A 46,442-nucleotide genomic window follows, 5' to 3' on the forward strand; every position below is an offset into this window, starting at 1 on the left:
CGGCTGATCCGCGTGCATCCGGGCGTCTACGTGCGCGCCGCCGACTGGGCGGGTCTCCTTCCCGAGCAGAAGCACGTGCTGCAGGTGCAGGCCGCCTCGACCTCGCTGCTGTCGAGGCTCGTGTTCTCGCATGAGTCGGCCGCGGCCGTTCACGGTCTGCCCTTCCTCTCGGGCACGCCGAAGCCGGTGCACGTGACCGATCCGGAGCGCGAGCGGGGGCAGCGCTGGGCCGGCGTGGTCAAGCACGCGGGTCCGCTCTCAGACCTCGAGATCGAGGTGGTCGACGGGGTGCAGGTGACCACGCTGGCCCGCACCTGCGTCGACGTCGCGCTGACCTGCCTCTTCGCGGACGGTCTCGCGATGGTCGACGCGGCTCTCGCCGGCGGCATCGTTACCCACGACGACCTGGTGAGACTGCTCGCCGATCGTCCGACGGCCCGTCGCCGCGCCTCCGCCTGCCGCCTCATCGAGTTCGGCTCGCCCAAGGCGGGCTCGGCAGGAGAGTCCCTTGCGCGGCTCCGCCTCTTCGAGCTCGGCGCTCCGCAGCCCTCGTTGCAGGAGCCATTCGACGACGCGGACGGCCTGATCGGCTTCGTCGACCTCTGGTGGGAGGAATTCGGGATAGCCCTCGAGTTCGACGGCGATCACAAGTACACGAACCCGCGGTACGCGAACGGACGGACACCGGCGCAGATCGCCCTCGACGAGCGAAAGCGGGAACGCCGCCTGCTCGCGCACCCTCGCGTGCGCACGGTCGTCCGTTCGGAGTGGCGCGACCTCCTGCAGCCGATCCGGCTGAGGTCGGCCCTTGCAGCGGAGGGCCTCCCGTTCGGTCGGCCGAGGCCCACGATCGCGACATGACACCACCAGGAATCCTGGTGCCATGTCGCGATCGTGGGCGCTGATGTCGGGATCGTGGGCGAAAGGCGGGAGGCGGGCGCAGGTGCCGCGCGGGGGCTAGTGGAACTGCGGGATGATCAGGTACAGCGCGTAGAGCACGGCCAGGCCGCCGACCCCGATGCACGCCCAGCCGCCGGCGGTGCGCGTCGGCGAGCGATCGGTCACGGGCGTGCTGCCCTCGCCGACCGGGAAGCCGTTCGCATCGACGGCGCCGGTCTCGAGCTCGCCGTTCGCCAGCAGGCGCAGGCCCGCCGAGAAGAACAGCACCACGACGGCGGTGGCGGCCAGCGCCACCAGGAAGACGACGACGAACGCGCCCCAGTCGACTCCGAGGAACATCAGCGGACTCCTTCCGTCTCGAGCTCCGGCGCGTCGGCCGACGTGCCGGCGACATCATGCGCCGAGATGGGCTTGCGCTTGGCGAGCACGTAGAACGTCACGCCGGCGCCGAGGGCGAGGACCGCGACGACGACGAGGCCGATGGTGCTGGTCGACGCCACCCATGCGGCGACGCCGCCGACGAGCGCGGCCGCCGGGAGGGTGATGACCCAGCCGGTGGCGATCCTGCCGACGACGCCCCAGTGGACGATGGCGAGGCGCTTGCCGAGGCCGGCGCCGATGACCGAGCCCGACGTGACCTGGGTGGTCGAGAGCGCGAAGCCGAGGTGCGACGAGATCAGGATGGTCGCCGCCGACGCGGTCTCGGCCGCGAAGCCCTGCGGGGACTGCACGTCGGTGATGTTCTTGCCGACGGTCTTCATGATGCGCCAGCCTCCGACGTAGGTGCCGAGTCCGATTGCGAGCCCGCAGGCGAGGATCACCCAGAGCGCCGGGCCCGTTCCTGCGCCCTGGTACCCCGCGGCGATGAGCGTCAGGGTGATCACGCCCATCGTCTTCTGGGCGTCGTTGGTGCCGTGCGCGAGCGAGACGAGGGAGGCGCTCACCGTCTGCGCGTGCCGGAAGCCGCGCTCCGAGCCGCGGGCCCGGGCGTTGCGCGTCATCCGGTAGGCGGCGAAGGTCGCGAGCAGCGCGACCGAGCCGGCCACGAGCGGCGAGGCGAGGGCCGGCACGACGATCTTGGTCAGGACGACGCCGAAGTCGACTGATCCGACGCCGGCGCCGATGACGGCCGCGCCGATCAGGCCGCCGAACAGTGCGTGCGTCGACGACGAGGGGAGGCCGAGGTACCAGGTGGTGAGGTTCCAGAGGACGGCGCCCACGAGGCCGGCGAAGATCATGACCGGGGTGATCTCGATGCCGCCCGGACCCTCTTTGATGATGCCGTTCGAGACGGTCTTGGCCACCTCGGTCGACAGGAACGCGCCGACGAGGTTCAGGACGGCCGAGATGAGCACGGCGGTCCGCGGCTTGAGGGCGCCGGTGGCGACCGAGGTCGCCATGGCGTTCGCGGTGTCGTGGAAGCCGTTCGTGAAGTCGAACACGAGGGCGACGACTATGACGAGTATCACAGTGAAGAGCACGTCCATGGAGAACCCCTTTCGTTGGCGCGACCGTAGGCCCGGATCGTGAACGCAGGATGAACCGGGGCGGACGAGGGTGCGCCCGGGAGTGTCTATGCTCGAAGGGTGCCAGCTCGTCCCCTCGCCTCCCTCTCGAAGTGGGCGCAGGACGCTCGGGTGCTCTGGTCGGGTCTCGTGCTCGTGCACGTCGTCGTCTTGATCCTGAGCATCCCGTACATCCTGAGCGGCGAGCTCGGCGGCGATCTCCCGGTCTACGCGAAGTGGGCCTCCGACGCCGTCGACCGCGGCCAGTGGCCGGTCTTCGCCACCGACTGGGTGTACCCGGCGGGCGCCCTGCTGCCGATCGTCGGCTCGCGCGTGCTCGGCGCCGGCCTCTACACGGTCGTCTGGGTGGTGCTCGTCGGCGTCGCGAACGGGATCGCGCTGCAGGCGCTGATCCGCCGCGGCCGCTTCGTGCGCTCGCAGTGGGCGCCCGGGTTCTGGGTGCTGACGATCGCCGTCCTGGCCGCAGTCGACCTGCTCCGCCTCGAGGGCTTCACGGCGCCGATCGTCGTCGTCGGCATGCTGTTCCTCGGCTCGCGCCCGTGGGTCGCCGGCTTCCTGCTCGCGGCGGCGACCTGGATCAAGGTGTGGCCGGCCGCGGTCATCGCCTCGGCCGTCGTCGCGACGAGCCGCCGCTGGATCGTCCTGATCACCGGCGCTGCCGTCTCTCTCCTCGTCTCGTCCATCGTGCTGATCGGCGGCGGGGGCGCCCACCTCGACAGCTTCGTCACCCAGCAGAACGGGCGCGCCCTTCAGGTCGAGGCGCCGCTGGCGACGCCGTGGCTCTGGATGTCGCTCGCCCGAGTGCCCGGGGCGCACCTGATCCACAACCGCGTCCTGCTCACCGAGGAGGTCACCGGCCCCGGCGACCAGTGGCTCGTCTCGCACGCCACGGCCGTGATGTTCATCGTGATGGCGGCCCTGATCGTGGTGCTCGCCGTGGCGACCCGCCGCCTGTCGACGCTGCCGCACGCCCTGGGCCGTGAGGTCGACCTCGTGCTCGTCGGCGCGCTGGCGCTCGCGTCGGCCTTCATCGTCTTCAACAAGGTCGGGTCGCCGCAGTACGTCCTGTGGCTCACGCCGATCGTCGTGGTCGGCCTGGTGCTCCGCCCGCCGGACTGGAAGACCCCGGCCATCCTCGCCCTCGTCGTCGCCGGGCTCACGACGCTGGTCTACCCGGTGCTCTACATCCCGCTGCTCGACCTCGCGCCGATCGCGCTCATCGTGCTCGGCGCCCGCAACGTCATGCTCGTCGTGGTGCTCGCCTGGTCGGTCGTCAAGCTGGTGCGCGCCGCGTTCGTGAGGCCGGCGGTCCCGCTCGGGACGCGTCCGATGGGCTCGCCGGTGCGCAGCACCAGCTACTAGGAGTCAGAAGCGGGCGCAGGAACGCTGTTCCGCAGGAACGCTGTTCCGCAGGAACTAGGCGGCAGCGTGCTCCCGCTCAGCGTCCGACAGCGCCGGCCCGGTCGCGGCCCCGGCAGCGTCGAGCGCCCGCTCCAGGTCGCGCAGCAGGTCGCGCACGCTCTCCAGCCCGACCGACAGCCGCACCGTGCCGGGCGTGATGCCGCGCGACAGGCGCTCCTCCTCGGTCAGGTGGCCGTGGATCGTCGAGCCGGTGTGGATAGCCAGTGTGCGCACGTCGCCGAGGTGGGTCATCTTGCTGATCAGCTCGAGCGAGTCGATGAACGCCTTCGATGCCTCGAGCCCGCCGGCCAGCTCGAACGTGACGACGGCCCCGGCTCCCTTCGGCAGGTACTTCTGCGCTCGGGCGTAGTACTCGTTGCCGACGAGGCCCGGGTAGTCGACGCCCGTCACCTCGTCGCGGTGCTCGAGCCACTGGGCCAGCGCCAGGGCGTTCGCCACGTGGCGGTCCATGCGCAGCGACAGCGTCTCGATGCCCTGGAGGAGCATGAACGCGCTGGTCGGCGGCAGCGTGGGGCCGTAGTCGAGGGCCGTCACGCTCCGGAGGTAGGTGAGGAAGGCGAGGGGCCCGAAGCGCTCGACGAACGACGGCACGCCGGTCGGGCCGGGCGACGCGATGTTCGGGAAGCGGTCGGTGTGGGCGGACCAGTCGAACGTTCCTGCGTCGATGACAACTCCGCCCAGGACGGCGCCGTGACCCGAGAGCCATTTGGAGGTCGAGTGGATCACGAGGTCGGCGCCGTGCTCGATGGGTCGGGCCAGGTACGGCGTCGCCACGGTGTTGTCGACGATCAGCGGGAAGCCGCCCTCGTGGGCGATGCGGGCCAGGCGGGCCAGGTCGACGACGTCGTTCTTGGGGTTCGGGATCGTCTCGGTGAAGAGGGCCTTCGTGGTCGGGCGGATCGCCGCGGCCCACACCTCGTCGGGCGCGTCGGCGGGGATCAGCTCCACCTCGACGCCCTGGCGGCCGAAGCTGCGCGCGAACAGCGTGCGCGAGCCCTCGTAGAGGCTGTCGGTGGCGAGGATGTGGTCGCCCGAGACGGCCAGGGCGTTGAACGTGAGGGCGATCGCCGCCGTGCCGCTGGCGGTCAGGAGCGCGGCGGCCCCGCCCTCGAGGTCGGCGAGACGGCGGGCGACGGCGGCGTTCGTGGGGTTGTCGGTGCGCGCGTAGGCGGCTCCGGGGATCGTGCCGTCGAAGCGGCCCTGCCCGTCGGCGAACGAGTCGAAGACGAAGCCGGCCGACTGGTACATCGGCGTCAGGCGCGCACCGTGGTCGCTGTCGAGGTTCGTCCCCGCATGGATCTGGCGGGTATCGAAGTCGTACGACGAGCTGGACATGCGGCAAGGCCTTTCGCGGGGTTGGTCTGAGCAGGCTAGCCGAGGCGCGTGGGAAACCCGGGGCTGTTCGTCACACGCGTACACATAGTCAGCCGTGCACGAACGCGGGCTCGCGCGCGAGCCGCTCGTGGAAGACCGCCATGCCCTCGTCGTAGTACCGATGGAAGGCGGCGACAGTGCCCTCGACGTCGTGCTGCGCGGCGCACGCGATGGCGTCGTTCAGCGCAGGGTTGGTCACCTCGCGCGGAACGAGGTGCCCGAACTGGCCGAGCACGCGGAGGAGGTGGGGCCGGAGCCGAGCCAGCGTGCGCTCGAGCGGGGCGTTGTCCAGGCTGTCGACGAAGGGCTGGAAGAGGCCCGCCGTCGCCGCACCCGTGAAGATCGACTCGGTGTCGACCTCGTCGCGATCGGCGAGCGATGCCACCCACGCCTGCATGCCGGCGATCTGCGGGTCTGTCAGCAGCGGGGTGCCGTAGCGCACGGCCATCAGGTAGAGAGCGCGAGCGGTGTCGTCGGCCTCGAGGTAGTACCGCAGCGACAGCGGGGCCACTCGCGTGTAGAGATTGGGCACCGACTCGACCAGGCCGATATGGGTCAGGCGCAGGATCGCCGTCCGGACCGTGGCCCGCGACAGGCCCAGCTCGCCGGCGAGCGCCACGTCGTGCACGCGCTGTCCGGGCTCGAGGCGGCCTCGGATGATGTCGTCGCTGAGCCGGTCGAAGACGTCGTCGGTGAGGAGCCGCCGGTTCGGGACGATGAGGGCCTCACGCTCAGGAACCGGCACCGGACGCCTTTCGGTAGGGGCGGAGCTCGTCGCCGGTGACCCGGTCGATGAAGTGGCTCATCGTGCCGTCGAGGAACGCGCGCATCTCGGCCTCGAAGCCGTCGGCGTCGTGCTCGCGGCAGCGCCGGATGACGATGTCGAAGTAGCCGCGCACCGGCGTCGTGTCGAGGTGGTCCTTGAAGCTGTTCACGCCGAGGGTCAGAAGGGGCGCGTGCACCTGGATGCTCTCGATCAGGACCGTGTTGTCGCAGTGCATGACCACGCATGCCACGAACCGGTCGATCGGCGAAGGTCCGGGTGGCCACTCGCTGGCCGGCGCGGCGCGGAGCTCGTCGTTGAGCGCCTCGAGAAGAGGAAGCTGCTCGCCGGGAAACCGCAGGATGCCCCAGTGCATTGCGCGAGTGACCAGGGCGGCCCAGACGGCCGCCGACTCGGCGTAGGTGCGCGGCGACACGTGCGCGACCTTGGTGAAGCGGTTGGGAGCCATCTCGACCAGTCCGATGTCGGCCAGTTGGGCGAGCGCCTCGCGGATCGGGGCCCGGCTGGTGCCGAGCCAGGCGATCAGGTCGTCGTCTCGGAGGCGGTGGCCCGGTGGGAGACGGCCGTCGAGGATGGCGTGGGTGAGCTCGGTCAGGACGGTCTCGCGCAGAAGGGTGCGCGCGATCCTGTCGTCAGCCATTCACCGTCCTTCGTGCGTGTACCCCGACCGGCGGAGACAGCGGGCGGGCCGTGAGCCTGCTGAACAGTACACGCGGAGCCGCGCGACCGTTACCGACGTGACATAGAAGAAGAGAAGGGCGGGAGCCTCTTACCCGAATAAAAGAGCTCCCGCCACCGCCGGATCAGTGGCGTAGTCAAGATACTAATCAGATCACTCCGAGTCGAGCAACACGGAAGAAAACATTCTGCCGAGAATGTTTCGAGTACGTGACATCAAATTGCGACAGCCGCCACGCTCGCCAGCAGCAGGATCGGACGATGGTCCGACTTGCCCTGGGGGAGCGACAGGACGCTGGCGATCTTCATCCCCATCGTGGTCGCGAAGTCGAAGTGCCCGCTGAAGCCCGAGCGGGAGTACGTGGGCTCCTCGGTGATGGAGAGCTCGTAGCCCGTCTTCAGGAGGTGCTTGCGCAGCCCCTGGCGGAACCACGGGTAGTTGAAGTCGCCGACCATCACGGTCGGGACGCCGCCGGCGAGCTCCTTGAGCTTCTCGTGCGCCAGGCCGATCTGGCGGCGGCGCAGACCGTTCGAGGCGGTCAGCGGAGCGGCGTGGAAGTCGGCCACGACGAGCTCCTCGCCGGTCACGAGGTCTTTCAGCCGCGCGGCGAGGAGCCGCTCGTGGGCCGGGGCCATCACGCGGTCGTGCATCGACTTCATCAGCGCGAAGAGACTCGTGCCGAGCAGCTCGAAGCGGTCCTCGCGGTAGTAGAGCGCGAGCCCCAGGCGGTTGGTCTTCGTCGAGGCCGCCAGCTTCAGTCCCAGGATCTGGTCGGGGATGTCGGTGCTGTCGCACTCCTGCAGGCACAGGACGTCCATTCGGTGAGCCTCGACGAGGTCGGTCAGCTCCCCGATCGCGAGGTGCTCGCGAAGGTTGTAGCTGACGATTCTCAGATCGGGTTCCATATCTGCATTCTCTCGCTTGCGACGGTGCTGCGCGTTCAGGAACGCTCCGGAATTCATCGGAACGTCACGGATCTCATAGGAACGGTTCGGCGTGGACGCTCGCTCCGCTTGGTCCGAGCAGTGGCTGGATTTCGCCATTGACATGTGGTGCACACACTCGAAATACTGCATAGGCGGGACCCAGAGGGCCCCGCCTCGGCTCGCACCAGCGCCAACTGACGCGAGCTATCGATAGCCGGAAGCGCCGGCTACCGAGATGGGAAGAATGCCATGAAAACTAATCGAACGACCTGGAAGTTGCGCCACAGAATCGTTGCCACTCTCGCTCTCTCCGCTGTTGGCGTCGCAGGTTTCTCTGCTGCGGCTTCGGCCGCTCCGGCACCGCTGGCGGCCGTTGCCGCTGGACCTGTCGGCGGGTCTTTCCCCTCCTCGTCCGTAGCCGCATCTGGAGCGGTGATCCCGCTCACCATTGGTGGGTCCGTCCACGAGCCGGTGAGTCCGGTCGGCCCCTCCGACCGCCCTAGCGATTCACGAGCCAGCATCAAGCCCCTTATTGATGCAGCGGTGAAGATCATCAAGAAGATACCCGGATGGTGGTCGAAATTTGCCGCGGGTGTCAAGAAGGCTTGGGCGTGGTTCAACACCAACGTCTGGAAGCCGCTCGTGAAGCTCGCCAATGCACTCAGCGTCCTGGTGTCAGGATGGGAAATCTGGAGCTGGTTCCACTGATGCATGCTAGGAATGGCGGGCTCATCGTCGATCAACTGACGAAGTCGTATGGATCGAAGACGGTCGTCGAAGGTATCTCATTCACGGTGCCGACCGGGACCGTGGCCGGGTTCGTCGGCCCAAACGGATCAGGTAAATCGACGACGCTCAGGATGATGATCGGGCACGCCCGACCGGACTCCGGCCGCGCTCTATTCGATGGCGCGCCGTTCCCGGCGCTTCGATCACCTGGGCGGACCGTAGGCGTTCTCCTCGATGCTGCGGCGCAGCATCCTGGCCGAAGTGTCGTCGAGACCGCGTATCTCGCGGGCCTGATGATCGGCGTCACACGGAAGCGCGTGCTGGCTTGTCTTGAAGCGGTCGGCGTCGAGTCGGTGGCCAAGAAGCGGGTGGGGGCCCTTTCCCTCGGGATGCGCCAGCGCTTGGGGATCGCAATCGCCGTCCTCGGGGCACCCCGCTTTCTCATTCTCGACGAGCCAGCCAACGGACTCGATCCGGAGGGGATCCAGTGGTTGCGGCAGTTCCTCCGGGGCTTCGCGGACCACGGAGGAACCGTCGTGGTGTCCAGCCATCAGCTTTCGGAAGTCGCCGCTGCAGCAGATTCGATTGTGGTCATCGACCGGGGGCGGCTCTCGGCAGTCGGAGTAGGGACAACTACTAACCCGGCTTCGATCCTCGTCCGCTCGTCCGACGACGTTCTCCTTCACGAGACCCTCAGCCGTGCTGGCTTTGCTGTGTCAATCGCAGAAAACGGATGACTGAGCGTCGAAGGCGATGCTTTCGACGTCGGTCGAGTTGCCTTCGAGCGGGGGATCCTCCTCGGACACCTTGCGCCGCACGAATCATCCCTCGAGGAGGCCTTCCTCGCCGCCACGCATGGTGAATACGCGGGTCTAGGCGGCGAGCGGCTACTCGATTTCGTCAGGGGCGGTGGGCGATGACTTTCCTTCGATGCTTCCAGGTCGAGTTTCGGCGCTCCGTGGACACCCGCGCATCCCGGGTGCTCCTCGCTGTCATGGTCGCGCTGGGGGTTGGCGCGGCGCTTCTCGCCTCGCAGGGTGGCGCTCGACTCAGCGAGTTCGTCGGGTCGGCATCGCTCCCTCTGCCGTTGCTACTGCCGATCGTCGCAGTCTTGGCGACTACTGGTGACTGGACCCACCGGTCAGCGCTGACCACCTACGCGCTGGTCCCGCACCGACAGACTGTGCTCGGCGCCAGGGTTCTCGCAGCAATCGCGCTCGTACTCGCTACAGCCTTCGCCATCACCGTGCTCTCGGTCTCGGCTTTCCTCGTGCTCCACTGGGGCGATTGGACTGTCTTCGACGTGCCTGCCCTGCGCGTCTCGATCTGGTCGGTGTTCGCATTCTCGCTCGCGGCGGCACTCTCTGGAGTGGCGATGGGCTCGTTGCTCCTCAATACGCCTCTCGCGATCGTCGTCACGATGGTCGTCCCCATCGCGTATGACATCGCCGTGACACCCCGGCTCCCCGTCGTCGGGGAGTGGTTCTCGAGTCTGGGATTCAGTCTGTGGCTGACCGAGCCGCAATGGACGTGGCTCTCACCGACGGATGAGTTGACAGGCGTTGGTCCCGCGCTCACATCGCTCGTGGTGTGGGTCTGCCTTCCGCTCCTTCTCGGAGCGGTGAGGCAGGACAGGAGGGAGGTCCGATGACAGGCGACAGGGAGCCGCCGCGCCGCTTTCTCGACCTCGTCGTGGCTCGGTCGGTCCTGGCGGTCGCTCTGACCGCAGTCAGCCTGGTGCTCTTCCTCCACGAGGCGAAGCTGTCGCTCATGCCGATGGTGATGGCGCTCCTTCTGATCACGAAGGGCAAGAGCATCGTCGACCGGAAGGCGCCGCCGATCGCCTTCCTCGTCATGGTCCCGATGATCGCGGTCATAGTCGTGGTCGCACTCGGGCGGGCGTGACGGGCCGGCGGCAAGGGGCACCGGGCAGACTGGTCGCATGCCGATCGCCGACCTCGTCCAGCGCGTCCGACACCTCCAGCTGAAGCACGCCGGCCGACGGCTCATGATCGGGATCGCGGGGGAGCCCGGCTCGGGCAAGTCGACGCTGGCGACCCGCCTCGCCGAGTCGCTGGGCGACGCCGCCGTCGCGCCGATGGACGGCTTCCATCTGGCCAATGCCGAGCTCGGCCGCCTCGATCTCGCCGAGCGCAAGGGCGCGCCCGAGACGTTCGACGCCTGGGGGTACCTCGCCCTGCTGCGACGCCTTCGCACGGCGGACGAGCCCGTGGTCTACGCGCCGATGTACACGCGCGACGTGGAGGAGAGCATCGGCTCGGCGATCGCCATCCCGGGCGACGTGCCGATCGTCATCAGCGAGGGCAACTACCTGCTCGGCGACGACGACCCGTGGCCTCTGGTCCACGCCGAGTTCGACGAGGTGTGGTTCGTCGACACGCCTCGCGACCTCCGGCTCTCGCGCCTGATCGAGCGGCACGAGCGGTTCGGCAAGACGCCCGAGGCGGCGCGGGCCTGGGCGACGGGGCCCGACGAGGAGAACGCCCTCGTCGTGCGGATGTCGCGCGAGCTGGCCGACCTCGTCGTCTCGGTCGACTAGGCGGAGGCGGGGTGGGCCGGCGCCGGGAGTTCCTGCGCCCGCCTGCCGCGGCGCTAGAGGACGAAGAGGAGCTCCTGGTACGTCGGAAGCGGCCAGAGGTCGTCGGCCACGATGGTCTCGAGCTCGTCGGCTGCGCCCCGGACCGCCAGCATCGCCGGCAGCAGAGCGTCGCGGGCGTGCTCGGCCTCGGCGAGGGCGTCGTGGCCGGCGTCGGCAGTCAGCGCGTCGCCGAGCGTCGCGAGGGCCGAGCGGAGCGCCGCGACGGGCGCGCTGATGCCGTCGAGCGGAGCCAGATCGACGTCGGTCATGCCCGCCGCCTTGAGAGCGGCGATGTTGGTCGCGATCTCGGTCTGGTGGCGCACGGCCGCGGGGAGGATCACCGTCTGGCCGATCTCCTGAGTGAGCCGCGCCTCGACGCCGATGGCCAGGACGTACTGCTCGAGGCCGATCTCGTAGCGGCTGTGCATCTCGCGATGGGTGAAGACGCCGTACTTCTCGAAGAGGGCGAGCGCCTCGTCGGTGATCAGCTCAGGAAGGGCGTCGAGCGTGGTCTTGAGGTTCTTGAGCCCGCGCTTCTCGGCCTCGATCGGCCACTCGTCGACATAGCCGTTGCCGTTGAAGACGACGGCGCCGTGCTCGGTGATGATCTCGGTCAGGAGCGTCTGCACGGCGGAGTCGAAGTCGACGCCCTCGGCGACGGCCGCCTCGAGCGTCGTCGCGACGTAGTCGAGCGAGTCGGCCATGATCGTGTTGATCGTCACCATCGGGGCCGCCACCGTCTGGAGCGAGCCGGGAGCGCGGAACTCGAAGCGGTTGCCCGTGAAGGCGAAGGGGCTCGTGCGGTTGCGGTCGCCCGGATCGGTCGGCAGGACGGGCAGCGTGTCGACGCCGATGGTCATCGTGCCGCGGCCCTTCGACGACGTGGCCGGGCCCCGCGCGATCTGCTCGAAGATGTCGGCGAGCTGGTCGCCGAGGAAGATCGAGATGATGGCCGGGGGAGCCTCGTTCGCGCCGAGACGGTGGTCGTTGCTGGCTGACGCGACCGACGCGCGCAGCAGGCCCCCGTAGAGGTGCACGGCCCGGATCACGGCAGCGCAGAAGACCAGGAACTGCGCGTTGTCGTGGGGGTTGTCGCCGGGAACGAACAGGCTGCCGAGCTCGCTGTTGCCGAGCGAGAAGTTGACGTGCTTGCCCGAGCCGTTCACGCCCGCGAACGGCTTCTCGTGAAACAGGCACTCCATGCCGTGCTTCTTCGCGATCGACTTGAACGTCGTCATCAGGAGCTGCTGGTGGTCGGCCGCGATGTTGCCTCGCTCGAACATCGGCGCGATCTCGAACTGGCCGGGCGCCACCTCGTTGTGGCGGGTCTTCGCCGGGATGCCGAGCTTGAACAGCTCGCGCTCGGTGTCCATCATGAAGCCGAGCACGCGCTCGGGGATGGCGCCGAAGTAGTGGTCGTCGAACTCCTGGCCCTTGGGCGGCTTCGCGCCGAAGAGGGTGCGCCCGGCGTTCATCAGGTCGGGCCGCGCGAGGAAGAAGTGGCGGTCGACGAGGAAGTACTCCTGCTCAGGACCGCAGAACGACACGACGTGGTTCACGTCGTCGTGGCCGAAGAGCCGGAGCACTCGCTCGGCGTGCTCGCCCATCGCCTGCTGCGAGCGCAGGAGCGGCGTCTTGTGGTCGAGCGCCTCGCCGGTCATCGACACGAACACCGTGGGGATGCAGAGCGTGTTGCCGTTCGGGTTCTCGAGCACGTAGGCGGGGCTGGTGACGTCCCAGCCGGTGTAGCCGCGGGCCTCGAAGGTGTTGCGGAGGCCGCCGTTGGGGAAGCTGGACGCGTCGGGCTCGCCCTGCACCAGCGTCTTGCCGGCGAACTCGGCGAGGGCGGTGCCGTCGCCGACGGGCTCCAAGAAGCTGTCGTGCTTCTCGGCGGTGAGGCCGGTCAGCGGGTAGAACACGTGGGCGTAGTGCGTGGCGCCTTTCTCCAGGGCCCAGTCCTTCATCGCGGACGCGACGGCGTCGGCGACCGCCGGGTCGAGCGTCGCGCCGTGCTCGATGGTCGCGACGACCGACTTGTAGACCGACTTCGGGAGGCGCTTCTGCATGACGACCCGGTTGAAGACGTTCTCGCCGAAGATCGCTCCCGGAGCCTCGTCGAGCGAGAAGCTCACGGCCGGAGGCACGTACGCCTCGACGTCCTTGATGGCTTGCAGGCGGGCGGCGTTTCCGGTCATGGCTTCTCCTGAGATTCGGGCTCGGGCGGCGGCGTGCCGTTCGACGTCGGGGATCCTGCTGCGGAACGACCCGTCGGGCCAAATCTAGGGAACGAGGCTTTCTCGGATGTTTCGGACGCGTGACGTTTGGCTACGGGCTGGCGGCGGCATGCTCACGCGGTCGCGGCGTCCGGCCCCATCGTCTCGAGAACGATGTCGAGCTTGTGGCCGAAGGCGGCGCAGGCCAGCTCGGTGGCGTCGGAGTCGCGTCCGAACAGCGACGGCATCTCGATGCAGAGCAGCACGCTCGTGAGCATCCCGTACGACAGGAAGGTCTGGACCTCCTCGGGGGCGAAGCCGGCCTCGTCGCGCAGGAACGCGTACACCTCGAGGAAGCCCCGGCGTGCCGCGACGCCGATGACGGGGTCGCCGCCCGACACGAAGCCCTGCATGAGCGAGCGGTGCAGGCCCCTGGTCTTCACCAGGTCGATGAACGCGTTGCCGAGCTTCGGGACCAGCGCCTCGGCGGGCTCGCCCGAGCTGCGGTGCTCCGCGAGCTGCTCGCGGAAGCTCACGAGCAGCATCGCCAGCGCCGCGTTGATGACTTCGAGGAACAGCGCCTCCTTGGTGCCGAACATGCGCACGACGTAGGGCTGGCTGATTCCGGCGGCCTTCGCGACCTGGTCGGTCGTCGTGCCGTGGTAGCCGCGGTCGCCGAACACGCTCGTCGCCGCCTGGATGATCTGCTCGCGGCGCTCCGCGGAGGTCATGCGGGTATCCGGAGCCGATTTGGTAGCCATGCTTGACAGGTTATCATTCGATTACTACGGTTTTAGTAATCATTCGATTACAACCATCCCATTCCTGCGAGACCAGTCGTGTCTCGTAAGAACAGTCCTGAAGGAGCACTCGTGTCCGCACGAACGAGCACACGCCGGATTCCCGTCTGGCTGGCCATGGTCGCCGCCTCCCTGCCGATGTTCATGGCGACCCTCGACAACCTCGTCGTCACCAGCGCTCTCCCGGTCATCCACGAAGAGCTCGGCTCCACCGTCGAAGACCTCCAGTGGGTGACCAACGCCTACACGCTCTCGTTCGCGGCGCTCATGCTCCTGGCCGTCAGTCTCGGCGACCGGTTCGGACGTCGCCGCCTCTTCGTCGGCGGCATCGTCGTCTTCACGGTCGCGTCGGCGCTCGCCGCGATGAGCACCTCGTCCGGGGCGCTGATCGCGGCCCGCGCACTCGAGGGCGCCGGCGCGGCGGCCGTCATGCCGCTCTCGCTGACCCTGCTCGTCGGCGCGGTCTCAGTCCGCCTCCGGCCGATGGCTATCGGCATCTGGGGCGGCGTCTCCGGACTCGGCGTCGCGCTCGGCCCCCTGATCGGCGGCGCAGTCGTCGAGGGCTGGAGCTGGGAGTCGATCTTCTGGCTCAACGTGCCGATCGGCATCATCGCCGTGCCGCTCGCGCTCTACGCCCTGCCCAACACCTTCGGCCTGCGCGTCCGTGCCGACATCGTGGGCGTCCTGCTCGCCGGGCTCGGCGTCCTCGGCGCGGTCTTCGGCATCGTCCGCGGCAACGATGCGGGCTGGTCGAGCTTCGAGGTGCTCGGCTCCCTGATCGGCGGCGGCGCTCTGCTCGCGGCCTTCCTGATCTGGGAGAGCCGCAACCCGACGCCGCTCCTGCCGCTCCGCCTGTTCCGCGACCGCAGCTTCACCCTCGCGAACTTCGTGGCTATGAGCTTCAGCTTCGGCTCCTTCGGCGCGGTGTTCATCCTGATCCAGTTCCTGCAGGTGGTGCAGGGCAAGACCCCGCTCGAGGCCGGAGTCGCGACCATGCCGTGGACCCTCGCACCCATGATCGTCGCCCCGCTCACCGGCCTGATCGCCCCGCGGGTCGGTACCCGCATCCTCATCGTCTCCGGCCTCGCGCTCCTGAGCGCCGGGCTCTTCGAGATCGCCCTCACCATGAGCGCCGACGTCGGCTACCTGACGCTGCTCCCCGGCTTCCTGCTCGCCGGCGTCGGCATGGGTGCCGTCTTCGCGCCGATCTCGACGGCGGTCCTGACGAACATGGCGCCCGACGATCACGCGAAGGCGTCCGGCACGAACTCGACGCTGCGCGAGATCGGCGTCGCGCTCGGCATCGCCGTCCTGACCGCCGTGTTCACCGGCGCCGGCGGGCAGCTGACGCCGACCGGCTACGTGTCGGCGGCCGTCCCGGCGGTCGTCGTCGGGGCGAGCGTGCTGCTCGGCTCGGCCGTGCTGGCGGCCTTCCTGCCCTCGGGCATCGTGCGCAGGAACGCGGACACCCCCGCCGACCTGCCCGCCGTCCCCGACCTCGTCGTCGCCCCCTAGCCCCGCCCTGCCCGCCCTGCCCTGCCCCGCCCTCCCCGCCCGCCCTCCCCACGTCCGGTGAGGAGTCGCTGGTTGCTCCCGCCGACAGGCGTCTTCGACAAGCAGCGACCCCTCACCGGCGGCGGGGGCGGGGGGGCGGGGCGGGGGCGGCGAAGGGCTGGGCGGCGGGGGGCAGGGCGGCGGGGCGGGGCGGGGCGCGGTCAGGTCAGGTCGGCGGGCTCGCCCTCGGCGGCGGGGGCCAGCCGCTTCTGCAGCCACGCCGTCGAGTGCCACCGCCCCAGCTTCCAGCCGATGTCGGCGAACGTCGCCACCCGCTCGAACCCGAGCGCCTCGTGCAGCCCGAGGCTGGCGTCGTTCGGCAGTGTCATGCAGGCGGCGGCGATGCGGAACCCCCGGTCGGCCAGCCGGGGCAGGAGCGCGCCGTAGAGGGCCCGCCCACCGCCGCGCCCGCGGTGCGCCGAGTCGAGGTAGACGCTGACCTCGGCGGCCCAGCGGTAGGCATCGCGGCCGGAGAACGGGCCCGCGTAGGCGTAGCCGACGGTGGTGTGGTCCAGTTCCAGCGTCATCCAGGCGTGCGAGACCTGAGCCTCGGCGATGCGGCGGCCCATCTCATCGGCGGTAGGGGCGACGCTCTCGAAGGTGATGGCCGTGTCGGTCACGTAGGGCGCATAGATGCGGGCGCAGGCCGCGGCGTCGTCGGGAGTCGCATCGCGGACGAGGAGCGCGGGCACGGTGGGGTCGGACATGGCACCATAGTAGCCAGATCAGGTCGTATAGTTGCACCCATGACCGACGACCTGACCGACTCGCTCGCGGCCGCCCTCGCCGGAGCCCGCCACAGCCGCGACCTCAGCGTCAGCGCCCTCGCCGATCGGTCCGGTGTCTCACGCGCCATGATCGCCAAGATCGAGCGCGGCGAGGTCCAGCCGACCGCGGCGCTGCTGGGCCGCATCTCAGGAGCCCTGGGCATCACGCTCTCGGAGCTCATCGCGCGCGCCGAGAGCACGGGGGCCGGCGGACGAGTGGCGCGGTTCGGCGATCAGGCCGTGTGGACCGACCCCGAGACCGGGTACCACCGCCGCTCCGTGTCGCCCGGCGCCGGCGGCCCGATCGAGCTCGTCGAGGTCGAGCTCCCCGCCGGGGTCCGCGTCGACTACCCCGCCGACTCGTACTCGTTCACGCACCACCAGATCTGGGTGCTCGACGGCGAGCTCACCTTCGTCGAGGGCGCCGAGACGCACCACCTGGCGGCCGGAGACTGCCTGCAGCTCGGGACTCCGGTGGCCTGCGCCTACGTCAACGAGTCGGCGGGTCCGTGCCGCTACCTCGTCGCGCTCGCGCGTCGCGGCGCCTAGCAACAGGGGCGTGTCGGCGGGCGCGCAGTGGCATGGGCGGGTCTCCGGAGGCGCGCCGACACCTGCCAGACCCCGCCCGTCCGTGCCCGGGTCCGCGTGTCGGGCGGTGCGTGCGCGCTTCCCTGAAATGCGAGCAGGGGCGCAGGAACGTGCGCCCCGGCGCGGAACCCCGCACCGCCCGCACCCCGAGCGCCGTCGGGCCGCGCCTCCGGCAGCCCGCCGTCCGCGTCTCCGGCGTTGCGCCCACGCGCCGCCGAGCTGCCAGCCGTCGGCATCTCAGGCGCCCTGCACCCTGGACTTGCGGCGGCCCGCCGTCGGCGGCCCGGCCCGCGCGCTTTCCCTGAGTTGCGCGCACCCGCAGCGCGCCGCCGACCGTCGCCACGCAGCACCGCCCGCCAGCCGGGCCCGCAGCCGGCCCGCTACGCCCGCGGCAGCGCCGGCACCGCGAGCCCGAACAGCCAGGCGTCGAACAGCTCGCCGAGGTCGGCCCCGGCCTTCTCGGACGCGAGCGCGACGAAGTCCGTCGTCGTCGCGACGCCGTGATGGTGGCGCGTCGTCCAGGTGCGGAGGGTGTCGAAGAACACGTCGTCGCCGACGCGTGCGCGGAGCGCCTGCAGGGTCACAGCGCCGCGCTTGTACACGCGGTCGTCGAACATGGCGTCGGGCCCGGGGTCGCCGACCACGATGTCATGCGGCAGGCCGGCGAGGCGGGCGCGGGCGGAGGCCGCCAGGCGCGCCGCCGAGGGGCCGCCGGAGGCCTCCGACCAGAGCCACTCGGCGTAGCAGGCGAAGCCCTCGTTGAGCCAGATCTCGCCCCAGCTCGCGACGCCGACGCTGTTGCCGAACCACTGATGAGCGAGCTCGTGCGCGATCAGGCGCTCCGACCCGCTGCGGCCGTCGGCGTGGTTCGCCCCGAAGATCGCGAGCCCCTGGGCCTCGAGCGGGATCTCCAGATCGTCGTCGGTGACGACGACCGTGTAGGCGGCGAACGGGTACGGGCCGAAGCGCTCGGTGAAGGCTGTCATCATCTCGGGCAGCAGCCCGAAGTCGTGCCCGATGCGCGAGCGGAGGGCCGGCGGCCCGGCGAGGGTTCCGGGGACGCCCGCGAGGTCGACCGGGAGGATCTCGTAGCGGCCGATCTGGACGGTCGCGAGGTAGGTGGAGGTCGGCTCGGGCTGGTGGTACTCCCACGTCGTGCGACCCGACTTCGTGTTCCGCTCGGCGAGCACCCCGTTGCAGACCACCGCGTAGGGCTGCTCGGTGGCCACTCGGATCACGTACGACGCCTTGTCGGACGGGTCGTCGTTGCACGGGAACCAGGTCGGCGCGCCACTCGGCTGCGCGGCCACGATGACGCCGTCGGTGAGCTCCTCCCACCCCACGGTTCCCCAGATGCTGCGCCGGGGCGCCGGGGCGCCGGCGTACTCGATCACCACGACGAACTCCTCGCCCGCATCGATCGCCTCGGGCGGCACCACCACGAGCTTCGCGGCAGTCTGCGAGAGGCGCGCCTTGGTGCCGTCGACGCGGACCTTCGAGGCGCGGAGCCCCACGAGGTCGAACGAGAGGCGGCGGAGGTCGGCCGTCGCGCGGGCCGTGATCGTCGCGGTGCCCTGGAGGCGGTTCGTCGAGACCCGGTAGACGAGGTCGAGGTGGTACGAGCTCGTTCGGTAGCCGGGGTTTCCGCTGTCGGGGAGGTAGGTGGTGCGTCCTGTCACTGAGCGGCCGCGCGGTAGTCGGAGACGCGGACCTCGCGCCAGGGGCCGATCGGGTTTCCCGACCAGCGGCTGCCGGTGGGGACGCCCTCGCCGCGCATGACGAGCGACGCGGGCCCGACCGTCGCGTGGGCGCCGAGGCGGGCGGCGGGGAGGACGACGCTGTGCGGCCCGAGGGTCGAGCCGGCGTCGAGGGTGACGGTGTCCATGCTCATGATTCGATCATGAAACAGGTGCGTCTGCACGACGCAGCCGCGATTGACGGTGCTGCCGTCGCCGAGCCGTACGAGGTCGGCCTCGGGCAGCCAGTAGCTGTCGGTCCACACGCCGCGGCCGATGGAGGCGCCGAGCGACCGGAGCCACCAGACCAGCGCCGGGGTCCCGGCGGCGGGCTGTGCGAACCACGGGGCGGCGCAGAGCTCGACGAACACGTCGGCGACCTCGCTGCGCCAGACGAAGCTCGACCAGAGCGGCTTCTCGGTGGCGCGGATCCGGCCCACGAGCGCCCACTTGGCGGCCGTCGCGGTGAGCGCCGCGACCGCGCCCGCGGCGAGCATGACGGCACCCGAGAGCGCGATGGTCCAGCCGAGGCCCACGGCGTCGACGAGCGCGATCAGGGCGAACAGGAGTGTGAGGCCGAGCAGGCACGACACGACGACGGGCACGAATCGGCCGAGCTCCCAGAGGATGCGCGCCGCGCGGATGCCGGCCGGCGGGCGGAAGGTGCGGGCCTCGTCGGTCGCGGCGACGGTGCGGCGGAGCCGGACGGCCGGCGAGCCGAGCCACGACGACCCGGCCTTCGACTTCTTCGGAGCGGAAGACAGCACGGCGACGAGACCGTCGCGGGGCACGGTGTGGCCGGGGCCGGTCATGCCGGAGTTGCCGAGGAAGGCCCGCTGGCCGATCTCGGCCCGCGCGATCCGCAGGTACCCGCCGCCGAGCTCGTACGAGGCGACCAGGGTGTCGTCGGCGAGGAACGCGCCGTCGCGGATCGTGGTCATCGACGGCAGCAGCAGAACCGTCGACGCCTCGACGTCGCGGCCCACCTCCGCACCGAGGAGGCGCAGCCAGACGGGCGTGAACAGGCTCGAGTAGAGCGGGAAGAGGAAGGTGCGTGCGAGGTCGAGCAGCCGCTCGGTGCTCCACACCTGCCAGCCGGCGCGGGAGCGCACGGGAAACGTGCCCTCGGCGACGCCGAGCGCCAGGAGCCGGACGAAGGCGACGACCAGCACGGCGGCGGTGAAGCCGGCCAGGAGCGTCGCGGGCACGAGCAGCGCGAGCGCGCGGGCGAAGGCCTCGCCCAGCGAGCCCGATCCTGCGACCCCCAGGGCGAGGACGGCGCCGCCGCCGGCCAGGGCCGCGACGGGGAGGAGCGCGAGCACCACCGACGACAGGCCGTACGCGAGCAGCCAGCGCTTCGGGGCCGCGGGGCGATCGGCCGGCCACCAGGTGCGGTTCTTCCCGACGCGTGCCGCGGGGGAGCCGGCCCACTCCTGGCCGGAGGGCACGCGCCCGAAGACGGCCGACCCGGGTGCGACCGACGAGTCCTTGCCGATGCGGGTGCCCGGGAGCAGCGTCGAGCGCATGCCGACGGTGGAGCCGGCGCCGATCCGGATGGCGCCGATCCGGACGACGTCGCCGTCGATCCAGTAGCCCGACAGATCGACCTCGGGCTCGATCGACGCGCCGCGGCCGACGCGGAGCATGCCCGTCACCGGCGGGAGCGCGTGCAGGTCGACGCCGGGGGCGATACGGGCCCCGAGAGCTCGGGCGTAGTAGCTCACCCACGGCGCGCCCGCGAGCCCGACGGCGCCGATCTGGTGCGCCACCTGCTCCGCGAGCCAGAGCCGCAGGTGCACGCCGCCCCCGCGCCGGTAGTCGCCGGCCTCGACGCCCGTCAGCAGGAGGCGCGCGGCGACGACCGAGATGGCCATGCGGCCGATCGGGCTCACGAACACCACGATCAGGATCACCAGGGTCAGCCAGCCGACGGACGGCAGAGCGCGGAACGCGTCGCCATCGGCCCACTGGAGCAGCGTCGAGGCCGTCAGCGCGTAGGTCAGCCAGCGCACGCCGCTGAGGATGTGCAGGGGGATCCCGAGCAGGGTCTGCAGCCACTGCATCCGCAGCGGCGTCGGCGCGGAGCGGTGGTAGTCGTCGCGGGCGGCCTGACCGCCGCCGCGCACGGCGAGCGCATCCGCCATGGCACCGAACCGCGGGTGGGAGTAGATCTCGGCGACGGTGAACTCGGGATCGCGCTCGCGGATGCGCGCGACCAGCTGCGCCGCGGCCAGCGAGCCGCCGCCGAGGTCGAAGAAGTTGGCGTCCCGGTCGTCGATCGGCAGGCCGAGCACCGCCTGCCAGTCGGCGGCGAGGATCAGCTCGTCCGAGCCGAGACCGGCGTCGGCGCCGTCGATGGTCGTCGCCGGGAGCGGCCACGGGAGGGCGTCGCGGTCGATCTTGCCGCTGGTCTTGGTGGGCAGGTCGCCCTCGACGAGGGCGAGCAGCGGGACGAGGGCCGCGGGGAGCCCCTCGCGGAGCCGCTCGAGCGCTGAGCCGCGGTCGAACGCCTGCGCGTCGGCCACGGCGAGGTAGCCGACGAGGAGCTGGTTGCCGGCGTCGGTCTTCCGGACGGCCGCCGCCGCGCCGCCCACGCCGGGCAGCGCCAGCAGCGCCGCCTCGATCTCACCCAGCTCGATGCGGCGGCCGCCGACCTTCACCTGGTCGTCGGCGCGGCCCTGGAAGACCAGGCCCTCGCGCTCGAACCGCACCAGGTCGCCGGAGCGGTAGGCGCGCTCCCAGCCGAGGCCCTCGTGCGGCGCGTACTTCTCGGCGTCCTTCGCCGGGTCGAGGTACCGGGCCAGGCCGACGCCGCCGATGATGAGCTCGCCGACCTCGCCCTCGGCGACGGGCCGGCCGTCGGCGTCGACCACAGCGGCGTCCCAGCCGTCGAGCGGCAGGCCGATGCGGACGGTCTCGCCCGGCACGACGAGTGCGCCGGTCGTGACGACGGTGGCCTCGGTGGGGCCGTAGGTGTTCCAGACCTCGCGGCCCTCGCCGGCGACCCGGTCGACGATGTCGGGCGGCAGCGCCTCGCCGCCGAAGATCAGCAGGCGGACGCTCTCGAGCGCCTCGGCGGGCCACAGGCCGGCCAGCGTCGGCACGGTCGAGACGGCGGTGATGCCGTGCAGCACCAGCCACGGCCCGAGGTCGGCGCCGGTGCGCACGAGCGAGCGCAGGGCCGGCACGAGGCAGGCGCCGCTCCGCCAGGCGAGCCACATCTCCTCGCACGACGCGTCGAACGCCACGCTCAGGCCGGCGAGCACGCGGTCGCCGGGGCCGAGCGGGTCGACGCCGGGCGCGTTCAGGAACATCCGCGCTTCGGCGTCGGCGAACGCGGCGGCCGAGCGGTGGCTCGCCGAGACGCCCTTCGGCGTGCCGGTCGAGCCCGAGGTGAAGATGATCCAGGCGTCGTCGGCCGGCAGCGGGGCCGTTGCGGGCAGAGCCTCGGCGCGGCTGCGGTGCGGCGCCGGCCCGGCGAAGATCGAGGCGGCGCGCGTGGTGCCGTCGCGCGGGTCGAAGACCCCGCCGGCTCCGACGACGCCGACGATCCCGGCCTCGCCGAAGACGAGCGCCGCGCGCTCCTCGGGGTCGTCGGCGTCGACGGGCACGTACGCGGCGCCGGCGGTGAGCACGGCCAATATGGCGAGGTAGAGGAAGCGGTCGCCCGAAGGCATCCGCACGCCGACCCGGTCGCCTCGGGCGACGCCCGCCGCGGTGAGCGCGGACGCTGCCGCGCCCACCTGCACGGCGAGCTCGCGGTAGCTGAGGGCCCCCTGGTCGTCCTCCAGCGCGGAGGCCTCGGGGAACGCCGCCACCGTCTGCCGCAGCACGTCGACGAGCGTGCGCTCGGGCGGAGTCCGGTCGGAGCCGAGCAGGAGGCCGGGGCGCGAGTCGTCGTTCATCGGTTGCGCACCCTAGTGGACGCCGGCGACGCGACGGTGAACGCCAGCGCCCCCACCAGCGGACCGTCCAGAGCGAGGTCGACGATCCGCTCGTCGTCGGCGCGCACGGTGGTCATCGGCCGGGTGAGACCCTCGCCGGTCGCCTTCAGGAGCGCCTCTTTGCGCACCCAGGTGCGCAGCAGGTCGGACGACGCCTCGCCCTCCGCCAGCAGAGTGTCGGCGAGGGAGGGTGCCGCCCCGAGTTCCTGCGCCCTCTCGATGTCGACGCCGACCGGCTCGTCGGCGACCGCGATCGCCGCCCACCGCCCCGAGCGCGACAGGCTGAAGTGCGGGCCGTCGGGGAGGGAGGGCTTGCCGTGCCGCTCGCCGCACGAGAAGCAGGGGGCGCGCAGGAACTCCAGGCCGCCGCCCGCCACCCCCGCCGCCTCGCCCAGCACGTCGCGCAGCCCCGCGTGCGCTGCCGCGTACCGGCGTGCGTCGCGGGCGCTCGCGAACCGCGCAGCCCGCCATCGCTCGCCCGCGTCGAGCGAGCCGGTGTCGATGGGCGCGTCGCAGTCGACGATCCACACCCGAGCGTCGTAGGGCATGCCTCGACGGTAGCGGCCCGGGTGGTCCTCGAGGACGAGACGATCCGATCCGGGGAGGGATTGCCTGGCTGCGGAGAGCCCCTACAGTCGATATATGAGTTCTGCGAATGCTGCCGCCGTCCGTCACCCGTGGCGCTCCGAGACTGTCGCGAGCACCGTGCGCGCCGTCGTGATCGTGCTCGTCGGGGCCGCTCTCATCGGCGGGGCGACCAGCCCGGCGCAGGGGTTCCTGCCCGACTGGCTGGGGTCGCTGGCGAACTCGGCGGGTGGCTGGAGCATGTTCGCCTTCCTGCTCGTGTGGCTCTCGCGGGCCAGGCCCCTGCTCGGCGCGATCCTCGGCATCGTGGCCTTCGAGGCGATGCTCGAGGCCTACGGGGTGGTCAGCATCTGGCGCGGCTACTACTACGCCGCTCCGCTGCAGAACATGTACACGGTGCCCGGCATCGCGGCCGGCCTGATCCTCGGCGCCTGTGCGGCGTACGTGCGCTGGGGGCGCCCTGCTCGACGCTGGCTCGCCGTGCTCCCCCTGACCGTCGTGCTGATGGCGGAGGGCGCGTACGGCCTCCTGTTCATCTCGGACACCACCAGCCCCGTCTACTGGACCCTCGACATCGTCGCCGGCGCGGCCTTCCTCGCCGCCGCCCTCTGGCGCTCGCGGCGCGTCTGACGCCGCTCGTTCACCCGCGGGGAGCATCCTTCTGGGATGCCCCTCATCGACAACGGCGTGTACGTCGCGGGACGCCGGATCGAGAACCCGCGCAGCCTGGACGCCACCTACCGCCTGATGCACCAGCACGACGGCATGGGCTGGATCGGCCTGTACCGGCCGAGCCCCGCCGAGGTGCGCTCGGTCGCCGCCGAGTTCTCGCTCCACCCCCTCGCCGTCGAGGACGCCCTGCTCGGCCACCAGCGCGCCAAGCTGGAGCGCTACGACGACATCCTGTTCGCGGTGCTGCGACCGGCCCGCTACGTCGACGCGGAGGAGACCGTCGAGTTCGGCGAGCTCCACGTCTTCCTCGGGCCCGAGTTCGTCGTCACCATCCGGCACGCGGAGTCACCTGACCTGATGACCGTGCGCAAGCGGATGGAGGCGGCTCCCGAGCTGCTGGCGGAGGGGCCCGAGGCCGTGCTCTACGCGATCCTCGACCAGGTCGTCGACGAGTACGAGCCCGTGCTGGCCGGCCTCGAGAACGACATCGACGAGATCGAGAACGATCTCTTCCGCCTCGAGAGCACGGGGCTCTCGGAGCGCATCTACAACCTGTCGCGCGAGGTGATCAACTTCCAGCGGGCCGTCGTGCCGCTCGTGAAGATGCTCGATAACCTGCAGCGCGGCAGCGAGAAGTACGGCGTCGACGTCGAGCTGCAGCGCAATCTGCGCGACGTCCAGGACCACACGCTCCTGATCGTCGAACGTGTGGCCTCGTTCCGCGCCATCCTCGACAACGCGCTGACGGTGCACGCCACGATCGTGACGAGGCGGCAGACCGACCAGAGCATCCAGCAGAACGAGGAGGTCAAGAAGATCTCGTCGTGGGCGGCCATCCTGTTCACGCCGACCCTGATCGCCTCGATCTACGGCATGAACTTCGACCACATGCCCGAGCTGCACTGGGAGTTCGGCTACCCCTTCGCAGTCCTCCTGATGCTCGCTGCGGGGTTCGGCCTCTACCGGGTGTTCAAGCACCGCCACTGGCTGTAGGGGCACAGGGTGCACGTCGTTCGGGCGACGTGCACCCCGGCCCGGTCTCTCAGGCCGTCGGGCTGCCCGGGTTCCCGCTCGCGACGATCGCGCCGTTGACGCCCGCGGGGAAGAATCCGCCCTTGTCGACCTGGTTCGGGTTCAGGTAGACGACGTTCAGCACGCGGGCCGCGGTCCGGCCGAACGCGATGGAGTTCGCGTCCGTCGGAACAAGGTTCTGCGTGTTGTTGACGACGACGCCCTGGTCGTCCTTCGTCGGACCGTCGAGCGAGTCGCGGGCGTCCGAGATCCGGTCGGCGGGAGTGTGCAGGCCCTTGCGGAAGAGCTCGCTCCGGATGATGCCGGCGTGGTACGCCTCCACCGACAGGATGCCCGCGGCGGCGCCGAGGTACGTCTTGTTGGTGATGAGCGGCGCAGCCCCCTTGTAGGCCGTGACTCCCACGTCCTCGAAGATGTAGGCGCCGAGCAGGAAGTTCTCGTCGCTCGCGAACGGGTCGAACGTCTCGCCCTTCTTGATCAGGCCGGCCGCCGTGGCCGCAGCCGTGAAGCTGTTGCGCAGGTCGATCGCGGGCCGTGCCACCTTGGCTCCGCCGAGAGCGGTGCGCAGGAACTTGACGTGCGCCTTCTCGTCGGCCGCGATCTCCGTGGCGATGGCACGGACGAACGACGACTTGAACGGCACCTTGTGGCCGCCGAGCACCTTCCCCTGCGGGTCGATCCCGCCGATCAGCGAGCTGTCGAGGCCGGTGCCGTACACCGCGCGGAGGTAGAACTCCGCCTCGAGGTACTCGAGGTTCAGCGCGAAGTTGAGGATCGCGGAGTCGGTGACGGCTCCGTCCGACGCGGTGTCGGCATGGGCGGGCAAGGCCCCTCCCGCGACAGCAGCCACGCCGACCCCGACGCCGGCGACGCCGGCCGCGGTGAAGAAGTTGCGCCGGTCGAGCGAGTTCTCGGCGCTTCGCGTGATAGCGGTCGTGATGAATTTCTTGTCGAACATCGTTGTTCTCCTTCTGGGCACTGCAGAGCAGACGACGCGATGGGTGATCGGAGCCGGTCCCAGATGCCGGTTCCTCGCGTCGAGAGGGAGGAGTCCCCCTCTTGGGGGACAAGCTATCCCCGTTCCGCGCTGAGCGCTAGAGGCGGCACGTTAACGCAGGAGGCGGCGGGCGCCTGATCGCGCCCGCCGCCTCCCTCGCTGCTCGATCAGGACGTGGGGTCGCCCGCCGCGCCGCTCGTCGAGATGGTGCCGTTGACGCCGGCCGGGTAGAAGCCGCCCTTGGTGGCCGCGTTCGGCGTCAGGTAGACGACGTTCAGCACGCGCGGTGCGGTCCGGCCGTAGGCGATGCCGTTCTTGTCGGTCGGAACGAGGTTGCGCACGTTCTTCTCGACCACGCCCTGGTCGTCGTTCGACTTGCCGTCGAGGCTGTCTCGGGCGTTCGAGATGGCCTGCGCCTGCTCGTACAGCCCGGTGTTCAGGATCCGCTCGCGGATGATGCCCGCGTGGTACGCCTCGACGGCCAGGATGCCGGCGGCGGCGCCCAGGTACGTGGCGTTCGTGATGAGCGGCGCCGCACCCTTGTAGGCCGTGACTCCGACGTCTTCGAACAGGTAGGCGCCGAGCAGGAAGTTCTCCTCGTTGGCGAACGGGTCGAAGGTCTGGCCCTTCTTGATCAGGCCGGCGGCGGTGGCCGCGGCGCTGAAGCTCGTCTTGAGGTCGATCGCCGGGCGCGAGACCTTGGCCGACCCCAGAGCGGAGCGCAGGAACGCGACGTGCGCCTTCTCGTCCGCCGCGATCTCGGTCGCGATGGCCTTGATGGCGCCCGACTTGAACGGAACCTTCTTGCCGCCGACGACGCCACCCAGGGTCGCCGTGCCGTCGGTCATGCTCGAGGGCAGGCCCGAGCCGGTGACGGCGCGGAGGTAGAACTCGGCCTCGAGGTACTCGAGGTTGAGGGCGAAGTTGAGGATAGCGGCGTCGCTGACCTCATCGGCATGGGCCGGAGCGGCAGGGCCGGCGAGAGTGTTGCCGGCGATGGCCGCCACACCCACACCCACGCCGGCGACGCCGGCGGCGGTGAAGAAGTTGCGACGGTCGAGGCCGTTCTCGGCGCTCCTGGAGATGGCGGATGTGATGAATCGCTTGTCGAACATCGATGTTCCCTTTCTGGGTACTGCGACGCAGGCGGCGCGCTTTGTGAACGGAGTCGACCCCAGATATCGACCCCACGCGTCGGGAGGGAGGAATCCCCCTCTCGCCGCTGACGCTAGACCCCCGGGGGCCTCCCGGCATAGGGCATTGCGCGAATTGGCTCGATTGCTACGCGCTGTTTACCCTGGGGCATGCTCACTCGCCGCGACGCCGCCCTCCGCCTCGACATCCCGCTCGAGATGGCGACGCGCCACGGCATCCCGTCGCGCTTGACCGAAGACGAGCTGGCGGCGATCGAGAGCGACCCGCCGCAGTGGCTCGTGCAGTCGCGCACGAACCGCACGGGTGCCAAGAAGGTGTGGGTGCACCTGGACTGCGTCGTGTGCGGATTCGCCGAGGACGCCCGTCCGAAGAAGTGGTGGCCCGACTGGACCTACCTGATGTGCGACTACCACTCGCCGTTCCAGGCGCCGGAGCCCACGGCCGGCTTCGCGCGGACAGAGGTCGAGGGCGTCGGCAGCCGCTTCATCGCACTGGTCGACGAGCGGTCGTAGCGCCTCAGGCCTCGGAGCCGGCCTTCGAGTCCTTCGCCCCGGCCTTGGCCTGCGCTTTGGCCTCGGCCTTCGCCTCGGCTGCCTTGCGGGCGGCGATGAACTCCCGCTCCTTTGTCAGCGACTCGATGGTCGCCGCGTCGAGGAAGTCGATGAAGGGGTTCGTCTGACCGGTCTTCTGCTCGACGATCGTCGCGTAGGCGGTCGCCGCGCTTCGAAGCTCGGCGGCGGCGCGGCCGGCCTTCTTGAGCGGGATGGGCTTCAGCCCGACGATCTGCGCGTGCTTCTCGAGAGCGTGCGTGAGGTCTTTCAGGGCGGTGTCGATCTTCTTGGTCACGGGGCCATTGTGGCGGGTCAAGGTGAACAGGCAAACCGGCCCCGGGATCTTTTCGGTATCGCACACCTGTCGGGCGGTCCGAGTGCGTGGAATCTGCGGGGTCCGGGCCCGCATCCTGCCGATTCCACGCACCCGCCGGCTCGCTCGGTGGCGCGGGTCCGCTAGAACGCCGCGGGGCCGCTCCGGTCGATGAAGGTGCCGGTGGGGCCGCCGACCGGGAGCGTCGCGAGCGTGACGATCGCGTCGGTGCCCTCGGTCACCGTCTGATGACCCGAGTTGCCGTTCAGGTCGGTGGCCGTGTAGCCCGGGTCGGCCGCGTTGACCTTGATGCCGTCGAGCGCGCGGGCGTACTGCACGGTGAGCATGGTGACCGCCGACTTCGACGAGTTGTAGATCGGCGCGACGACCTTCGACTCGATGCGGTTCGCGTCGTGGACGGAGTCGAACGAGCCGAGACCGCTCGTGACGTTGACGATCGTCGGGTTGGCCGACGCCTGCAGCAGCGGTAGGAACGCGTGGATGGCCCGCACGATGCCGAACACGTTGACGGCGTAGACGCCCTCGAAGTCGGCGCCGGTCAGCTCGGCGGGCTTCGACTGAGGGCCGGTGACGCCGGCGTTGTTCACGAGAACGTCGAGGCCGCCGGCGGCTGCGACCGTCGCGGCGGCCGCGTCGACCGATGCCTGGTCGGTCACGTCGAGCTGCACGAACGTCGCGCCGAGCTCGTCGGCGGCCTTCTGGCCGCGCTCGGCGTCGCGGGCGCCGATCCACACGCTGTGCCCGGCCTCGATGAGGCGGCGGGCGGTCTCGTAGCCGAGACCCTTGTTGGCTCCTGTGATGAGTGTCGTTGTCATGGCTCCATGGTGCTCGTCGTGCCTCGGAGTGCCCAGGCCCCCGTCGACGGTAGGACTCGCGATACCAGCCGCGGTCCCGAGTTCCTGCGCACAATAGAGAGGTGCAAGATCCTCACGGCGAACTCGCCTCGCTCCTGAAGTCGTGGCGCGAGCGCCTGTCGCCGGGTGCGGTGGGCCTCCCCGCAGGAACGGGCCGCCGTGCGACGGGCCTCCGACGCGAAGAGCTGGCGGCGCTCGCCGGGCTCAGCGTCGACTACGTCGTGCGGCTGGAGCAGGGGCGAGCGCGCAACCCGTCCGACCAGGTCGCGGCCTCCCTCGCGCGGGCGCTGCAGCTCACCGATCACGAGCGCGACCACCTGTACCGCGTCGTCGGCCTCCTGCCTCCCGGCGACGGCATCGTGTCGAACCACATCCCGCCGAGCGTCCAGCGCCTGATCGCGCGGCTCGGCGAGACGCCCGTCGCCGTCTTCTCGGCGACGTGGGACCTCCTGACCTGGAGCCCGCTCTGGGCGGCGCTGCTGGGCGACCCGTCTCTGGCCCCGGCGCGGGAGCGCAACCTCGTGCGAGCCGTGTTCGCGGGCTCCGACCTGGCAGGCGGAGCGGGCTTCCGGGTCCGGCAGGAGCTCGGCACGGAGCACTTCCAGGGCTCGCTCGTCTGCGATCTGCGCGAGGTGCAGGGCAGGTACCCCGGCGACCCGGCGGTCCGGTCGCTGATCGACGGCCTGATGGAGACGAGCGAGCTGTTCCGCACGATGTGGGCGTCGGGCTCCGTCGGCACCCACGTCTCCGAGCACAAGTACGTGACGCACCCGCTCGTCGGCGAGATCGAGCTCGACTGCGACGTGTTCTCGGTCGCGGGGTCGGACCTCCGTATCGTCGCCTACACGGTGCCCGCCGGCAGCCCCGAGGAGTCGAAGCTCGACCTGGTGCGCGTCGCCGGGCTCACCGCCGCCGCCCGTCCCTAGCCCCGTGCCGCCCCAGAATTTCAAGGAGATTTTTCGCAGAACTGCCCCGGATCGCACCTGACTGGCGCCATCCGGGGCATTTCTCCTTGAATTTCTGAAGCGGGTCAGCGCACCGACTTGATCCGCGTGATCGTGAACGCGCCCAGCACGGCCATCGCGATCGAGATCGGGAAGATGAACGTGTACGACCCGGTGGCGACGGCGATCGACGAGGTCATGATCGGGCCCAGGGTCTGGCCGAGAGTCGTGGCCAGGTTGAGGATGCCGAGGTCCTTGCCGGCCTCCTCCTTGCTCGGCAGCACGTCGACGTTCAGCGCCTGGTCGACCGACGAGTAGACGCCGTAGCCGAGGCCAGCGATGCCGGCGTACAGGAACATGCCCATCGTCGTCGGCCAGATCCACGGCATGGCCACTCCGACGGCGAACAGCACCGATGCGACGACGACCGGTACCTTGCGGCGGCCGATGCGGTCCGAGATCGGCCCGGAGCCGAGCGAGGCGACGAGGCCGACGACGAGCGTGATGATCGACATGACCGAGATCGTGGCGGCCGACTCGGCGACGGTCTGGCCGATGTACTGCTGCACGATGTAGAGCTGGTAGGCCGCGATCATCTGGTAGCTGATGAGCATGAAGAGCCGGCCGACGAAGGCCTTGTAGAAGTCGGGGGCGTGGCGGGGCGGGCGGAACGACTTTCCGAGCTCCTTGAAGCCTCCGGCCTTCGCGGGCAGGTCGAGCGCCGACTTCTCACGCGGCCAGACGATCACTGCCAGCACGCCGGCGAGCAGCATGAGCGCGCCGCCCAGGAAGTAGCCGGGCATCGTCACGGTGATGAACGCCGCTCCGACCAGGGCGCCGATCGGGTACCCGATGGTGACGCCGGCACCCCAGAACGCCGACATCGTCCCGCGAGCGGAGAGCGGCACGCGGTCCGAGATCACGGCGACGGCGGGGGCCAGCATCATGTTCAGGCCGACGAGCGCGAACGAGTAGACGACCGTGATGCCGACCGGGTCGTCGATGACTCCGACGGCGGCGAGCGCGACTCCGCCGAGCACTGCGCCGCCGACGATCCACGGCGTGCGACGGCCGAAGCGGGTGCGGACGCGGTCCGAGAGATTGCCGAACACGAGGTTCGAGACCAGCGAGACGACGGCGGTGATGGCGTTGATCGTGCCGAACCAGGCCTCGGGCGACGCGACCCCGATGTCGGTGAGGCGCTGCGGCAGCAGCACGTTCGCGACCATGGCGAGGCCGACCGCCCAGAACAGCCCGATGATGATGAAGCCCGCGCCGAAGCGGACGAGACGAGGGCGAGTCGGGATGGCCGTCGTCTCAGGCGCTTCGGTCGCGGTCGGCGACGGCCGTGACGCGGACTCCGGGATGGTCGGGTGGGAGCTCATGAGAGTGCCTTCTGGGGTCGATTCGACGTGCAGGGGGAGGAGGAGAGCGGGGCGGGTCAGACGCCGGTGGCGTCGTACCCGTCGAACGCGACGGTGCCGGCAGTGGCGTACAGGCCGATCACGCGGCCGGTGAAGGAGGCGGCCGTCTCGGCGGTCAGGTAGCGGCCGTCGACGGACGCGAGGCGGAGCTCCTGATAGGCGCCGCCCGGCACCCCGGACGACGCCCAGAGCGACACGAAGTCGCTGGTCATCATGTCGGGGCCGAACCCGTCGGCCTCGGGTGCGGCCGAGTCGAGGTGGAGCGTGACGGGCCCGGCGGGCAGGCGGCCGGACCACTCCCGGCTGAAGCTCGGCACGGAGGCGCGGGCGGTCACGACGACCTCGTCGCCGTCGGTGCGGGCCTCGATCTCGTAGTGGGCCTGCTGGTCGTAGCGCACGCCGAGGCCGCCGGTACCGTTCGAGACGTCGACCGTGGTCTGCGACGTGACCGACCAGGTCAGCTGGCGGCGGCCGACGAAGACGGGGTGCGCGTCGTCGAGGGTCGATCCGTCGCCGGTCAGGGTGAGCACGCCGCGCTCGGCGTCGATGGCGGCGATCTCGGCGGGGGTGCGGCGGACGGCCATCCAGCGGTCGTCGAGCGGAGCGTCGAAGCGCACGGAGTCGGCGATCGGCCTCTGCTCGGAGAGGAGGACCGGCTGGGCGACGGGCCAGCCGTCGATCCAGTCGACGGTCGACACGAAGGTCTCGCGGCCGAGCGGTGAGAACGCGCGGGTGCCGCCGCCGGGGCGGACGCCGAGCAGGACGATCAGAGTCTGGCCAGCGGGGCCCTCGACGAGGTCGCCGTGGCCGGTGTTCTGCACGGGTCGGATCGTGCTCCGCGCCGTCAGGAAGGGGTTGGCGTCGTAGGCCGTGAACGGACCCTCGGGCGAGGTGCCGCGGGCGATCGAGACGCCGTGGCCGCGCTCGGTGCCGCCCTCGGCGATCATCAGGTACCAGTACTCGCCGCGGTGGTAGAGGTGCGGCGCCTCGGGGAACATGAAGCCCGAGCCCGACCAGAGCGAGCGGGGCTCCTCGAGGATCGCGCCGGTGGCGAGGTCGACCTTGACCTGCTGGATGCCCAGGTGCGTGCCGAGCTCGTCGCCGCTCATGACGAGGCCCGAGTAGGTGACGTAGGCGGTGCCCTCATCGTCCCAGGCGAGGTCGGGGTCGATGCCGTTCAAGCCCTCGACGACGGTGCCGTCGCTCCACTCGCCCGCGGGGTCGGTGGCGGTGAAGACGACGCAGCCGCGTCCGGCGGGAATCACGACGATGACGTAGAAGACGCCGTCGCGGTAGCGGATGGTCGGGGCCCAGACGCCGAGGCCGGTCGGAACCTCGGTGACGGCCAGCTGGCCGAGGCGCGTGCCGACGTTGCCGACCTGCTCCCAGGTCACGAAGTCGTGGCTGCGGTAGACGGGCAGGCCCGGGTAGTACTCGAAGGTCGAGGTGACGATGTAGTACGCCCCGTCGGCCGCGACCACGCTGGGATCGGGGTTGAATCCGGGCAGGATCGGGTTGGGGTAGATGGCGCTGCTGGTGTCGTCGTCGTTCACGGCATGCTTCCTTGCACTAGGGCTTCGTTGCGCTCCGAGCGGTGGCGCCGCGGTCGTTGCGACTCTGCACTCTCGTTGCCGTACTGCACTGTCGTTGCGGTACTGCACTGTGCGAAACATTTTCGTCTTGTTTCGCTCAAAAGCGACTCTAGGTCGGTTTTCAAGCCGCGTCAACACGGCTGTGAGCCCTCACATCCGCTTCGTAGAAAGGGCACGCCTGCGCAGGAACTGGCGAAACCTTTTCGCTACTATGGACTCCATGCCCGAAGCCCCCCGCCGCCGCGCCACCCTCGACAGCGTCGCCGAGGTCGTCGGCGTCTCGAAGGCCACCGTCTCGAAGGTCCTGAACGACCGGCCCGGGGTCTCGGAGGCCACCCGCCTGCGCGTCCACGACGCCGTCCGGCTCCTCGACTACGCCCCGACGACGCGAGCGCCGGAGTCGGGCGGACGTCGTCGCATCCTCGTGCTCTTCGACACGCTCGCGAACCTGTACTCGCTGCGGATGCTCGACGCGCTCCTCGCCGGGGGCCACGCCGTTGGCGTCGAGATCGTCGCCGACGTCATCGCGCCGCTCGACCCGGGGCCCGCGTCGCGCCTCGAGCCGCACCGGATCCGTGCGCTCTGGCAGCGCGGCTACGCCGGGCTCCTCGTCGTGACGACCCAGCTCTCGCGCGACGCGCTCCGGGTGTGCGCCGAGCTGGACCTCCCGGTGGTCTCGATCGACCCGCCCAACGCGCTCGACCCCGACGTCGCAAGCGTCGGCTCCAACAACTGGTCGGGAGCCATGCAGGCCACCGAGCATCTGCTGGGCCTGGGGCACCGCCGGATCGGCTTCGTCGGAGGCCTCGCCACGCACGCCGGGCTCCGCGAGCGGCGCGCCGGCTACCGGTCGGCGCTCGAGGCGGCGGGGCTCGACGAAGACTCGGCGCTCGTCTCGGAGGACGGCATGATCAGCGCCGGGCCCGAGGCGGTGCGGATGATGGACCTCGTCGACCCGCCGACCGCGTTCTTCGTGTCGAGCGATCCGGGCGCGCTCGCCGTGATGCGCGAGCTCGCGCGCGCCGGACTCCGTGTGCCCGACGACGTCAGCGTCGTCGGCTACGACGACACGTACGCGGCCCTGCCGGCGCCGGTCCTGCTCACGACCGTGCACACGCCGCTCGACGAGATCGGCCGGACGGCCCTGTCGACGGTCCTCGCCATGATCGAGGGCTCGGCGCCGCTCTCCCACCACCTGCAGCTGGCCACGTCGCTCGTGGTGCGCGAGTCGACGGCGGCGCCCCGGGGCTAGTCTCTGCGGCGCTGGGGAGGGTCACGGCCCCGCGGGGCGGCGGCGGCTCTAGCCGACGACCGGCACGGGCAGGTTGGCCTCGACGAGGGCGACGAACTCGTCGGCGGCCGGGCTCTCTTGCGGGCGGACGCGCGCGACGACTCCGCCGCCGGGCGCGACGAGGTACTTCTCGAAGTTCCACTTCACGTCACCGGCCTCGCCCGAGGCGTCCTCGACGGCGGTGAGCTCGTCGTAGATCGCGTGCCGGTCGTCGCCGTTCACGTCGACCTTCGCGAACACCGGGAAGTCGACGCCGTAGGTGGCGACGCAGAATTCCTGGATCTCCTCGTTCGAGCCGGGCTCCTGCCCGTTGAACTGGTTGCACGGGAAGCCGACGACCTGGAGGCCCTGGTCGCGGTACTTCTCCTGGAGCTGCTGGAGGTCGGCGTACTGAGGGGTGAGGCCGCAGCGGCTGGCGACGTTGACGACGAGCAGCAGCTTGTCGCTGTACTCGGCGAGGGAGGTGGTGGTACCGGACGCGGTCTCGACGGGGACGTCGTACAAGCTCATGCGCGAGATTCTACGTCCGACAGCCGTCGTTTTGGCGGGTCGGCACGGCTCGCGCTCCCTGGGGTGTCGAGCGAGACCTCTCGGACGTACGCGAGATGGCCGCCGTCGTCGCCTCCCGGCCGGGGAGGCGACGGCGACGGCCATCTCGGGGAGCGGACGCTACGCGTCGCGGCGCTTGACCAGGATCACGGCGAGGATGCCGGTGACGAGAAGCCACCCGAGCACTACGACGAACCCGAGGCCCTGATCGAGCGAGACGACACCCTTCACGACACTCGCCTCGCCGGCTCCGTAGCCGAACATGAGGCTGCCGGCATTCGACGGCAGGAACGCCAGGACGTTTTCCGCCCACTTGGCCTGTGTGATGCCGAAGACGATCTGCATGCCGATCTGAGCGACGAAGAGCAGCCCGATCCCGGCAGCGATGCCGCCGGCGCTGGCGCGGATGACGACACCCAGGGCGAACGCGATCAGTCCAGCGAGCGCGAGGTAGCCGGCACCGCCGACGAGGGCGAGCCAGAACGTGCCGTCCGACCAGTCGAGATCGATGTCGCTGCTGCTCGAGAGGATGGGCGACGCCACGAGCGCCGAGACCACGAGCGACACGAGGCCGACGACGAACGTCGTGATCCCGAACACGATGGCTTTGGCGAACACCGCGCCGAGGCGGCGCGGATCTGCCGTGAAGGTCGACTTGATCATCCCGGTGCCGTACTCGCCGGTGATGACGAGCGCACCGAGCACGGCCGCGATCAGTGACGTGAAGTTGATACCGAGCGTGACGGCCTGCGTCGCACCCGTCTGAGCGAGCTCGTAGGGGAGGCGCGTGCCGTCACCTGTGCCGCCGATACCGCTTGATGCGATGAGCAGAGCGAACCCGACGTTGAGCACGAAGATCAGCGCGAAGCACCAGAACGTCGAGCGGAGGCTGCGGAGCTTGATCCACTCCGAGCGGAGGAGCCCGGCGAAGGTGAGGTGCGAGAGGCTCGCGTGGCTGGTGAGACGGGCGGGTGCGGTCGCGGTGCTCATCGGACTGCCTCCTTCTGGGTGTCGGCGGAGACGGCGGCGGCGTCGGGCACCGAGGTGTCGCGGTACTCCACCTCGTCCTGGGTGAGGCTCATGTAGGCGTCCTCGAGGGAGCCGGAGAGGGGGGTCAGCTCGTGCAGGACGACGCCGGAGGCGGCGGCGAGCTCGCCGATGCGGGAGGCCGGCAGACCGTGGACCTCGAGGAGGTCGGCCGCGGTCCCGGTGACCGTGATGCCCTGGCCCTGGAGGAGCGGTGTGAGGGACGAGGCGTGCGGGGTGCGGACGCGGACTCCGTCGCCCTTGGCTCGGGCGAGGATCGTCTCGACCGACTCGTCGGCGATGACCCGGCCGCGGCCGAGCACGATGATGTGGTCGGCGGTCTGGGCCATCTCGCTCATCAGGTGCGACGAGAGGAAGACGGTGCGGCCCTCGCGGGCCAGGTGCCGTGCCAGGGTGCGGACCCAGACGACGCCCTCGGGATCGAGGCCGTTGACCGGCTCGTCGAGGATCAGAGTGGCAGGGTCGCCGAGCAGGGCGGCGGCGATTCCGAGGCGCTGGCCCATGCCGAGCGAGAAGCCGCCGACGCGCTTCTTCGCGACCGACTCGAGGCCGGTGAGGGCGATGACCTCCTTGACGCGCTTGGCGCCGATGCCGTGGGTGGCGCCCATGGCGAGGAGGTGGTCGTAGGCGCTGCGGCCGCGGTGCACGGCTTTCGCGTCGAGGAGCACGCCGACCTCGCGGAGCGGGGCGCGGTGATCGGCGTAGCGCTTGCCGTTGACCGTGACGCCCCCCTCGGAGGCGCGGTCGAGACCGACGATGAGGCGCATCGTGGTCGACTTGCCGGCGCCGTTCGGGCCGAGGAAGCCGGTCACCATGCCGGGCTGGACTTCGAACGACACGTGGTCGAGAGCCACGCGCTCGCCGTACCGCTTGGTGAGGCCGTCTGCGATGATCATGCTGTCTTCTCCGTGCTCTCTGATTCCATGCTCACGAAGCTACGCAGAGCCCGGCCGCCCGGCATCGTCCCGGGGTACCACGGGGGTACGCCGGGAGGACTCACCTGGGTCACGCCCGGACGGCACCGGGGGAGCGCTACCGCTTCGGCTTGGTGAACTCGCCGTCGGCGAAGTCGCGCGTCGAGCGGTCCTGCATCACGAAGTGCTGCTTCTTGCCGGTGGCGGTGTACGGCAGCTCGTCGACGAACGCGTAGAAGCGCGGGCGCTTGAAGTCGGCGAGCTCGGCCGACGCGCGGCAGTACGCCTCGAGCTCGTCGGCAGCGGCCTGGTCGTCGGCGGGGAGGCCATCTCGGCGGACGACGTAGGCCACGACGATCTGGCCCCACTCGGTGTCGGGCAGGCCGCAGACGATCGAGTCGGCGACGCCGCCGTGCTGCGCGAGGAGCTCCTCGACCTGCACCGGGTGGACGTTCTCGCCGCCCGAGATGATCATGTCGTCTTTGCGGCCGACGACGGTGATCACCTCGTCGTCGTTCCAGGTGGCGAGGTCGCCGGCGAAGAACCAGCCGTCGCGGAACTTCTTGGCGTCCTCCTCGGGGTTGTTTCGGTAGGCGTAGCCCGACTTCACGCTCCGGACGGCGACCTCCCCGATCTCCTTGCCGTCGGTCGCGACCTGGTCGGCCGGGTCGCCGAGCCCGGTGCTGCGGACGGCCACGACCACGACGTCGTCGTCGATCGACGCGCGACCGGCGGCGCCCGCGTAGGTGGTCAGCTCGTCGCCCGGCAGGAAGGTGTTCCAGAACGCCTCGGTCGTGCCGTAGCCGTTCGAGATGTTCGGCGTCAGAACCTTCTGGTAGCGGAGGGCGGCGTTCCGCTCGAAGGGGGCGCCCATCGTGACGATCCCCTTGAGGGTCGAGAGATCGCGGGGCGTGGCCTCCTGCTCGTCGGCGAGCCGCTCGAGGTTGGTGGGGGCGCCGATCACGTACGTGACGCCCTGCTGCTCGACGAGGTCCATGACCAGCCCGGCATCGAAGCGCGGCAGCGTCACGGCCTCGGCGCCCACGTAGAAGACCGTGTTCGGGCCGGCGCAGTAGGTGCCGCCGCGGTGGAACCACGGCGACATGTTCATCGTCTTGTCCTTGGGCGTCAGCGACATGTTGATGATCACGTCGTGCGCCGTCAGCACCTCGTTGAGGCTCGACAGCGGGACGGCCTTCGGGCGGCCGGTCGTGCCCGACGTGTAGAGGCGGGTGGTCTCGTCCCAGGTCGAGCCGTCGGCGGGGGCGGTGAACGACGGCGCCCCCTCGACGAGCAGCTCGTCGAAGCCGATCGCGCCCTCGACCGCGCTGACGTCGGCGTCGCCCACGGCGACCAGCACGCTCGGCCGGTGCGAGGCGAGCTCGAGCGCCTGCGCGATGAGTGCGGCGTCGGCCGCCTCGAACACGAAGACCAGCGGCTTCGAGTCGTCGAGGATGAAGGCGGTCTCGCCCGGGGCAAGCCGGAAGTTCATGGGCGACCCGACCGCGCGGAGGCCCTGCGTCGCGACGTACAGGAAGGCGAACTCGGGCCGGTTCATGAGCTGGTAGCAGACCACGTCGCCCGTGCCGACGCCGCGGTCCGCGAGGCCCGCGGCGAGCTGGCCGGTGACCTCGCCGAGCTCGGCGTAGGTCCAGCTCTGCCCCGTCTCGGAGTCGGTGAGAGCCGTGCGGCTCGCATAGCGGTGGACGTTGCGCTCGACACCCGCTGCGTACGTGAACCGGCTCTCGAACACCCCCTTCAGGACGGAGGGGTCGTAGTCGCTGTTCGACGTCGTGGTCATGGCGTGCCTTTCTGTGCGGGCGCCACCCGGCGCGGCCGCCTCGCTCGATGCCGACATCGTGTTGCGTCGTGCACCGACATGTCTACCCTGGCCTACCGTCGAGGGCCCGTCGAGGGCTCAGCCGGTCTTGCTCAGCCGGTCGTGCTCAGCCGGTCCTGTCGGGGACTTCGCCGCCGGTGTCGTCAGGCTCGAGGAAGTCCTCGTAGCTGGGCCCCGGATCGGGAGCCGGCGCCGCAGTGGGCAGACCCACCGGTCCGTGAGGCGTCGACCGATGGTGCTTGCCGAGATGCTCGACACGCACGGGCGGAACGCGGGGATCACTCGAGTAGCTGCTGGTCATGAGCGTTCCGAACCGATCCCCCGAGGGTTCTCGTAGCGCTTCATACCAGGCATAGTGGCAGACCGACCCGTCCATGCCAAGTCGGAGGCGCGGGGATTGACCGGCGGCGGTGGGAGCCGCTAGACGCCGCGCGGGTGGAGGAACGCCCCCGCAGCGAGCGAGAGCGAGAGGAGGTCGTCGACCCCGGCCAGCTCGCGAGCCGAGTGCATCGACAGCAGGGGAGCGCCGACGTCGATCGTGCGGATGCCCAGGAGGGTCGCGGTGAGCGGTCCGATGGTCGACCCGCAGGGCATGGCGTTGTTCGAGACGAACGGCTGGAACGGCACGCCCGCCTGCTCGCAGGCCCGCGCCCACTCGGCCGAGCCGACGCCGTCGGTCGCGTAGCGCTGCTTCGCGTTGATCTTGAGCAGCGGCCCGCCGTTCGGCACCGGCAGGTTGCCGGGGTCGTGTCGCTCCGGGTAGTTCGGGTGCACCGCGTGGCCGGCGTCGCTCGACAGGCACCACGACGCCGAGAACGCGCGGAATCGATCGCTGTCGGTGGCACCGAGGCCGGCGGAGATGCGCGTGAGCACGTCGGCCAGGATCGGGCCGCTCGCACCGCTCGTGCTGGCCGACCCCACCTCCTCGTGGTCGAAGGCGGCCAGGACGGAGATGGAGGCAGCGGCGGCGAGTTCCTGCGCCCCCTCGATCAGGGCGGTCAGCCCCGCGTGCACGCTCGAGAGGTTGTCCATGCGGCCGGCCGCGAGCAGCTCGCCGTCGAAGCCGATGCGCGCCGGTGCCGCCGTGTCGGCGACGAGCACGTCGTGGCCCAGCACCTCGTCGGCCCGGACCCCCGCGATGTCGGCGAGGGCGCCGAGGATGTCGCCGCCGCGCCCGCCCGACGAGTCGAGTCCGACGATCGGGTGCAGGTGACGCTGCGGGTCGAGCTTCAGCCCGTCGTTGACCCCGCGGTCGAGATGGATCGCCAGCTGCGGGAAGCGCAGGACCGGCCCCGTGCGCACCAGGTGGACGGCGCCGTCGCGGGTGACGAGGCGGCCGGCGAACTCGAGGTCTCGGTCGAGCCACGAGTTCGAGAGCGGACCGCCGTAGACCTCCACGCCCGCCTGCTGCCAGCCGTAGCTGCCCGTGTCGGGGTTCGGCTTCAGCTTGAACGAGGGCGAGTCGGTGTGCGCGCCCACGATCCGGAACGGCGTCGTCGCGGTCGCCCCCTCCGGCTGCACCCAGGCGATCACGGCGCCGTCGCGCACGATGAATCGCCGACCGGCCGACGTCGGCCAGGCGTCGCCCTCGGCCAGACGCGCGAAGCCGGCCGCCGTGAGACGCGCCGCGGCCTCCTCGGCTGCGTGGTACGACGACGGCGATGCCGAGATGAACGCGGAGAACGAGTCGATGTGGTCGGTGAGAGAAGTCATCCCGACCAGAATGCCGCATCGTAGGCTGAGAGGCATGCGCCTGCTCCTCATCCGCCACGGTCAGACCACTGCGAACGTCGGGGGGATCCTCGACACGAGGGCGCCCGGGCCGAGCCTGACCGAGCTGGGGCGCGAGCAGGCGGCGGCGCTCCCGTCGGCGCTTCAGGACACGGGCATCGAGGCGCTCTTCGTGTCGACGCTCGTGCGCACCCACCAGACGATGGCGCCGTTGGCCGCCGCCCTCGGCATCCAGCCGATGCCGCTCGACGGACTCCGCGAGGTCGAGGCCGGCGACCTCGAAGACCGAGCCGACCAGGAGGCGTACGAGGGCTACATCGACCCTGTCCACCGCTGGGCGGAGGGCCATCTCGACGTGCGGCTGCCCGGCGGTCCGAGCGGACACGAGTTCTTCGCCCGGTACGACGACGCCGTGGCCGAGATCGCCGCGAGCGGCGTCGCTGTGGCGGCCGCCGTCAGCCACGGTGCCGCCATCCGCGTGTGGGCCACGACGCGCGGGCTGTCGGACGACGGCTCCTTCTTGCGCGAGCACGAGCTCGGCAACACCGGCGTCGTCACGCTCGACGGCTCGCCCGACGCGGGCTGGACCCTGGTCTCGTGGGCCGGATCGCCCGTCGGCGGCGTCGGCGCTGGCGTGGCCGCCGACCCCACCGGCCGCGGCTGAGCTGCGGCTTCCGAGCGGCCTGATCGGCCGCCGCCGTCCCGGCCCGTGCCGATGACGTCCGCACCCGGCTTCGACGCCGGTCGGCATCGGCCCTAGGGCACCTGCGACCGCTGCACCTCGACGTACGTGCGGATCAGGTCCGAGACCTCGTCGACCGGCAGCAGCGACGAGCTGTGGTCCTGCTCGACCAGGTCGAAGAACGCGGCGCTCGGCATGCGCTTCGCCGCCGCCTGCGACTGCTCGTAGCGGGGGTGGTCGTGAGTGCCGGCGATCAGGAGGCTCGGCACCGTGATCCGCTCAGTCTCGACGTCGGTGATCTCGGGCTGCTCCTCGACGGCCTCGAAGAAGGCGCGCAGCGCCAGCGGGTCGTTGGCCCGGAACGCCTGAGCCGTCGCCGGGTCGACCTCGCGTCCGCGGAACGCGCCCCACCGCCTCAGGAACTCGTCCATCCCTCCGCTGTCGAGCGCATCGCGCCACGTCGGGAAGAACGTCGACGAGATGCGACCGTGCATGTCGCCGAACGAGCCGCCGATGGTGGTCAGAGTCAGGAAGCGCGCCGGCTCGTCGAGCGCGAGCCGCAGGCCGATGCGCGCGCCGATCGAGTATCCGACGTAGTGCACGGGGCCGAGTGCCGCAGCGTCGAGCACCGCGTCGACGTCCGAGGCGAACGCCGCGGGCACGTACGCGCTCGCGTCGTGCGGCTTGCCGCTGCGGCCGTGGCCCCGCAGGTCGAGCGCGATCACCGTGAAGTCGCTCTCGAGGTCGCGCAGGTAGCCGAGGCCCCGCCACGTGCCTTTCGAGAGCCCCGACCCGTGCACGAGCAGGAGCGGCTCGCCCGCCCCCGAGACCTCGTAGGCGATCTCGGTGCCGTCGAAGGGGCTCGGAGTCGTTGCGCGCATCCGGCCATTCTCGCAACTCCCGAGGGTCCGCCGTGCCACCATGGCCGCATGACGACTCCGGGATACAGCGCCGAGCAGGTCCGTCGGGCCGAGGCGCCCCTGCTCGAGGCGGGCGAACCCCTGATGAGGCGTGCCGCTGCTGCGCTCGCCGACGAGGTGCGCGCCGTCCTGAGCACCCGCGGATCCGTACCCGGCGTGGTCCTGGTGCTCGCAGGAACGGGAGACAACGGCGGCGATGCGCTCTTCGCCGCGGCGTCCATCGCTGCCGACGGCACGGACGTGCGGATCCTCACCACGGGCTCGCGCGTCCACGACGCCGGGCTCGCCGCCGCCGTCGCTGCGGGCGCGTCGGCCGACGCGCGCGAGGCCATGCCCGGCTCGGCCGCGTTCGACGGGCTGCTCGAGGGGGTGGACGTCGTGGTGGACGGGATTCTCGGCATCGGGTCCGGAGGAGATCCTGCGCTCCGTGGTCGGGCCGAGGAGGTCGTCGAGGCTGTGCGCCCGCGCGTGATCACGCGGATGATGGGCGCGCCGTCGGTCGTCGCGGTGGATCTGCCCTCGGGCGTCGGGTGCGACGACGGGTCGGTGCCCGAGCCCGGAGCCGTGCTTCCTGCGTTGGTGACCGTGACGTTCGGCGCCGTGAAGGCCGGGCTGCTGCTGGCGCCCGCGTCGGGTCTCGCCGGGCGGGTCGTGCTCGTCGACCTCGGCCTCGACCTCGCGGGAGAGACGCCGCTGGTGCCGGCTCAGGCCCGCGAAAACGGCTCAGCCCCCCAGGAACTCCCGAGGGGCTGAGCCGAAGCGGCGGGTTCGGCGCTACTTGCGCACCACCGACAGGGGCTCGGTGATCGACTCCAGACCCTGTCGCTCGGCGTTGACCCCGAAGATCAGGGCGATGACGCCTCCGATGATCATGATGGCCGCGCCCAGGTAGTAGCCCGCGGTGAGCGGACCGCGGTCGGTGCCGTCGCCGACGAGCACGCCGTAGATGAGCGGCGCAAGGGCGCCGAAGATCTGGGCGAGCGCGAAGAAGTACGAGATCGCCTGGCTGCGGATCTCGAGGGGGAAGATCTCGGACACGGTCAGGTACGCGCTGGACGCACCGGCGGATGCGAAGAAGAACGCCACGCACCAGAAGATCGTCTGCGTCGTCGCGGTCAGGAGGTCGGCGCTGAAGAGGGCCGCCGACACCGCGAGCACTGCTCCAGAGATCACGTACGTGCTGAAGATCATCTTGCGGCGGCCGATGGTGTCGAAGAGCGGCCCGAGCACGAGGGGCCCGACCAGGTTGCCGATCGCGAACGGGAAGAAGTAGACCTGGGCGCCGCTGTCGCTGAGGCCGTAGAAGTTCGTGAGCACCAGCGCGTAGGTGAAGAAGATCGCGTTGTAGAGGAACGACTGCGTGATCATCATGGTCGCGCCGACGAGCGTGCGGGTCGGGTACTGCTTGAACAGGACCCGTGCGATCGTCCGGAACGGGATGCTGCCCGTCGCCTTGACCTCCATCGCGAGCTTCGGGTCGACGTCTTCGAGGTGGCCGCCCTCGTGCTTCACCCGCGACTCGATGTCGTCGACCGTCGCCTCGGCCTCTTTCTGGAAGCCGTGGGTCATCAGCCACCGGGGGCTCTCGGGGATGTTGCGGCGGAGGAAGATGATCAGGATTCCGAGGACCGGCCCGATGAAGAACGCCAGGCGCCAGCCGACGTTGACCGCGAAGATGTCGTGGTTCAGGAAGAAGTAGTTGGTCGCCGCTCCGAGAGCCGCACCGCCCCAGTAGGTGCCGTTGATGGCGATGTCGACGCGGCCGCGGTACTTGGCCGGGATCAGCTCGTCGATCGCCGAGTTGATGGCGGCGTACTCGCCGCCGATGCCGAGGCCGGCGACGAATCGGAAGACGAACAGGAACCAGACGGCGGGCGAGAGGCCCGCGACACCCGATCCGACCAGGTAGATCACCAGCGTCAGGATGAAGAGCTTCTTGCGCCCCAGGCGGTCGGAGAGCCGGCCGAAGACGATGGCTCCGACGACCTGGCCGATCAGATACGTCGTGCCGAGTGCGCCGACCTGCCCGGAGGACATGTTGAATTCCTGGGCGAAGCCGTTCGACGCCACGATCTGGATCTCGAGACCGTCGAGCACCCACGAGATGCCGAGGCCGACGATGATCGACCAGTGGAACCTGGTCCAGGGGAGTCGGTCCATCCGGGCGGCGACGAGGCTCGTCACCGGACCCTTGCTCTGGCTTGCCGTCGTGCTCGACATGTCTGCTCCTTCGCGCATCGCACCTCGGGTGTTGCGTGGAGCAACGCGGTGCACGGTAGACCCGCGGAGGCGTCGTGTCCGCCCGGGGCGAAAGCGCGTCGGTTTGTCGATCTAGAGCGCGGCGCACTCCATGCACACCGGTCCGAGCTTCGTCTCGTGGTCGAGCTGGATGCGCGGACGGACGAGGAAGCACTCGACGCAGGTGAACTCGTGCTCCTGGATCGGCAGCACGATGACGTCGAGCGCCTCGTCGACGATGGAGGCCTCGAGCTCGAAGCCGTCGGCCGAGTCGCCGTCGTCGAGGTCGGCCGTCAGGCCGGTCGGCTTGGTTGCTCGGGCGTCGATGGAGACGACGTTGTCGTCGGTGTCGGGGGCGTTGCGTGGGGCGTCGTAGTCGGCAGCCATCGGGATCTCCTGTGGGTCTGGGGGAAGCGGTCGGGCGGTCAGCCCGCCGCTACTATAGGCGGCATCAGCTGGTTGTCGCGCCATGTTCGCCGACGGCTGGCGTGCATGTCGGCGATCGGCTCTCGACGACGAGAAGAATCAGGAGCGCGCGGTCTCGATCATCGCGACCACGTGCGGCGTGCTCCAGCGCAGGAGAGCGTCCGAGGGCGGCTTCTCGAGGTCCTCTCCCCAGATCGCCACGGCCGCACCCGACATCGGAGCAGGAAGAAGCGAACCGGAGTCGCCGTCCCATGTCCGGAGCGACCAGTTCGTGCGGAGATCGGCGACGGTGTACGCGCTGTCGGCCTCGTCGAGATCGCTCGGCACCTCGTAGAGGTAGTACGAGTTGTAGTTGAGCAGGTCGATCCCCGCCGCCGAGAGATCGTTCGCGCTCGCCCGGTGCTTTCTCCGTTCAAGGCGCTCCGCCTCGTCTTCGGCATCTCCATCGAAGCTCCAGTAGGTGACGCGGACGCGCGGATCCAATCGCTTCACCGCCGTCCGGTCGATCCCGTCGTTCCAGGCCCACACCTGACGATTGCCGACAGCGGCCGCCATCGCATTCAGCCATCTGACGCGTTGATCGGCGGTGACGCCGCCTCCCCATTCGTCTCCGCCGATGTGCACGATGCGACTGGACGGGAAGGTCCGCGTCACCTCCGTGTACAGCTCGGTCGCCAGCGCCAGACTTCCCGGCGCCGAGGTGTCGAGCTCGCTTTCACCCGAACGAATGCGATCGACCCACTTGGTGCCGTGTCGAGCCTCGAGAAGGGCGAATGCGGCAGCCATGTGACCGGGAGTGTCGATCTCGGGCACGAGCGCGATGCCTCGCTTCGCTGAGTAGTCGGAGATCTCGCGAGCCTGCGCGGCGCTCAGAAAGGGACGGCCGGTCACTCGACTCGTGTAGACGCCGTCGTCGAGATCGGCATTCGCGGGGGTCTGGCCGAGGACTCTGCTCTCGATTCCGACGTTCTGGTCGTCGGTGAGGTGCAGGTGCAGAAAGCGGCCGCCGTTCTCGGCGAGGAGGTCGATGTACTTCTTGATCAGCGCCACCGGGTAGTAGGCCCGAGCGACATCGAGCATCACACCCGTGTCGGGACGTGCCCGTGTCGCGGGCGAGGTCCTGACACTGGCCGCCGACGCGCGGCAGTTCTGCGTCGAGTACACGCCAGTGCAGGCGAGGACCGCGTACTTCCCTTTCGCCGCGCGGGCAGGATCACGGTGGATCGCGCGGACCGTCGCGTTCGCGCCCCCCGCGAGTGACTTCACGGTGACCTGGCCGAGCGTGTACTTCTCGGTGCCTGCGGCCAGGTAGAGCCAGGCGCGGAGAGCCGGCTTCCGCACGGAGGAGCTGTTCGTGATCTTCAGGGTGGTGCGCACGGACGTGCCGGTCGAGGTGGCGGTGACCTTGGTGATCTTCAGCGGTGACGCCTTCGAGCTGAGGGCGGCGAGCGTCACGGCAGAGGCGTCAGGCGTCGCGGTCTTCGCTGATCCTGCGAATGCTCCGATGCCGACCAGCGCCGCAGCCGATATCGAAATCGCCACTCCGGCAGCGACGATCCGTCGGGCGTGACGAGGCGCAGGCGCTCCGTCCGCTACGAATCGATCTCTCTTCCGACGCACCACGACGCTTCCCCTCACCCGTGCACAGTCTTGACCCTCACCGCCGTGACTTTCCTTGCCAGAACGAGCTCACGAGCGTGCGTGTGATCGTATCGCGACCGGGGGAAGCAGAGCGAGACGGAGCCTGCGGCGCAGCCGCCAGAAGGCATAACTAGCTCCGCCGACGCCGCATGGCCCCCGCGCGGAGCACGAGGGCCATCCGGTGAGAGACGGAGCCCGCGGCGCAGCCGCCATAAGGCACCACTAGCTCCGCCGACGCCGCATGGCCCCCGCGCGAAGCACGAGGGCCATCCGGCACGAGACGGAGCCCGCGGCGCAGCCGCGCGCGGCGGAGCCGCCAGAGGGCGCCACTAGCTCCGCCGACGCCGCATGGCCCCCGCGCGAAGCACGAGGGTCATCCGGTGAGAGACGGAGCCCGCGGCGGAGCCGCCAGAAGGCATAACTAGCTCCGCCGACGCCGCATGGCCCCCGCGCGGAGCACGAGGGCCATCCGGTGAGAGACG

The 46,442-nt window shown here is 70.4% G+C and carries 43 protein-coding genes (1 of these 43 only partly in view); 16 read left to right on the forward strand and 27 right to left on the reverse strand.

All coding sequences use genetic code 11. The features are described from left to right. Positions 1–861, forward strand: the 3' portion of a protein-coding gene (locus AC07TY_RS07640; protein WP_494784904.1) for a type IV toxin-antitoxin system AbiEi family antitoxin. The gene continues 87 nt to the left of window position 1, outside the view; the window shows 861 of its 948 coding nt (coding positions 88–948); its start codon lies off the left edge, out of view; the stop codon is at positions 859–861. Between the two features lie 96 nt (positions 862–957). Here AC07TY_RS07640 and AC07TY_RS07645 read toward each other — a convergent pair whose 3' ends face one another. After that, on the reverse strand, positions 958–1,239 hold the full coding sequence (locus tag AC07TY_RS07645) for a hypothetical protein (RefSeq protein ID WP_123505330.1): 282 nt from the start codon (positions 1,237–1,239) through the stop codon (positions 958–960). Further along, complete coding sequence (locus tag AC07TY_RS07650; protein WP_494784905.1) at positions 1,239–2,387, reverse strand: inorganic phosphate transporter; 1,149 nt, start codon at positions 2,385–2,387, stop codon at positions 1,239–1,241. The genes AC07TY_RS07645 and AC07TY_RS07650 overlap by 1 nt, the downstream gene beginning before the upstream one ends. Positions 2,388–2,486: 99 nt before the next feature. On the opposite strand from AC07TY_RS07650, the gene AC07TY_RS07655 reads away from it, so the two are divergent. After that, a complete protein-coding gene (locus AC07TY_RS07655) occupies positions 2,487–3,788 on the forward strand; it encodes a glycosyltransferase 87 family protein (RefSeq protein WP_123505328.1) in 1,302 nt (433 codons plus the stop codon). A 54-nt stretch (positions 3,789–3,842) separates the two neighbouring features. Here the strand turns inward: AC07TY_RS07655 and AC07TY_RS07660 are convergent, their stop codons facing one another. The 4 genes from AC07TY_RS07660 to AC07TY_RS07675 all read right to left on the reverse strand — a co-directional run bounded on the left by AC07TY_RS07660 (position 3,843) and on the right by AC07TY_RS07675 (position 7,590). Next, on the reverse strand, positions 3,843–5,183 hold the full coding sequence (locus AC07TY_RS07660) for an O-acetylhomoserine aminocarboxypropyltransferase/cysteine synthase family protein (protein ID WP_488624573.1): 1,341 nt from the start codon (positions 5,181–5,183) through the stop codon (positions 3,843–3,845). A gap of 88 nt (positions 5,184–5,271) precedes the next feature. Beyond that, positions 5,272–5,967, reverse strand: a complete 696-nt coding sequence (locus tag AC07TY_RS07665; protein WP_494784906.1) for a GntR family transcriptional regulator — start codon at positions 5,965–5,967, stop codon at positions 5,272–5,274. Further along, positions 5,954–6,646 (reverse strand): GntR family transcriptional regulator, encoded by a 693-nt coding sequence (locus AC07TY_RS07670; protein WP_123505325.1) that lies wholly within the window; start codon positions 6,644–6,646, stop codon positions 5,954–5,956. Before AC07TY_RS07670 ends, AC07TY_RS07665 begins: the two co-directional genes overlap by 14 nt. A gap of 254 nt (positions 6,647–6,900) precedes the next feature. Further along, positions 6,901–7,590, reverse strand: a complete 690-nt coding sequence (locus AC07TY_RS07675; RefSeq protein WP_123505324.1) for an endonuclease/exonuclease/phosphatase family protein — start codon at positions 7,588–7,590, stop codon at positions 6,901–6,903. A 453-nt stretch (positions 7,591–8,043) separates the two neighbouring features. Between AC07TY_RS07675 and AC07TY_RS07680 the strand changes: the two genes are divergently transcribed. The 5 genes from AC07TY_RS07680 to AC07TY_RS07700 all read left to right on the forward strand — a co-directional run bounded on the left by AC07TY_RS07680 (position 8,044) and on the right by AC07TY_RS07700 (position 10,900). After that, positions 8,044–8,319, forward strand: coding sequence for a hypothetical protein (locus AC07TY_RS07680; protein ID WP_488624571.1), 276 nt, complete (start codon positions 8,044–8,046; stop codon positions 8,317–8,319). Then, complete coding sequence (locus AC07TY_RS07685; RefSeq protein ID WP_494784907.1) at positions 8,292–9,077, forward strand: ATP-binding cassette domain-containing protein; 786 nt, start codon at positions 8,292–8,294, stop codon at positions 9,075–9,077. The genes AC07TY_RS07680 and AC07TY_RS07685 overlap by 28 nt, the downstream gene beginning before the upstream one ends. 221 nt (positions 9,078–9,298) lie before the next feature. Further along, positions 9,299–9,991: a hypothetical protein gene (locus AC07TY_RS07690; RefSeq protein ID WP_488624569.1), complete on the forward strand. Its 693-nt coding sequence runs from the start codon at positions 9,299–9,301 to the stop codon at positions 9,989–9,991. Next, positions 9,988–10,245 (forward strand): hypothetical protein, encoded by a 258-nt coding sequence (locus tag AC07TY_RS07695; RefSeq protein ID WP_488624568.1) that lies wholly within the window; start codon positions 9,988–9,990, stop codon positions 10,243–10,245. The genes AC07TY_RS07690 and AC07TY_RS07695 overlap by 4 nt, the downstream gene beginning before the upstream one ends. 37 nt (positions 10,246–10,282) lie before the next feature. After that, the gene (locus AC07TY_RS07700) at positions 10,283–10,900 is read left to right on the forward strand and encodes a nucleoside/nucleotide kinase family protein (protein ID WP_488624567.1); all 618 of its coding nucleotides are present in this window, start codon (positions 10,283–10,285) and stop codon (positions 10,898–10,900) included. Between the two features lie 53 nt (positions 10,901–10,953). On the opposite strand, the gene AC07TY_RS07705 is transcribed toward AC07TY_RS07700, so the two are convergent. Continuing rightward, positions 10,954–13,134, reverse strand: a complete 2,181-nt coding sequence (locus tag AC07TY_RS07705) for a glutamine synthetase III family protein (protein ID WP_494784908.1) — start codon at positions 13,132–13,134, stop codon at positions 10,954–10,956. Between the two features lie 152 nt (positions 13,135–13,286). Beyond that, positions 13,287–13,913, reverse strand: a complete 627-nt coding sequence (locus AC07TY_RS07710) for a TetR/AcrR family transcriptional regulator (RefSeq protein ID WP_488624565.1) — start codon at positions 13,911–13,913, stop codon at positions 13,287–13,289. A 111-nt stretch (positions 13,914–14,024) separates the two neighbouring features. Here AC07TY_RS07710 and AC07TY_RS07715 point away from each other — a divergent pair, with 111 nt between their 5' ends. Further along, positions 14,025–15,467 (forward strand): DHA2 family efflux MFS transporter permease subunit, encoded by a 1,443-nt coding sequence (locus tag AC07TY_RS07715; protein WP_488624564.1) that lies wholly within the window; start codon positions 14,025–14,027, stop codon positions 15,465–15,467. A gap of 200 nt (positions 15,468–15,667) precedes the next feature. On the opposite strand, the gene AC07TY_RS07720 is transcribed toward AC07TY_RS07715, so the two are convergent. Then, entirely contained in the window at positions 15,668–16,213 is a 546-nt protein-coding gene (locus AC07TY_RS07720) for a GNAT family N-acetyltransferase (RefSeq protein WP_494784909.1), read from the reverse strand. Positions 16,214–16,252: 39 nt separating this feature from the next. Here AC07TY_RS07720 and AC07TY_RS07725 point away from each other — a divergent pair, with 39 nt between their 5' ends. After that, the gene (locus AC07TY_RS07725) at positions 16,253–16,822 is read left to right on the forward strand and encodes a helix-turn-helix domain-containing protein (RefSeq protein ID WP_123505315.1); all 570 of its coding nucleotides are present in this window, start codon (positions 16,253–16,255) and stop codon (positions 16,820–16,822) included. Positions 16,823–17,241: 419 nt separating this feature from the next. Here AC07TY_RS07725 and AC07TY_RS07730 read toward each other — a convergent pair whose 3' ends face one another. From AC07TY_RS07730 to AC07TY_RS07740, 3 genes are read right to left on the reverse strand one after another with little or no spacing between them, the layout of a single operon-like run. Beyond that, positions 17,242–18,540: a M1 family metallopeptidase gene (locus AC07TY_RS07730; RefSeq protein ID WP_494784910.1), complete on the reverse strand. Its 1,299-nt coding sequence runs from the start codon at positions 18,538–18,540 to the stop codon at positions 17,242–17,244. Further along, positions 18,537–22,502: a Pls/PosA family non-ribosomal peptide synthetase gene (locus AC07TY_RS07735; RefSeq protein ID WP_494784911.1), complete on the reverse strand. Its 3,966-nt coding sequence runs from the start codon at positions 22,500–22,502 to the stop codon at positions 18,537–18,539. Before AC07TY_RS07735 ends, AC07TY_RS07730 begins: the two co-directional genes overlap by 4 nt. Further along, the gene (locus tag AC07TY_RS07740) at positions 22,499–23,089 is read right to left on the reverse strand and encodes a 4'-phosphopantetheinyl transferase family protein (RefSeq protein ID WP_494784912.1); all 591 of its coding nucleotides are present in this window, start codon (positions 23,087–23,089) and stop codon (positions 22,499–22,501) included. The genes AC07TY_RS07735 and AC07TY_RS07740 overlap by 4 nt, the downstream gene beginning before the upstream one ends. Before the next feature lie 94 nt (positions 23,090–23,183). Between AC07TY_RS07740 and AC07TY_RS07745 the strand changes: the two genes are divergently transcribed. Both AC07TY_RS07745 and corA read left to right on the forward strand, forming a co-directional pair. Beyond that, on the forward strand, positions 23,184–23,756 hold the full coding sequence (locus AC07TY_RS07745) for a DUF6518 family protein (RefSeq protein WP_123505311.1): 573 nt from the start codon (positions 23,184–23,186) through the stop codon (positions 23,754–23,756). Positions 23,757–23,792: 36 nt separating this feature from the next. Continuing rightward, positions 23,793–24,791 (forward strand): magnesium/cobalt transporter CorA, encoded by a 999-nt coding sequence (corA, locus tag AC07TY_RS07750; RefSeq protein ID WP_123505310.1) that lies wholly within the window; start codon positions 23,793–23,795, stop codon positions 24,789–24,791. A gap of 49 nt (positions 24,792–24,840) precedes the next feature. Here the strand turns inward: corA and AC07TY_RS07755 are convergent, their stop codons facing one another. Together AC07TY_RS07755 and AC07TY_RS07760 are read right to left on the reverse strand one after the other, a co-directional pair. After that, entirely contained in the window at positions 24,841–25,788 is a 948-nt protein-coding gene (locus tag AC07TY_RS07755; protein WP_494784913.1) for a ferritin-like domain-containing protein, read from the reverse strand. A 206-nt stretch (positions 25,789–25,994) separates the two neighbouring features. Then, a complete protein-coding gene (locus AC07TY_RS07760) occupies positions 25,995–26,942 on the reverse strand; it encodes a ferritin-like domain-containing protein (protein ID WP_123505308.1) in 948 nt (315 codons plus the stop codon). A gap of 189 nt (positions 26,943–27,131) precedes the next feature. On the opposite strand from AC07TY_RS07760, the gene AC07TY_RS07765 reads away from it, so the two are divergent. Continuing rightward, positions 27,132–27,494, forward strand: a complete 363-nt coding sequence (locus tag AC07TY_RS07765; RefSeq protein WP_494784914.1) for a hypothetical protein — start codon at positions 27,132–27,134, stop codon at positions 27,492–27,494. Positions 27,495–27,498: 4 nt separating this feature from the next. Here the strand turns inward: AC07TY_RS07765 and AC07TY_RS07770 are convergent, their stop codons facing one another. Continuing rightward, positions 27,499–27,828, reverse strand: coding sequence for a hypothetical protein (locus AC07TY_RS07770; RefSeq protein ID WP_494784915.1), 330 nt, complete (start codon positions 27,826–27,828; stop codon positions 27,499–27,501). Positions 27,829–27,989: 161 nt separating this feature from the next. Continuing rightward, a complete protein-coding gene (locus tag AC07TY_RS07775; protein ID WP_494784916.1) occupies positions 27,990–28,682 on the reverse strand; it encodes an SDR family NAD(P)-dependent oxidoreductase in 693 nt (230 codons plus the stop codon). 101 nt (positions 28,683–28,783) lie between these two features. On the opposite strand from AC07TY_RS07775, the gene AC07TY_RS07780 reads away from it, so the two are divergent. Continuing rightward, on the forward strand, positions 28,784–29,647 hold the full coding sequence (locus tag AC07TY_RS07780) for a helix-turn-helix transcriptional regulator (RefSeq protein ID WP_123505305.1): 864 nt from the start codon (positions 28,784–28,786) through the stop codon (positions 29,645–29,647). Between the two features lie 104 nt (positions 29,648–29,751). Here the strand turns inward: AC07TY_RS07780 and AC07TY_RS07785 are convergent, their stop codons facing one another. Together AC07TY_RS07785 and AC07TY_RS07790 are read right to left on the reverse strand one after the other, a co-directional pair. After that, complete coding sequence (locus tag AC07TY_RS07785; RefSeq protein ID WP_494784917.1) at positions 29,752–31,050, reverse strand: MFS transporter; 1,299 nt, start codon at positions 31,048–31,050, stop codon at positions 29,752–29,754. 56 nt (positions 31,051–31,106) lie between these two features. Next, positions 31,107–32,642 carry a glycoside hydrolase family 43 protein gene (locus tag AC07TY_RS07790; protein WP_494784918.1) on the reverse strand — a complete coding sequence of 512 codons (1,536 nt, stop codon included), beginning with the start codon at positions 32,640–32,642 and terminating at the stop codon, positions 31,107–31,109. Between the two features lie 259 nt (positions 32,643–32,901). On the opposite strand from AC07TY_RS07790, the gene AC07TY_RS07795 reads away from it, so the two are divergent. Continuing rightward, positions 32,902–33,933, forward strand: coding sequence for a LacI family DNA-binding transcriptional regulator (locus AC07TY_RS07795; RefSeq protein ID WP_494784919.1), 1,032 nt, complete (start codon positions 32,902–32,904; stop codon positions 33,931–33,933). A 48-nt stretch (positions 33,934–33,981) separates the two neighbouring features. Here the strand turns inward: AC07TY_RS07795 and AC07TY_RS07800 are convergent, their stop codons facing one another. From AC07TY_RS07800 to AC07TY_RS07820, 5 genes are all read right to left on the reverse strand, one after another. Further along, a complete protein-coding gene (locus AC07TY_RS07800) occupies positions 33,982–34,482 on the reverse strand; it encodes a glutathione peroxidase (protein ID WP_494784920.1) in 501 nt (166 codons plus the stop codon). A 159-nt stretch (positions 34,483–34,641) separates the two neighbouring features. Beyond that, the gene (locus AC07TY_RS07805; protein ID WP_494784921.1) at positions 34,642–35,511 is read right to left on the reverse strand and encodes an ABC transporter permease; all 870 of its coding nucleotides are present in this window, start codon (positions 35,509–35,511) and stop codon (positions 34,642–34,644) included. Then, positions 35,508–36,464: an ABC transporter ATP-binding protein gene (locus AC07TY_RS07810; protein WP_494784922.1), complete on the reverse strand. Its 957-nt coding sequence runs from the start codon at positions 36,462–36,464 to the stop codon at positions 35,508–35,510. The genes AC07TY_RS07805 and AC07TY_RS07810 overlap by 4 nt, the downstream gene beginning before the upstream one ends. Before the next feature lie 136 nt (positions 36,465–36,600). Continuing rightward, positions 36,601–38,283 carry a class I adenylate-forming enzyme family protein gene (locus tag AC07TY_RS07815; RefSeq protein WP_488624553.1) on the reverse strand — a complete coding sequence of 561 codons (1,683 nt, stop codon included), beginning with the start codon at positions 38,281–38,283 and terminating at the stop codon, positions 36,601–36,603. Positions 38,284–38,742: 459 nt separating this feature from the next. Continuing rightward, positions 38,743–40,035: a M18 family aminopeptidase gene (locus AC07TY_RS07820; protein WP_494784923.1), complete on the reverse strand. Its 1,293-nt coding sequence runs from the start codon at positions 40,033–40,035 to the stop codon at positions 38,743–38,745. A 34-nt stretch (positions 40,036–40,069) separates the two neighbouring features. Between AC07TY_RS07820 and AC07TY_RS07825 the strand changes: the two genes are divergently transcribed. Then, the gene (locus tag AC07TY_RS07825) at positions 40,070–40,717 is read left to right on the forward strand and encodes a histidine phosphatase family protein (RefSeq protein ID WP_494784924.1); all 648 of its coding nucleotides are present in this window, start codon (positions 40,070–40,072) and stop codon (positions 40,715–40,717) included. Positions 40,718–40,809: 92 nt separating this feature from the next. Here AC07TY_RS07825 and AC07TY_RS07830 read toward each other — a convergent pair whose 3' ends face one another. Continuing rightward, on the reverse strand, positions 40,810–41,616 hold the full coding sequence (locus AC07TY_RS07830; RefSeq protein WP_158614162.1) for an alpha/beta fold hydrolase: 807 nt from the start codon (positions 41,614–41,616) through the stop codon (positions 40,810–40,812). A gap of 48 nt (positions 41,617–41,664) precedes the next feature. On the opposite strand from AC07TY_RS07830, the gene AC07TY_RS07835 reads away from it, so the two are divergent. Beyond that, positions 41,665–42,408, forward strand: coding sequence for an NAD(P)H-hydrate epimerase (locus AC07TY_RS07835; RefSeq protein WP_494784925.1), 744 nt, complete (start codon positions 41,665–41,667; stop codon positions 42,406–42,408). Between the two features lie 21 nt (positions 42,409–42,429). Here the strand turns inward: AC07TY_RS07835 and AC07TY_RS07840 are convergent, their stop codons facing one another. The 3 genes from AC07TY_RS07840 to AC07TY_RS07850 form a co-directional block, all read right to left on the reverse strand. After that, positions 42,430–43,875 carry an MFS transporter gene (locus tag AC07TY_RS07840; protein ID WP_233579890.1) on the reverse strand — a complete coding sequence of 482 codons (1,446 nt, stop codon included), beginning with the start codon at positions 43,873–43,875 and terminating at the stop codon, positions 42,430–42,432. A 111-nt stretch (positions 43,876–43,986) separates the two neighbouring features. Next, on the reverse strand, positions 43,987–44,280 hold the full coding sequence (locus AC07TY_RS07845) for a DUF4193 family protein (protein WP_199738217.1): 294 nt from the start codon (positions 44,278–44,280) through the stop codon (positions 43,987–43,989). 138 nt (positions 44,281–44,418) lie between these two features. Next, complete coding sequence (locus tag AC07TY_RS07850; RefSeq protein WP_494784926.1) at positions 44,419–45,861, reverse strand: family 20 glycosylhydrolase; 1,443 nt, start codon at positions 45,859–45,861, stop codon at positions 44,419–44,421. Positions 45,862–46,442 lie beyond the last annotated feature (581 nt).

The sequence above is a fragment of the Frondihabitans sp. GW821-FHT04F02 genome (assembly GCF_059420045.1).

Bases quoted from the DNA above. Each gene is read 5' to 3' on its own strand.
- AC07TY_RS07645 (WP_123505330.1), bottom strand. From the start codon at position 1,239: ATGTTCCTCGGAGTCGACTGGGGCGCGTTCGTCGTCGTCTTCCTGGTG.
- AC07TY_RS07650 (WP_494784905.1), bottom strand. From the start codon at position 2,387: ATGGACGTGCTCTTCACTGTGATACTCGTCATAGTCGTCGCCCTCGTG.
- AC07TY_RS07660 (WP_488624573.1), bottom strand. From the start codon at position 5,183: ATGTCCAGCTCGTCGTACGACTTCGATACCCGCCAGATCCATGCGGGG.
- AC07TY_RS07670 (WP_123505325.1), bottom strand. From the start codon at position 6,646: ATGGCTGACGACAGGATCGCGCGCACCCTTCTGCGCGAGACCGTCCTG.
- AC07TY_RS07675 (WP_123505324.1), bottom strand. From the start codon at position 7,590: ATGGAACCCGATCTGAGAATCGTCAGCTACAACCTTCGCGAGCACCTC.
- AC07TY_RS07685 (WP_494784907.1), top strand. From the start codon at position 8,292: ATGGGAAATCTGGAGCTGGTTCCACTGATGCATGCTAGGAATGGCGGG.
- AC07TY_RS07695 (WP_488624568.1), top strand. From the start codon at position 9,988: ATGACAGGCGACAGGGAGCCGCCGCGCCGCTTTCTCGACCTCGTCGTG.
- AC07TY_RS07700 (WP_488624567.1), top strand. From the start codon at position 10,283: ATGCCGATCGCCGACCTCGTCCAGCGCGTCCGACACCTCCAGCTGAAG.
- AC07TY_RS07705 (WP_494784908.1), bottom strand. From the start codon at position 13,134: ATGACCGGAAACGCCGCCCGCCTGCAAGCCATCAAGGACGTCGAGGCG.
- AC07TY_RS07710 (WP_488624565.1), bottom strand. From the start codon at position 13,913: ATGGCTACCAAATCGGCTCCGGATACCCGCATGACCTCCGCGGAGCGC.
- AC07TY_RS07720 (WP_494784909.1), bottom strand. From the start codon at position 16,213: ATGTCCGACCCCACCGTGCCCGCGCTCCTCGTCCGCGATGCGACTCCC.
- AC07TY_RS07725 (WP_123505315.1), top strand. From the start codon at position 16,253: ATGACCGACGACCTGACCGACTCGCTCGCGGCCGCCCTCGCCGGAGCC.
- AC07TY_RS07735 (WP_494784911.1), bottom strand. From the start codon at position 22,502: ATGAACGACGACTCGCGCCCCGGCCTCCTGCTCGGCTCCGACCGGACT.
- AC07TY_RS07740 (WP_494784912.1), bottom strand. From the start codon at position 23,089: ATGCCCTACGACGCTCGGGTGTGGATCGTCGACTGCGACGCGCCCATC.
- AC07TY_RS07745 (WP_123505311.1), top strand. From the start codon at position 23,184: ATGAGTTCTGCGAATGCTGCCGCCGTCCGTCACCCGTGGCGCTCCGAG.
- corA (WP_123505310.1), top strand. From the start codon at position 23,793: ATGCCCCTCATCGACAACGGCGTGTACGTCGCGGGACGCCGGATCGAG.
- AC07TY_RS07755 (WP_494784913.1), bottom strand. From the start codon at position 25,788: ATGTTCGACAAGAAATTCATCACGACCGCTATCACGCGAAGCGCCGAG.
- AC07TY_RS07760 (WP_123505308.1), bottom strand. From the start codon at position 26,942: ATGTTCGACAAGCGATTCATCACATCCGCCATCTCCAGGAGCGCCGAG.
- AC07TY_RS07765 (WP_494784914.1), top strand. From the start codon at position 27,132: ATGCTCACTCGCCGCGACGCCGCCCTCCGCCTCGACATCCCGCTCGAG.
- AC07TY_RS07775 (WP_494784916.1), bottom strand. From the start codon at position 28,682: ATGACAACGACACTCATCACAGGAGCCAACAAGGGTCTCGGCTACGAG.
- AC07TY_RS07785 (WP_494784917.1), bottom strand. From the start codon at position 31,050: ATGAGCTCCCACCCGACCATCCCGGAGTCCGCGTCACGGCCGTCGCCG.
- AC07TY_RS07795 (WP_494784919.1), top strand. From the start codon at position 32,902: ATGCCCGAAGCCCCCCGCCGCCGCGCCACCCTCGACAGCGTCGCCGAG.
- AC07TY_RS07800 (WP_494784920.1), bottom strand. From the start codon at position 34,482: ATGAGCTTGTACGACGTCCCCGTCGAGACCGCGTCCGGTACCACCACC.
- AC07TY_RS07805 (WP_494784921.1), bottom strand. From the start codon at position 35,511: ATGAGCACCGCGACCGCACCCGCCCGTCTCACCAGCCACGCGAGCCTC.
- AC07TY_RS07810 (WP_494784922.1), bottom strand. From the start codon at position 36,464: ATGATCATCGCAGACGGCCTCACCAAGCGGTACGGCGAGCGCGTGGCT.
- AC07TY_RS07815 (WP_488624553.1), bottom strand. From the start codon at position 38,283: ATGACCACGACGTCGAACAGCGACTACGACCCCTCCGTCCTGAAGGGG.
- AC07TY_RS07820 (WP_494784923.1), bottom strand. From the start codon at position 40,035: ATGACTTCTCTCACCGACCACATCGACTCGTTCTCCGCGTTCATCTCG.
- AC07TY_RS07825 (WP_494784924.1), top strand. From the start codon at position 40,070: ATGCGCCTGCTCCTCATCCGCCACGGTCAGACCACTGCGAACGTCGGG.
- AC07TY_RS07830 (WP_158614162.1), bottom strand. From the start codon at position 41,616: ATGCGCGCAACGACTCCGAGCCCCTTCGACGGCACCGAGATCGCCTAC.
- AC07TY_RS07835 (WP_494784925.1), top strand. From the start codon at position 41,665: ATGACGACTCCGGGATACAGCGCCGAGCAGGTCCGTCGGGCCGAGGCG.
- AC07TY_RS07840 (WP_233579890.1), bottom strand. From the start codon at position 43,875: ATGTCGAGCACGACGGCAAGCCAGAGCAAGGGTCCGGTGACGAGCCTC.
- AC07TY_RS07845 (WP_199738217.1), bottom strand. From the start codon at position 44,280: ATGGCTGCCGACTACGACGCCCCACGCAACGCCCCCGACACCGACGAC.